This is a genomic window from Achromobacter aegrifaciens (assembly GCF_902859735.1).
In the GTDB taxonomy this organism is placed as follows: Bacteria; Pseudomonadota; Gammaproteobacteria; order Burkholderiales; family Burkholderiaceae_B; genus Achromobacter; species Achromobacter aegrifaciens.
Genome location: NZ_CADIJY010000022.1, coordinates 1 through 54630, shown reverse-complemented (window position 1 = coordinate 54630; position 54630 = coordinate 1). Strand labels below are relative to the sequence as shown.

The window sequence follows — 54630 nt, the reverse complement described above, 5'->3', positions numbered from 1 at the left end:
CAGCGTGCGGCCATGGACCCAATCCGGCTGCGGGCGCATGCCCGAGGTGTCGCCGGCGTAGGCGGCGCGGGCTACCGCGTCGATGCCGGCGCCCAGCGCGCACACCACGCCGGGCGTACCCAACCAGGTGTTCATGGCTGCTCCTTCAAGGGCGAGATCCGCCAGGTGACCTGGTCGGCAGTGGTGATGATGAACGTGCCGGTCTGCGCGGCCTGCGGCCAGCGCACGCTCCAGCGCGAACCGCCGCGGTCCAGCAGCTCGCGTTGCGCCGCGCCATCGTCCTCGCGGCTGGCGCGCCAGTTGCCCGCGCCGTAGGCCGCATCCAGTTCCGCTTCGGGCGTCCACGCAAACATCAGGGCGGCGAACAGATCGCGCGCCCCGGCATTGGGCCGCAGGAAGCCGTCGTTGCGCCATTGGCCGCGTTCCAGCATCTGGCGCGCCTGCGGCACGCCCATGGGATCGAACAGGGACCAGCGCAAGGCGGCGCCTTCGCGCTGCACCACCAGCAGCGCGTCCAGCGGCGGCTGGCCGGCGACGGCCTGCACCACATGCAGCTGCCGCGGCAGCGTGAAGTCCGCGTTGCCCGCCGGCAAGGGCGGCGCGCCCGCGCAGCCCGCCAGCAGGGCAAGCGCCAGCAGCGCGCCCAGGGTGCGCGCGGCGGACAGGAAGGAGGAGCGGGTGGCGGCCATGGTCGGGATCAGGCGGGCAGCGGCTGCGCTTCGGCGCCGCGGCAAAGTTCGCTCAGCATGCGCAGGCGGCGCTGCGGGTTGGCGACGAAGGGGTTGTTCCGGTCCCAGGCGTAGCCCGCCAGGATGGAGCTGATCATGCGCCGGATCTCGGGCTGCGCGTTCTCGTAGAAGACCACATCCTGGAATTCCCCGCTGTACCAGCCCTGGACATAGGCGCGGAAGGTCTCCACGCCCACCATCAGCGGATCGGCGAATTCGGCCTGCCAGTCGACCTGCGCACCGGTCAGTTGGCGGTGCAGCGCGTCGGCCGCCAGCTTGGACGAGCGCAGGGCGATGGTGACGCCCGAGGAAAACACGGGGTCCAGGAATTCCGCCGCGTTGCCCAGCAGCGCGTAGCCGGGGCCGTGCAGCTGCGTCACGCTGGCCGAATAGCCGCCGATGGTATTGGCGGGCGTGTCCCAGACGGCGTTCTTCAGGACGCGCCTGAGATTGGGCGCGGCGTCGGCCATCTCGCGCAGCGTGGCCATCAGGTCCTGGCCGGGGCCGCCGAAGAGGTTTTCGCCGCCCACGACGCCGAACGAGCAGCGGCCGTTGGAGAAGGGGATCAGCCAGTACCAGATGCCGCGTTCTTCCGGGTGCACGCTGATCAGGATCTTCTCGCGGTCGAAGCCGGGGTCGTCGATGCGGTCCTCGATATGGGTGAAGATGGCCTTGCGCGGCGGCATCGACGACGGGCGCTCCAGGTCCAGCAGGCGCGCCAGCACGCGGCCGTAGCCGCTGGCATCGAGCACGAACCGGCTCTGCACCTGGTAGGACGCGCCATCGGCGCCGCGCACATCCAGCAAGGGGGCGTCGCCGTCGAAATCGGCCGCCGTCACTTCCTGCAGGTAGCGCACTTCCACGCCCTGGCGGGCGGCATCGTCCGCCAGCACTTTGTCGAAGTGCGCGCGCTGCACCTGGAACGTGGTGCCGGGGCCGGGGCTGAACTTGTCGCGGAAATCGAAGTGGGTATAGCGCTCGCCGCAGGCAAACGCCGCGCCGTTCTTCACCTGGAAGCCGGCGGCCTGCACCGCCGGCAGCATGCCCGCTTCTTCCACGAATTCCAGGCAATGGGCGAGCAGGCTTTCGCCGATGGAAAAACGCGGAAACTGCTGGCGTTCCAGCATCAGGACGTCATGTCCTTGGCGCTTCAACAGGGCGGCGGCGACCGCGCCTGCCGGCCCCGCTCCTATGACTACGACTTCGCGATGTTCCATGCCGGGTATTTCCTTTTAGTTATTGAAAGCAGGATGCGGCGCGGCGGCGCGCGGCGGATTGATCCATGGCGCCCACAGCAGCGAGAAGGCCACGCCCAGCGCGACCGCCAGCCCGAAGTTGGCGATGGCGGGCGTCTGGCTGACGGCGAGCAGGCCGAAGGACAGCAGCGTGGTGGCGGCGCCCAGCAGGATGCCGACCAGGCTGGCGGCCGCGCCCGCGACCCGCTCGTACATGAAGATGGCGTAATCCACGCCGATGGCCGACACCAGCAGCAAACCGAACAGGCTGAACAGGGTGAGCGGCTGGCCCAGATAGCCCAGCGCGGCCAGGCTGCATGCGGTGGCCGCGAGCGGCACGGCCAGGATGCGCCAGGCGGCGGCGCGGCCCAGAGTCAGCAGCAGCAACAGCGCCGCGACCCCATAGGACAGCAGCTTGAGCTCGGCGGCTTCGATGCGCGTGGCCGCGAACATGCGATTCAGTTCGCCGCTGCGGTCCACCAGCGTGACGTCCGGGGCAACCCGGGCGATGGCCTCGAGCGCGGACGCGTCGCGCAGGCCCAGCAAGGTCACCATGCCTGCGGCCTGTCCTTCACGCACGCCCAGCCACAGCGGCCGCCAGCGTTCGGCCAGCGGGCCTTGCAGCGCGTCTTCGATGGCCTGCGGCGGCAGCGCGGCCATGGATTGCAGTTCCAGGCGCAAGGCGGCGTAGGGGATGCCGATGTCGGTAAGCGGCTTCCAGGCGTCGGGCTGCCCGGCCAGGTTGGCCAGCGTCGCGCCCAGCGCCTTCTGGTCGGCGGCCGGCGAGACCAGCTGGCTCAAGGCGTTGTAGGCGGCGAGATCGCCGCGCGCGACCAGCGCATCCAGCGCCTGCGACACCCGCGCCTGCCTGCGCAGCAGCTCGTCGGCGTCAGGCGCGCGCACCAGGAAGAACTGGCTGGTCGGCATGAAACCGGTGATTTCGCCGATCTGCCGGGCCTGCTGCAGCAAGGGCGCGGGCAGGCTCAGCCATTGCCGCAGATCGTCCTGGATGCTCAGCCGGCTGATGCCGCCGGCAGTGGCGGCGATAAGGGCCACGGCGCCCAGCCACAGCGCGGCGCGGCGTCCGGCCAGGCGCTGACGCGCGTGCAGCGCGGCCTCGGCAAAACGCAGCAGCGGCTGCCAGGGGCGGGGCCGCCAGCCGTCCATCCAGGCCGGCAACTGGCACACGGTGCAGGCGTAGGCGCCCAGCAGGCCGGCGGCCGAGAACACCGCGGTCTGCGTCAGCGCGGGGAACGGGGTGAACGCCAGCGCGACGTAGCCGACCAGGCTGGCTGCCAGGCTGATGGTCAGCCCGGGCAGGACGCGCCGCAGCGCGGGCCAGGCCTGCCAGTCGGCCATGCCATAGCTCTTGCCGAGCCAATGCATGGGGAAATCCACCGCTACGCCGATCAGGCTCGCGCCGATCACCAGGGTCAGGACGTGGATGGAGCCGAACACTGCCACGCAGGCCACCGCGCCGGTCAGCAGCCCGACGGCGACCGGCACGAAAGCCAGCAGCGCGCGCACGCGCCGCAGCGCCAGCAGCAGGACCAGCACGATGCCGATGGTGGCGCCGGTACCGATCCAGCTGCTTTCGGCAACCGCTTGCGCCCGGCCCGCGGCGGCGTACAGGGGGCCGCCGGCCACCAGCAGCTCGGCGCCGGCCGCGCCGAGCGCCGCGCGGTCCTGTTCGAGCTGCGCGGCGATTTGTTGGGGCGCGGCCGCGTCGAACGCATCGCCGCGGGTTTCTGCGCGCACCAGCATCCAGCGTCTGCCGGCATGTTCGGCCTGCAGGGTGCCCGTGCCCATGTCGTACTGCACCGCGCCGCCTGGGCGCAGCGCCTGTTCGGCGCGGCGCGTCAGGCCCAGCCAGTCCTGGTCCGCCGGCACCAGGCCCGAAGATGAAAATGGATCGGACAGCTCGCGTGCGCGGCGCTGGGCGTAGGCCGCGGGATCGGTCTCGAGCTGATGCCGGTCGGCCGCCGGCAGCATGGCCAGCCGGCCCGCCAGCAGTTGCGCGCGCAGCGCGGGCACGTCGATTTGCAGTTCCACCTGCACGGAAGAAAACAGGCCGCTGTCGGTCCAGCGCTGCGCAAGCAGGCGCGCGGGGGCCGCGGCATCCGCGCCGGCGTTTGCGCTTTGAGTCGCGACCAGCGCGATGAGCTGGCGCGACAGGGGCTCCTGGATGCGGGCCTCGGCCAATTGGCGCGTGGCGTCGGCGCCGGCCTGGGGCACCAGCTCCATCAGGTTGGCCGACACCGGCCAGCCGTGGCGGCTTTGCCAGGCGCCGGCGCAGAGAATCAGCAGCAGCCCCAGCTTGAACAGCCGCGGCAGCCAGCGCTCAATCGGCGAACGCACGTTGCTCCTCGGCGGTCAGGGCCTGGGCGGCCTGCGCATCCGTCATTTGCAGCACGCTGCGGTCGCCCTGCGTCTCGCGCAGTTCGATGCGGTCCACCAGCTTGCCCCCGTTGATCTGGATGTTGTCGAAGATCTGGCGCAGCAGGACCGAGCGCGGCGTCAGCAGCAGCTGCCAGGCATCGGCGTCGCCAGTGAGCGCCAGGTCGAAGTTTTCGCGCAGCCCGGCGGTGTCGCCTGCCAGCACGGACAGGAACAGCCGGTTCTCGCGGCCGGCGCCGGAATGCTGCGGCAGAGCCTGCCATTTGCCGGCTTCGTCGCGCCGGGAGATGCCGCGGGCGTCGATGCGCAGGTCCTGCGCGATCGGCGTGCGCAGCAGCCACAGCAGGCCCTTGCCCGCCGCCAGCGTGAAATCGCCGCGGCTGGTCAGCGGCTGCGGCAGCGAGCGCAGGAACTTCTGTTGCACGAAATGGCCGCGCACCACCGGCGTGGCGTTCAGCTGCGTTTGCAGGTCGGCCAGGTCGAAGGCGCGGGCGGCCAGCGGCAGCAGGGCCAAGGCCAGCAGGGCGCACAGGCGGCGTATGAAAACCAGGCGGCGCGTCATGCGGGCGTCTCCATCGATTGCAGCTTGCGTTGCACGGCATCGACCAGCGCGGCGGGCGAGGTCAGCTGCATCTCGCGGGTCTGGATGCAGACCGCCACCTGTTCGGACGTGGCCCGCGTCAGGCGCTGGCCGCTGGCGGCGTCCAGGATCAGGTAGTTGATCTTCAGCCGGTGCTCCCATTCCACCAGTTCGGCGCGCACCTTCAGGCGCTGGCCGAATTGTGCGGGCTGCGCGTAGCGCAGATGCAGGTCGATCACCGGCCAGGCGTAGCCGCTGGCGCGCATGGCGTCGTAGTTGTGTCCCAGCAGGTCCAGCAGTTCGCAGCGGGCCTGTTCCAGATACTTGACGTAGTGTCCGTGCCAGACGACGTTTAGCGGATCCACGTCGAAGAAGGGCACACGGATTTCGACTTCAGCGCCGATGGCGCCCCGTTTACGCATCGTCTTTCCAGAAAGGGTAGAAGTTGAACCATTGCAGCGGCGCCAGGCGGCAGTGTGCGGCCAGGCGGTCGGCGTAGCGCTGGGCCAGCTCGGCGATCCGGGCCTGGCGCGTGGCGCGCGTCCATTCGATGCCGTCCGACAGGCGTTCCATCGCGACGCGGTAGCGTGCGCCGTGGCGCGTGCAGAACAGCAGGTTGACCGGGCAGCGCAACAGGCCCGCCAGCAGCCAGGGCCCTTGCGGGAACAGCGCGCTGGCGCCCAGAAAGTCCACCGGCGTGCAACGGTCGCCCTGCAGCGGCACGCGGTCGCCGGCGATGGCGAGCCATTCGCCGCGGTCCAGGCGCTGCGCCAGGTCCAGCATGGCCGGAGCATCCAGTTCGCTGACCTGGATCATGCGCAGCCCGCCGCCGGCCTCGTGCAGCAGCCGGCTGAAGTGAACCGCGTGCTTGTCGTGGACCAGCACATTGAGTTTCAAGGTGCCGCTTTGCTCCGCCAGCGCGCGGCAGACCTCGATATTGCCCAGGTGCGAGCCCACCAGGATCTGGCCGCGGTTGCTGCCCATCTGCGCGTGCAGGCCGTCAGGGTCGGAGATGTCCAGATGGGCCATCGTGATCTTGCCCTGCCAGACGTCCAGCTTGTCCAGGATGGCGTTGGCGAACGCGAGGTACTGGCGGTAGACCGGCATGCGGCGCGGCAGCGGCTCGGCCAGCGTGCCGGATTGCGCCAGACGGCGCTGGTAGGCCGCGATCGAACGCCGGGCGCGGGCGCCGCTGACATAGAAATACAGCACGACCAGCCAGACCACGGGCGCGACCAAACGGCGGCCCAGGGTGCGCGCGGCCCAGGCCGTCAGGCGCATCAGCAGGGCGCTGCCGCGCTCGGGCTGATCGGCCCAATGCTGATCTGTGGCGCTCATGGACGCTGACCTCCGGCAAGCCGGCGCCACAGCAGCGCCGGCGAGCGCGCCAGCATGCCGAAGAAGAGGCGCGCGTGCATGCGGCTGATCAGCAGGTTGTCGCGCAGGCCCTGGAAGTGGGAAATGCCGCCTTCCGGGTAGGCCACGCGCGTCGGCAGCCAGACCATCGCGACGCCGCGCCAGTGCAGGCGCACCAGGACGGCGATGTCGAAATCCATGCGCCGGCCCACGCGCGCGCCGTCGATCACGGGCAGCGCCGCGGCCAGCGGGTAGACGCGGAAACCGCACATGGCGTCGGGGATGTCGAGCGAAAGCGTATTGATCCAGACCCACACGCGCGTCAGCCAGCGGCCATAGAGACGGCTGCGTGGCACGTCGTCGCCATACAGCGGCGCGCCGCAGACGAGGGCTTCGGGGCGAGCACGGGAGGCCGCGGCGAAGGCCGCCGCGTCCGTCAGGGCGTGCTGACCGTCGGCGTCGACCTGCAAGGCATGGGTATAGCCCAGCGCCGCCGCCGCGCGCAGCCCGTCCTGCACCGCCGCGCCTTTGCCGCCGTTGACCGCGCGCCGCAGCAGATGCGTATGCGGTTGGGCGGCCAGCGCATCCAGCGCGGCGGCGCAAGACGGTTCGGAGCCGTCATCCACCAGCACGCAGGGCAAGCCTTGCGCCACAAGCTGCGCGTGCACCGCGGCGACCGTGGCGCCGTGGTTGTACACGGGAATGAGCGCGCAGAGCTTATGCGGGGCCATGGCCGCCTGCCTGCAGAATGCGGCCGGAAGAGCAGGGCGCGCCGTTGACCGTGTAGGCGAAATACAGCTTCTGCTTCGAGGCGTCCCATTTGAGCGCCAGCATGGCGGTATCGCCCGGACGCAGCAGGCGCTGGAATTTCAGGGCTTCCATGCCGGCGAAACGCAGCTCGGGATGGAGGTCGCGTTGTGCCAGCGACATGGCCCAGCCGATCTGGACAACCCCGGGCACAACGGGAGCAGTGGGGAAGTGGCCGCTGAAATGCGCCAGGTCGCAGGGGATTTCCAGCCGGTAGCGGCGTTCGTGATCCGCCAGGCGCGGCAGTTCCTGCGCCTCGGGCGCAAGCGGTCGGGGGCCCGCGGCCGCTTCGAACACGCTGCGCGGCAGCTTGCCCTGGGCGTTGGCAGGCAGTTGCGCGAAGAAGCGCCAGGTGCGCGGAATGGCCAGCGATTCGAAGCCTGGGGCCAGATGCGCGCGCAGCGCATCCACTAGCGCCTTGCGGCCCTGGTTGCGCAAGGCATGCAGGCCGCCGGCCGACAGGGCGACCAGCGCGGCAAGGCGCGAGGTCCCGGCCAGACCTCCCAGGCGCGCTTCGGCGACGTAGGAATGGCGCGCCAGCGCCTGTTCCAGCATGGGCAGGGAAATGCGCTTTTCCTCGATCTTCACGATGCGGTCGAGGCGGCCGAGCAGCCGGAAACCGTCATGCGCAAGCTCCGCGCCGTCGGCGGTCTGCGCCTCGGCCGGGTTGACCCATGGCGATTGCACGCGCAGCGCGCCTTCGGCGTTCAGGTCGACGGCCACGCCGGGCAGCGGCTGCCAGGGACTGTCGCCTTCGCGCCAGGCGACGGCGCCGGTTTCGGAGCTGCCGTAGATCTCGCTGGGGCGGAGTCCCAGGTGCTGTGCGATATGGTCGGATGCGTCGGCGGGCAATTCGCCGCCGGACGAGTGGATGCGGGTCAGGCGGCCGCGCAGCTGGTCCCAATCCAGCCGCTGTCCCAGGCGGCGCAGCAGCGCTGGGCTGGCGATCCAGGTGCAGGCCGGATGGCGCAGGCTGGCCTGCTGCAGTTCTTCCGGATAAAGGCGCTGCGGCCGGTCCAGCTGGCGCCCGGCGCACAGCGGCCACAGCACCCTGAAGGGCAGGCCGTACATGTGTTGCGCCGATACGCTGCCCAGCACGGGGCCGCGCGCATCCGGCCATTGCTGCTGCAGCGCGCGGACTTCGTCCATCAGTTGCCGCCAGTGCTTGGCGATATGTTTGGGCGTGCCGCTGGATCCCGAAGTGCACAGCACCAGCGTCAGCGCAGGGTCCAGTTCGGCGGGCGCGAGCGGTGCGTGGCCTTGCAGCTCGGCCAGTCGGCACAGCCGCTCGGCCGGCAGCGGCAGATCAGTGTCGCTCAGCCAGGCGTCCACCATGGCGTCGAGCGTGGCGCAGGTCTGCGCCTGGGCGTCGCCCGGCAGCACCGCGACCACGCCGGCGCGCCAGCATGCGAACAACGCGACGGCCATGCGGGCGGCGTCCTCGAACCAGATCGCGACGCGTTGCAGCTGCCTGGCTTGCAAGGCGCCCGCGGCCTGCAGGCTGGCGCGAGCAAACGCCTCGCGCGTCAGTGGCGGCTCGTCGGCGACCAGCGCATCGGCCAAGTCAGGCGGGGCGGGCAGCAGCAGCTGCGCGAGATCGGTCCAGGCCATGCGTTACGCCGCCTTGGCGGCGGCGGGGCGCAGCAGCCATTCGCCCGCCAGCAGCAGGCCCATCAGCACATAGCTCACGGCGCCGTTGTAGACGGTCCACCAGCTCCAGGGTCCCCAGGCCGCAAGGGCCGCCGCCACACTGCCGTTCAGGGCGAAAAAGGCGCACCACACGCGGGTGACATTGCGGGTATAGCGCACGCCTTCGGGCGGCAGATCAGGGTGGCGCAGCCGGGCCAGTTGCTCGATCACGGGGCGGCCGCGCCGCAGGCTGGCGCCGAAGATAGCCAGCATCATGCCGTTGACCAGCACTGGATACCAGCGCAGCCAGTCTTGCGAATTCGAAACGGCCAGGACCAGGCAGAAGGCCACCGCCACAGCGGGCAGCAGGCGCGCGCCCGGCCGGGCGGCATCCGCGGTCAGGCCGCGCGCCAGCCACAGCAGGGCCAGCGGCAGCGCCAGCCAGGCGGCGCTTACCCGTCCCAGCGCCGCGTGGACGGCGAAGGGATAGGCGATGCCGGCCACGGCCAGGGCTGCCGCCACGCCGCGTTTCATGCGGCGGGGTCCTGTTTCTGGCACATGGCCTGCACCACGTCCTCGACCGTGCGCACGGTGCGGAAGTCGTTGGCGTCGAGCTTGCGGCCGGTCTGGCGGCGCACATGGTCGATCAGGTCGATGGCGTCGATGCTGTCGATCTCCAGGTCCGTGTACAGGTTTGCTTCGGGCGTGATGCGTTCAGGTTCGATCTCGAACAGTTCGACCAGCGCGCCGCGCAGCGTGTTGAAGATTTCGTCGCGGGTATGCATCCTGGACTCCGTATCCTTTAGGCGCGGCGTTGCGCGGTGACAAACTCGGCCAGCTTGGCGATGCTGGCGAAATGCTCGCGCATGTTGCGCGTCTCGGGATCGATGGTGATGCCGTACCGCTTTTGCAGCGCGAGGCCCAGCTCCAGGGCGTCCACCGAGTCCAGCCCCAGTCCGTCGCCAAAGAGGTGGGCGTCGCTGTCGATATCGTCGGGCGCGATGTCTTCCAGGCCCAGCGAGTCGATGACGAGGGTCTTGAGTTCAAATTCCAGTTGGTTCATCCGGTCAGGACTCCACTTCCACCGCCCGAGGCGGTTGTTCATTCATGATGGCGCCGGCAGGCGCGGCGGGCGCCAGCTCGGCTTCGAAATAGGCGTGCAGGTAATCGTTCATCTTGCGTCCGGCGATGGGCAGCGGATGCGCGCCGCTCCAGGAGGCGGGATCGATGTCCTCGCCCACGCGGATCACATAGCGCATGCGGCAGGGCGGAATCCGGTACCAGGGCTCGCCCTTGGTCAGGCTGCGGGGATTCATGCTGATGACCACGGGCGTGACCACGCGCGCGCCGCGCAGCGCGATGGCGCAGGCGCCGCGATGAAAGCGCGGCATGGCGTCGCGCGGCGTGCGCGTGCCTTCGGGAAAGACGATCAGGGTTTCGCCCGCGCGCAGCACGTCGGCGGCGCGGTCGAACATGTCGAAGCTTTCGTCGTTGGTGATGTAGCCGGCATTGGCCACCGGTCCGCGGGTGAACGGGTTGGTGGCCAGGCCGTGCTTGACGATGCAGTTGGCGTTCTTGACGTGGCCGACCAGGAACACCACGTCCAGCAGCGAAGGGTGGTTGGCCAGGATCATCTGTCCGGGCTTGCCGAGGCGTTCGGCGCCCTTGAATTCCACGGTCAGGATGCCGGTGCGGACCATGAAGCGGATGAACAGGCGGAAGGTGCCGTTCAGCGCGCCGCGCGCGCGGCGCTGGCGGTCCGCCTTGTCGCCGGGCAGCAAGCGCTGGGGCGGGAACACCAGCACGCGCAGCAGCACGCCGCCCAGCCCGAAAAGGGTAAAGGCCATGCCGGTGGCGAACAGACGCCAGAGCCAGAAGTCCTGCCGGGGAGGCGTGGCGCTAGTCATGCCGTGCGTGTCCAGGTCCATAGTCGGGAGCGGTTGGCGTGGCGCCAGTCGGGCGTGCGCAGCAAGAGCTGGCGCAGCAGGTTCAGGGGATTGGGCCAGGCCTGCGCGCTGTCGGCGGCATCCGGCGCCTGCGGGGCCAGGGCCAAGGTCCAGTCGGCGCCGGGCTGCAGATGCAGGGCGACCGCATAAGCGTAGGGCGCGTCATCCACCCAGGGGGCGTAAGCTGCGGGCGGCCGTTCCTCGGCCAGGACCACGAGCACGTCCTGGTGGCCGGCGTCGAACAGCATCGACGCCTCGATGCAGGCGTGCTCCAGGCCGTCGTCTTCCACCGACAAGGCCACGGATTCAGTGGTCTCGCGGCGTATGATCGACCACTGCGCGGCGATGGCGTTGTGGACCGACAGGCCGAAGGCCGTGGGCGACAGGGGTTCGTGCGCCGCCAGCGCTTGCAGCAGGCCGAAGTTGCGGGTGGTTTCGCCATGGCGGGAGGCAAACACCAGCGGCATGGGCGGGCGTCCCTCGGCCAACGGCCACGCGCACTCGAACACCCCGCGAGCCAGCGGGCTCAGGCGGCGGCGTTGCAAGGGAGGCAGGAAGTCCAGGCGGGGCGGATTCTGATTTCCGATCGGGCAGAACGGATGTTCGGCCCATTTCAACCAGTCGCCGGGGCCATCGATTCCTTGCGCCCAACCCTGCCATTGCGCGATCGAAAACGTCAACATAGCGCGCGATTCTACTATGGCGATGTCAGGCCATTTTGATTTAAAACGTTACATAATACACAATATTTCCTTTGTTTCTTACACTTCAGCTTGCTATTTGTTACTTTCTCCCGTGAACGTTCAGGAACTTTTAATCTGGTGGGCGGACAAAGGCGCGGCTGCGGGTTACCGCAGCCAGGAGCTGTCAGCCGAGGACGCCGCGCGCGCTCAAGCGCTGCGCAGCCCGAAGGCGCAGCTCGATTGGCGGGTCAGCAGGGCTTTGCTGCAAGAGATCAGGCAGGCCATGCCGCCTGCGACCCTGTCGCTCAGCCACAGCGGCGGCCACGCGGTCTGCGCGTCCGCCCCGGCCGGGTGGCAGTTGGGCGCCGATCTGGAGCGAGTGCGGCCGCGCGAGGTCTTGCGCCTGGCCGAATGGGTATGCGCGCCGGCCGAGCAAGCCACGCTGGCTGGCCTGGAAGGCGCAGCCCAATTGGAACGCTTTTATCTCTTGTGGACACTGAAGGAAGCCTTCATCAAGGCGGCCGGACTGGATTTCCCTGCGGACATGGCTTCGGTAGGCCTGGACTTCGGCGGCAAGGCGGAATGGCGCCTGCGTGCGCCGCCGGGGCAGTGGCGCGCCTGTTCATGGCGCCTGGGCGAGGACTGGATCGCGTCCGTGGCGTGGCGCGGACAGGCTGGCGGCGCCACGCGTCCCCAATGGCGCGCGGGGACCGATTGCGTGTTACCGCCGCTTGCCATCCTGGGCGCATGGGCCAGCGGGCCGGATTGAATCGCCCGGGGTTTTTCAGTGGGCATTTAAAGATGTATTATAAATGCATGTTTAATGGCGATTCCGATCGCGCCACAAGGAGCAGTTGATGTTGAGTCCCCAAATCCGCGCCCTGGTCAAGGGCACGGCGCCCGTTCTCAAGACGCACGGCGTCGCGCTGACCAAGCATTTCTATGCCCGCATGTTCAAGCACAACCCCGAGCTCAAGCATGTCTTCAACCAGGGCCACCAGGCTGGCGGCGAGCAGCAGCAGGCGCTGGCCGGCGCGGTCGCGGCTTACGCCGAGCATATCGACGATCCTTCCGTGCTGATGCCCGTGGTGACGCGCATCGTGCACAAGCATGTCAGCCTGGGCATCCGGCCCGAGCACTACCAGATCGTGGGCAAGCATCTGCTGGCCTCCATCAGCGAAGTGCTGGGCGAGGCAGCCACGGAAGAGCTGGTGGCGGCCTGGGCCGCAGCCTACGGCCAACTGGCCGACCTGCTGATCGCCGAAGAGGCGCGCCTGTACGCGGAGTCGGCCGCCAAGCCGGGCGGCTGGACGGGCTGGCGCGCGTTCCGCGTGGTGGGCAAGCAGCGTGAAAGCGCCGAGATCACGTCCTTCTACCTGGCGCCGGCCGATGGCGGCGAAGTGCCTGCCTACCGTCCCGGCCAGTACGTGTCGGTGCGCGTGTTCGTGCCCGAACTGGGCCTGATGCAGCCGCGCCAGTACAGCCTGTCGGACGCGCCGGGCCAGGACCGCCTGCGCATCTCGGTCAAGCGCGAAGCGGCGGGCGCCGATACGCCGGCCGGCCGGGTTTCCAACGCCCTGCATGACCGCCTGGAAGAGGGCGGGGTGCTGGACGTGGCGCCGCCCCAGGGCGACTTCCATCTGCGCGAGGAAGGCAGCGCGCCGGTGGTGCTGCTGAGCGGCGGCGTGGGCCTGACGCCCATGGTCTCCATCCTGAACCATCTGGTGGGGTTGAACGACGAGCGCCAGATCCGTTTCGTGCACGGCTGCCGCAACAACTCGGTCCACGCCATGCGCGATCACGTCAACAGCATCGCCGCCGAACGCGCCAACGTGCGCAAGGCGGTGTTCTACGAGGAGGTCGGCCACGGCGACCAACCTGGCCGCGACTACGACTACGCCGGCCGGGTGGATCTGAACGCCATCCGCGACGAAGTCATCGTGCCTGGCGCGGACTACTACCTGTGTGGCCCGGCCGGCTTCATGCGCGCGCAGCGCGAAGCCTTGACCGGCCTGGGCGTGCCCGCCGACCGTATCCATGCCGAAGCCTTCGGCAGCGGCGGCGCGCCCGCCTGAGCGGTGTATCCTGGCGGCCTGAACTTTCGGGCCGCCAGCGTCCATCCCTTTCGTCCCAGCCATGCAACTGACCCGATTCACCGATTTCGGCCTGCGCGTCCTGATGTACCTGACGCAATGCCGCGACCGGTCCGCCGCCGTCACCATTCCGGAGATCGCTGACCGCTTCAGCGTGTCGCGCAATCATCTGGTGAAGGTGGTGCACTTCATGGCGCAGCAGGGTTGGGTCAGCACCTCGCGCGGCAAGGGCGGCGGCCTGCGGCTGTCGCAGTCCGCCGACCGCTACCGGCTGGGCGACCTGATCCAGCAGCTGGAGCAGCAGGGGCCGCTGATCGACTGCCGCGAACCTCCCTGTGCGCTGGACGGCGCATGCCGGCTGTCCGGCGTGCTGGCGCAGACCTTGCAGGCCTTCTACGAGGCGCTCAACGGCTACACCCTGGCCGACCTGGTGCGCGATCCCACGGCCGCCGCCATCATCAAGCTGCATCGCGCCGCCTGAGGCGGGGCATGATGTTTTGTTATGGACCCTGCGGAGTTTGGCATTTGCCGGACGGGCGGGGCGCGTCCCAGAATAGCGTCGTGTCCCTGTCTTTCTGGATCTAAGAGTATGCGGGTTTGCGTAATCGGCGCTGGCGTCGTGGGCGTCACGTCGGCCTATTTCCTGGCGCGCCAGGGCCATGACGTGGTGCTGGTGGACAGCCAGGCGCGTCCGGCCGAGGTCTCCAGCTACGCCAATGGCGGTCAGCTCAGTTATAGCTACGTGGCGCCTTTGGCCGGTCCGGGCGTGCTGCCCAGCGTGCCGGGCTGGCTGCTGCGCGAGGACTCCCCGCTGCGTTTCCGGCCCAGGCTGGATCCCCATCAATGGCGCTGGTGCCTGCAATTTGCGCTGGCGTGCCGGGCCTCGGTGGCCAAGGCTTCCACGGTCCAACTGGCTGGCCTGTCCTATCTGAGCCGGGACGTCATGCACTCGCTGCTGGAGCAGGAAGACCTGGATTTCGGCCATCTGAAGAACGGCAAGCTCATCGCCTACCGCAGTCCGGCCTTGCTGGACAAGGCGCGCGCGCTGGTGGCGTACCAGGCCGACCTCGGCGCTGAACAGCAGGTGTTGGACGCGGCGCAGACCCTGGCGCTGGAACCCGCGCTGGCCGGCATGGGCGCAAGCCTGGCCGGCGCCATCTACACCCCCAGCGAAGAAGCGGGCGACTGCCGCCAGTTCACCGAGGCGCTGTTCGACCGCCTGCAGACCATGGCCAACGTGCAATGCGTCATGTCCAATCCGGTATCGGGCCTGCAGCGCGAAGGCCGCCGCATCGTGGCGGTGAACACGCGCGACGGCGACATCGGCGCTGACGCCATCGTGCTGGCCACCGGTATCGGCACGCGCGCGCTGCTCAAGCCGCTGGGCCATGACGTGCCGCTGTATCCCTTGAAGGGCTACAGCCTGAGCGTGCCGCTGGCCGAGGACGACGACTCGGTGGCGCCGCGCATCAGCGTCACGGACTACGAACGGCGCATCGTCTATGCCCGCGTGGGCGGCGTGCTGCGGATCGCTGCCATGGTCGACATCGGCAGCGCCGATGCCGGCATCGACACGGCGCGCATCGGGCTGCTCAAGCGCCAGGTGCACGAGGCGTTTCCGGCGCTGGACCTGCGCCAGGCGGCGCCTTGGGCGGGGCTGCGTCCGGCCACTCCCACCAGCAAGCCGCTGATCGGACGCAGCCATGCCGCCGACAACCTGTGGCTGAACATCGGGCAGGGCGCGCTGGGCTTCACCCTGGCCTGCGGCAGCGCCGCGCTGTTGACGGCCCAGATGGGCGGGCTGGAGCTGCCGCTGGATCCGGCGCCATTCCGCCCCTGATGCGGCGATGTCCATTTTGCGATAGTGACTGCCTTTTCATCGGCAGACGGACTGGATCGCGCTCAATAGGATAGCGATACTCCACCGCCTGCGTAGCCCCAAGCGGCGCCGCAAGCGGCCGGAGACCATCCCTCATCCTCCGAGCGCAACCACCATGTCCTACCTGTTTCCGTTGTTCGCCATTCTGTTCTGGGCGGGCAACGTCATCGTCTCCAAGATGGCCGCCAGCGCCATCTCGCCCACTGCCATCACCTTCTACCGGCTGGTGCTGGCCCTGTTCCTGATGGGCCTGTTCACGGCCGGCCCGGCCTGGCGCAACCGCAAGACCATCCTGCGCCATTGGCCCAAGCTGGCGCTGTACGGCGCCCTGTCGTCGGCGGTATTCCAGGCGCTGTCCTATCGCGCCGCCGAAACCACCACGGCGACCAACATGGCCATCCTGACCGCGCTGATTCCCTTGCTGAGCATGCTGCTCAGCGTGGTGATTCTGCGGGATCCGCTGACCCTGGGCATGGCCGCTGGCGGCGCGCTGTCGTTCCTCGGCCTGCTGTACCTGGTGGGCCAGGGCGACATGCTTAGCGTGTTCCAGCACGGCATCCACGTCGGCGACGGCCTGATGCTGCTGGCTGCCTTGTCCTACGCGCTGTACGGAGTGTTGCTGCGCCACTGGAAGGTGCCGCTGCCGGCCTGGCAGTCCACCTTCGTGCAATCGATCTTCGCGCTGCTCTACATGCTGCCGCTGTACCTGCGCGTGCCGGCGGCGCAGGCTGCGCTGGACATGAACACGGTGCCGCTGATCCTGTACGCGGGCATCTTCTCGTCGGTGCTGCTGTCCTTCCTGTGGATCGAAGGCGTGCAGCGGCTGGGGCCCAACCGCTGCAGCATCTTCATCAACCTGCTGCCGCTGTTCACCGCGCTGGCCGCCTTCGTCATGCTGCGCGAGCAACTGCACATGTACCACCTGCTGGGCGGCGCGGTGACGCTGGCCGGCGTGCTGCTGGCGCAGACGGTGCAGCGCCCGCTGTTCGGTCGCGCCCGCACGCTGGCGCTGGACTAGGAAGTTTCACTGGCGTTCAAGACGGGCGCGCGCCGTACCGGCACAGTGGCTCTCTTTATAGGGAGAGAGCCCATGAGCATGTTCCAGAGAACGGCGATCGCGCTGGCGCGCAGCCCGGGCGTGGGGCGGGCGATGCGTGCCATGGCGGCCCGCACGTCGCTGGCGGCCCGTTTCGTCGGCGGCGCGGACGTCGACGCCGCGGTCCGCACGGCCGCCAGGCTGCGCGAGGCGCACGGCATCCGCGCCTCGCTCTTCTACCTGGGCGAGTACGTGGACGATCCGGAGGCCATCGAGCACAACGTGGCCCAGACGCTCGGCGCCTGCCGGGCGCTGGAGCACGCAGGGCTGGACGTGCACGTGTCAGTCGATCCCACCGCCATCGGCTATATGCGCGACGACGCGCTGGGCCGGGACAATGCCCGGCGCATCGGCCTGGCGGCGCGCCGGACGGTCGGCCTGGGGCGCGACTGGATGGTGCTGGACATGGAGGATTCCCCCCTCTGCGACCGCACCTGCGCCTTGCATCGCGAACTGCTGCAAGCCGGCATGCCGGCAGGCCTGACACTGCAGGCGCGGCGGCGCCGCACGCCGCTGGACCTGGCCTGGGCGATCCGTCAGCGCACCTCGCTGCGGCTGGTCAAGGGCGCGTTTCCGGAGCGCGCGCTGGACCACGCCGGCCGCGCGCGCATCGACCAGGCCTATCTGGACGCCGCCGCCATCATGCTGTCGCGCGAGGCGCTGGAGTCCGGCTTCCAGCCCGTTTTCGGTACCCATGACGACCGCCTGGCCGGCGCCATCCTGGAGCTGGCGCGGGAGCGCGGCTGGCCGCCAGAAGCCTTCGAATTCGAAATGCTCTATGGCGTGCGTCCGGACTGGCAGCTCGCGTTGCGCCGTTTGGGCTATAACGTCAGGGTCTATCTGCCCTTCGGCGGCGATTGGTGGCCGTATGCCGTGCGCCGCGTGGGCGAGAATCCCCGCAACGCGTGGCTGCTGGCCCGCACGCTGACATCGGACCAGAGCTACTTCGGCTAGGCGCTACATCCTCACTTGTTCATGGCGGTTTCCCAACATATCTGGCATTGCGGCGCCGGCCTGCCCGGCGATGTTTTGATCGCAGACCTGCGCGGCTACCGCTATGCGCCGCATTTCCACGACGCCTGGTCCATCGGCGCCATCGCGCAGGGCCGTTGCGCCTTCACCGTGCATGGCGCGCCGCAGGCCGCGGGCGAGGGCGATCTGGTGGTGATTGCGCCCGGTCAGGTCCATACCGGGGGCACCTCGGACGCGCCGCTGGGGTACCGCATGGCCTATATCGATCCGGACTGGTTCAGGGATCACGAACTCACGTTGTTTGCGGGCGGGGCCAGCCTGGCCGGTCCCGTGATTCGCGATCCGGCGCTCTGCCAGGCCTGGCTGGACGCGCTCACGCCCGATCCCATCGCCGACGCGCAGCGCCGCGAACGCCTCTCCGCCGCCTTGTTCGGCCTGCTGGCGGCACATGCGCAAGCCCGTACGGCGGCGGCAGACGACGCGTCCGACGTCTGCTCGCTGCTGCGCGCGCGTATGGCCTCGGACCCAGCCTGCGCGCCGGATCTGGAGGCCCTGGCGGTGGCGCAGGACCGCCACCGCACCACGCTGGTCAAGCAGTTTGCCCGGCGCTACGGCTTGCCGCCGTTGGCCTGGCTGCGCAACTGGCGGGTGGCGCGGGCCCGGGCGCTGCTGCGCGACGGCCTGGCGCTGGCCGACGCCGCGCATGCCGTGGGTTTCGCCGACCAGGCCCATCTGACCCGCGTGTTCAAGCAGGTCTACGGCAGCACGCCCGGCGTGCTGCGCAGCGCAGGGGCAGGCTCCCAGACATTGCGGGCGCGCGGCGTTTCCACCCGGTAGTCCGAGTACTTGCGGGTAAAGAACGTGGTGCCCAGTTCGGCCGCCGCCTGCAGCGGCTGGCGCGGGTCCGCCGCGATCTCGCCGCGCAGGTTGCCGGCGCCGTGCACGTAGCCGACGAAATCCGAATGGGTATAGCGCGCGTATTCCTGGATCTGGTGCACGATGCCCAGCGCCGCGCCGGGGTAGGTTTCCTCGGATGCCACCGCCAGGCCCAGGCGCTTGCCGGTCATGCGCTGCTTGACCCGTTCCGGTTCGGGTCCCTGGCCGGCATAGTGGCTGAACGAACGGTCGAAGAACGCCTTGGTCTGCGCCGACATGCCGTACCAGTAGATCGGGGTGCAGATCAGCACGCCGTCGGCCGGCAGGAAGTGTTCCAGGAACAGCTCGGAATAGCGGTCGGTCGGCGGGGGCGAGCGCCGCAAGTCCGGCAAAAAGGCCTGGACGTAGTCGTCCAGGAACAGCAGCGTGGCCTGGGTGCCCGCCGCCTCGGCCCCGCGCAGCGCAGCCGCGCCCAGGGCCGCGCTGTTGCCGTCGCGCCGCGGGCTGCCGACCAGGATCAGCAGGCGCTTGTGGGGATGATCTGAATTCATGTTTGATTCCTCTTGTTGGCATGGACGTTTCCATGTGGTGAGGAAAATTCTGTCCTGGCGGCTGAAAGGCGACAAATGATGAATCCTTGAATATGATGAATTGATTTCATCCATAGGGCCAGGAATCCATGTTTGCCACGCTACCGGTGACCGCGCTGCGCACCTTCGAGGCGGCTGCCAGATTGCTCAGCTTCAAACTGGCCGCGGCCGAACTGGCGGTCACTGCCACGGCCGTGTCCCATCAGGTCAAGGCGCTCGAGCGGCACGTGGGCTACGCGCTTTTTGAACGCGTGCCGCGCGGCGTGCGCCTGACGGAGAAGGGCGCGCGCCTTTTTGCCGGCGTGCACGGCGCCTTGCTCGATGTGGCGCAGACCCTGGACGCCTTGCGCGCCGCGCCGGCCTCGGGCGCGCTGACCCTGTCCACCACACATTCGTTCGCGGCCCTGTGGCTGGTGCCGCGGCTGGGCCGCTTCTACGCGGCGTTTCCTCAATATCAACTGAACCTGAACACCAGCGCCGAAGCGGTGGACCTGTTGCGCGACGCCAGCGTGGACCTGGCCATCCGCTACAGCCGGGCGCGCTGGCCCGGGCTGCACGCCGCCTGCTCGTTGCAGGAATGGTTCGGCGTCTATGGCGCGCCGACGCTGGCCGCCCGTCCGGGCAGGCGCGCGCCGTCGCTGGTGACCGTGCGCTGGCGCGATTCGCAGCTGTACGAGCAGGGCTGGCAGGACTGGTGCGAGGCCGCCGGCCTGCCGTCCTGGCGCAAGCCGGCGGCGCTGCATGCCTACGAGGAAGAGCACTATGCCCTGCAGGCCGCCATTGCCGGCCAGGGACTGGTGCTGGCCAGCTCCGTCATGGTGTCGGACAGCGTGGCGGCGGGTACCCTGGTGGCGTATCGTCCTGAGGTGCGGGTGGCGGGGGCGGCCTACACCGCGCTGTGCGCGCCGGGCCGCGAACGCCATCCGCCGGTCAAGGCTTTCCTGGGGTGGTTGCGCAAGGAGTTCGAGGCTCAAGCATGAGGCCGGGAAGCATGCGGCTCATATCCTCTGTAACTGGATTGACGCGCCCCTGCACGCGCTTCTACTCTCTTCCCGAAAATCAGCGCGGAGGCCGCGAGGCGTGAATCGATTCCATGAAATGAGCGTGTTCCTGGCGGTGGCCGAGGCACAGAGTTTCGCCGCGGCCGCGCGCCGGCTGGAAATGTCCGCGCCGACCGTCACGCGCAGCGTGTCGGCGCTGGAGCGGCGGTTGGGCGCGTTGCTGCTGGTGCGCACCACGCGCAGCCTGCGACTGACCGAGGCCGGCCAGCGCTATGCCGACGACTGCCGCCGCATCCTCGACGAAGTCGAACAGGCCGACGATGCCGTGGCCGGCGCGATGGCCGCGCCGCGGGGCGCGCTCAGCATCACGGCGCCGGCGTTCTTCGGCGAATTGCACGTGATGCCGACAGTGCTGGCTTATCTGCGCGCGCATCGCGAAGTCTCCGTGCGCACGCTGCTGGTGGACCGCGTGGTGAACCTGCTGGACGAACGCGTGGACGTGGCGGTGCGCATCGGCGCCTTGCCGGATTCGACGCTGACTGCGGTGCCGGTGGGGCAGGTACGCCGCGTGGTCTGCGCCGCACCCGCCTTCCTGCGCGAACACGGCGTGCCGCAGGATCTGGAGTCCCTGCCGCGCTTTTGCACGGTCACCGCCGCCATGGAGGGCCGCACGCCGCAATGGCGCTTCCAGCAGGACGGCCAGCCCCGCAGCCTGCGCGTCGATTCGCAGCTGACGGTCACGTCCTTCCAGGCCGCGGTGCTCGCGGCCTGCGAGGGCTGGGGGCTGACGCAGGTGGTGTCCTACCAGGTGGCGCGGCACCTGGCCAGCGGCGCCCTGGAGGTGGTGCTGCGCGACTTTGAACTGCCGCCGCTGCCGGTCCACCTGGTGTACCCCGAAGGCCGCAAGAGTTCGGCCAAGGTGCGCAGCTTCGTGGAGTTCTGCGTCGAGGCCTTGCGGCGCGACCTGGCGACGCTGCCGGCGTAGCGACCCGTTCCTCGGACGCGCCCGCACGCAGGCATTGAAGGGACGGGGCGGCCGTCCTCTTTCTTTCATCCGCTGCAAGAGTGTCTTGCCGGCGCTGGCCGTTCACGCGAGCCCGGCGCCGGCCCAAGATGGAGTCCGAATCCGACTTGGAGCCCGCTCATGCAAACCGCCCATACCCCTACGCTGACCTTCTACAGTTTTCCCTTGTCCGGCCACGCCCATCGCGTCGCCCTGATGCTGTCCCTGCTGGATGTGCCCCACCGCAAGGTCGATGTGGACCTGCGCGGCGGCGAGCAGAAGCGCCCGCCGTTCCTGGCTTTGAACGCCTTCGGCCAGGTGCCGGTCATCGACGACGGCGGGGTGGTGGTCGCGGATTCGACCGCCATCCTGGTCTACCTGGCCAAGCGCTACGGCGGCCAGGCCTGGCTCCCGGAAGACCCGGCCGGGGCGGCGGCGGTACAGCGCTGGCTGTCGGCGGCGTCCGGTCCGCTGGCGATCGGCCCGGCGGCTGCGCGCCTGGTGACCCTGTTCGGCGCGGCCTATGACGTGGACAGCACGCTGGCCCGCGCCCATGCCTTGCTCAAGGTCATGGACGGCGAACTGGGCGTACGGGATTTCCTGGCGGGCACGACGCCGACCATTGCGGACGTGGCCTGCTACGCCTATGTGGCGCATGCCCCCGAAGGCAATGTGTCGCTGGAGGCCTATCCGCACGTCCGCGCCTGGCTGGGCCGCATCGAAAGCCTGCCGCGTTTCGTGCCCATGGCCTCGTCGCCGGTGGGCCTGCTGGCCGCCTGAGGACAGGCGCCGCCCTCAAGGAGTACGCCATGGCCATCGCAGAACCTGCCGCCCTCCCGCCGTCGCCCTGGCACGCGGGCGAACGCCTGTTGCAACACCACGTCGGGATCGCCGAGCGCATGGCGGTGACCGGACCCAAAGTCATCCGCGACTACATGCCGGACCAGCACCGCCTGTTTTTCGAGCAGCTGCCGTTTCTTGTTGCCGGCGCGGTGGACGGGCAGGGCGATCCCTGGGCCGGCGTGCTGGAAGGCCTGCCCGGCTTCGTGTCCTCGCCCGATCCACGCAGCCTGCGCGTGTCCGCCGTGCCGGATGCCGACGATCCGCTGCTGGCCGGCCTGGGGATGGACCAGCAGGTGGGCCTGCTGGGAATCGAGCTGCACACGCGCCGACGCAACCGCGCCAACGGCCGCATCGCCACCTGGGACGGCAAGCGCTTCGAGGTGGCGGTGACGCAGTCCTTCGGCAATTGCCCGCAATACATCCAGGCGCGGGAATTCCAGTTTTCGCGTTCGCCGGCGCTACGCTTTCCGGGCGCGCCGAATGAGCGCACCGCGCTGGACGCCGCGGCGCGGGCGCTGATCGCCCGGTCCGACACGTTTTTCGTGGCGACCTACGCGGACGAGGGCGGCCGCAAGGTCGACGTCTCGCACCGCGGCGGCAAGCCGGGCTTCGTGCGGGTGGACGGCGACGTGCTGACCATTCCGGATTTTTCCGGGAACCGCTTTTTCAACACCCTGGGCAACATGGTGCTCAACCCGCGCGCCGGACTGCTGTTCATCGACTTCGAGCGCGGCGACGTGCTGCAGTTGACGGGCGCTGCTGAAGTCATCCTGGACAGCCCTGAGATCGCGCAGTTCGAGGGCGCCGAACGGCTGTGGCGGGTGCATGTGCGGCGCGTGGTGCGCCGGCCCGGCGCGCTGGCCTTGCGCTGGCGCTTCGACTCGTACTCGCCCACCGCGCTGGCGACTGGGCAATGGCCGGCCGCGGGGGCTGCATAGCCCCGACCTAGCCCGGGAGGGCGGTCTTCTGCACCACGGCATCGTCCGGCCCGAGCAGGCGGCCGTCCTGCGCGCGGATTTCCAGCTTGCGCACGGGCTGGCCGCGCTTGCGGTCGATCAGCGTGGAATGGGGTTCGGCCGCGCCGTAGTAGTGGTCTTCGCCCCATTGGCGCAAGCCCACGATTACTGGAAAGAGCGCCCGGCCTTTGTCGGTCAGCACGTATTCCTGGTAGGCGCTGCCGTCCGAGGCCGGCGCCACTTCGAGGATGCCGTGCGCCACCAGCGTGCGCAGCCGGTCGCTGAGGATGTTCTTGGCCACGCCCAGGCTTTTCTGCAATTCGCCAAACCGCCGCAATCCATCGAAGGCGTCGCGCACGATCAATAGCGACCACCAGTCGCCGATCGCGTCCAGGGAGCGTGCCACCGGGCAGGCGGCGCCTTCGAGACTAGTGCGTTTGACCATGTCGGATCCTTGCTGAGGGAAAGGCGGTGATGGCTGGCGTATCGAAATTTCGGTTGCATTATAAAACCTCGAAAACTATTATTCTGGTTTTATAAAGCAACCAGAATGGAGCAAGAGATGTCAGCCCGACCAGAACCCGCCGATTCCGCACCCCCAAGTCCGATGCCCTGGTCCCTGGTGATGCTGCTGGCGGTGGCCTGCGCCCTGAGCGTGGCCAACGTGTATTACGCCCAGCCCCTGCTGGACGCCATCGGCCGAGAGTTCGGCATCGCCGAAGGCGCGGTAGGCATCGTGGTCACGGCCACCCAACTGGGCTGCGCGCTGGCGCTTCTGTTCGTGGTGCCGCTGGGCGACCTGCTGGACCGCCGGCGCCTGATGCTGGGGCAGCTGGCGCTGCTGGTCCTGTCTTTGGCGGCCGTGGCGCTGTCGGCCGGCGCGCCCTGGCTGTTGATGGGCATGGTGGCGCTGGGCTTGCTGGGAACGGCCATGACACAGGGCCTGCTGGCCTTGTCCGCGGCGCTGGCCGCGCCGGGCGAGCGCGGCCGGGTGGTCGGCGCCGCGCAAGGCGGGGTGGTGATCGGCCTGCTGTTGGCGCGCACGCTGGCCGGGGCCGTGGCGGACCTGTGGGGCTGGCGCGCGGTCTACGTCGTGTCCGCTGCGCTGGCCGCCGTGCTGGCGGTGGTGCTGGCGCGGCGTTTGCCGCAACGCCGGCTGCCCGCGGTGGACATGGGTTACTGGGCCTTGCTGCGCTCGCTCTACGGCCTGTTGGCTACCGAGCGCATGCTGCGCGTGCGCGGCATGATCGCGCTGCTGATGTTCGCTGCCTTCAGCGCCTTCTGGACCGCGCTGGTGCTGCCCCTGAGCGCGCCGCCGCATTCGCTGACGCACAGCGCGGTGGGCGCGTTCGGGCTGGTGGGCGTGGCGGGCGTGCTGATGGCGGCGCGGGCAGGGCGGCTGGCCGATAGCGGGCAAGGCGAGCGGACCACGGCCGTGGGCCTGGCGTTGCTCTGCCTGGCCTGGGTGCCGATTGCCTTTCTGAATCAGAGTCTGTGGTTGCTGGCGTTGGGTGTGCTGGTCCTGGATATCGCCTTGCAAGCGCTGCACGTGACGAATCAGACCATGATCTTCAGCGTGAATCCGCAGGCGCATAGTCGATTGGTCGGTGGCTACATGATGTTCTACGCGGTGGGGAGCGGGTTGGGGTCTATCGCTTCGACGGCGGTTTATGCGCAGGCGGGGTGGCTTGGGGTGTGTTTGCTGGGGGCGGGTATCAGTGTTGTGGCGCTGGCGTTCTGGGCGGTGACGTTGCCGCGTGGTGAGCGTTTGGCCGTTGGTTCTCAGGATGCTCGTCGTGGGGTTCTTTAGACGCCAGTCGCGTCGTGGGCTCGCGATGCGCGGGGCTGCGATTGCGGTCCGAAGCCTTCGCTCCGGACTTCCCCTTCGTCATCTTCGTCCTCGCCTTCGGCGACTCCTTCAGATTCCCTCGGGCTTATCGACGCCCCGCGCATCGCGAGCCCACGCCGCGACTGGCTCGGCTGCTTGAATCTTCACGGGCGCTGGGGCGGGCGGTGTGCTTGGCGTTCTGGCCACGGTCGGTGGGGGGGGGGTGTGTTTTGCGGGGCCCGCCCCAGGCCGGCCGCGCGGGCGGCCTCTTGGGGCTTACGCTGTATCTTGCGTCGCGCGATGGCGCTGCGCGCGGGTGACGGGGGCGTTCTCGTGATGACGCGTGCGGTTGGCGAGAACCAGGTTTGAATATGGTGGGTGCTGTGTTCGGGTTGATGGCGAAGCGCACGGGTCGGCCAGCAATCGTCATTTCAACGCAGGTGCCGGATGGGTGGCGCGCGTCCAGGTCTGCATGCGCAAGCGGCCATTCGCCGCGCGCCACCCATCACCGCCCACTCCCCCGTGTGCTGGGGATCAATAGCAAATCAGTCACCGCATCCGCGCAAGCGAACACAATCGAAATTCAAGAAATCACGTATGTCATTCTCGGCCGCCCGCGCGGCCGAGAATGACGGGCAACACAAGCATCGTCCCTGCCCACGGCTCCAGCAGCGCCCCAATCCAAGATTCAAGTAGCTCGTCGGCGCGGGCGCCTGAGTGGCGGGCAACCTCGATGCGCCCGACGGAATCCGAAGGAACCGCCGAAGGCGGTGACGAGGATGAGGATGGGGCAGTCCGGAGCGAACGCTCCGGACCGCAATCGTGGGCGCCCGCCACTCAGGCGCCCGCGCCGACGGGCGGCCTACGAAGCACCGGAACGCGGCTCCGAAGCCTATCGCCAAAGAGACCCTCATGTATCAAGGGCCCGTAACGCACCACAAACAGCTACGGCTGCACCTCATACTCCCCAGACCCCATGACCACCGCCGCCAACCCAGGCGCCTGGCTCAGCTTATGCAACGCATAGCACTGCGCAGTCGCGATCTTTGCATCGTGGAAAACAGGATCTTCCTCGCGCAGATCCAAGCTCGCCAGCAGCGCCCGAGCCATCTGCCAGCCGGCAAACGTGGTGCCCGCCAGCAGCAGATAAGGCACGGCGGCCGCGAACACCGCGTTGGGACGGCTGGCGGCGTTGGCCAGCACGAAGTCGATGGCGTCGGCCAGCGCCGCGCGGGCCTGGCGCAGCGGCGTCAACATCAGGCGGGCAGCGGATTCGCTGCGGGCTTCCAGCGCCGCTTCGATCTTGCCGACTTCCGCCAGCAGGGCGCGGGCGACTGCGCCGCCGTCGCGCAGGGTCTTGCGGCCCACCAGGTCGTTGGCCTGGATCGCCGTGGTGCCTTCGTAGATCGTGAGGATGCGCGCGTCGCGGTAGTACTGCGCCGCGCCGGTTTCCTCGATGAAGCCCATGCCGCCGTGCACCTGCACGCCCAGGCTGGCCACGTCGATGGACATCTCGGTGCACCAGCCCTTGACGATCGGCACCAGGTATTCCTGCACTGCCAGATGGCGCTTGCGGGCTTCGGCGTCCGGACTGGCGTGCGCCAGATCCGCATGCCCTGCGGTGTAGTAGGCCAGCGCGCGGCCGGCCTCGGTCAGGGCGCGCATCGTGCCCAGCATGCGCCGCACGTCGGGGTGCTGGATGATGGCCACCGCGTCCTTGGACGAACCGTCCACCGGGCGGCTCTGCACGCGCTCGGCGGCATAAGCCAGCGCGTGCTGGTGGGCGCGGTCGGCGACGGCCACGCCCTGCACGCCTACCGCGTAGCGCGCGGCATTCATCATGATGAACATGGCGTCCAGGCCGCGGTTTTCCTGGCCCACCAGATAGCCCAGCGCGCCGCCCGCGTCGCCGAACTGCAGCGTGCAGGTGGGGCTGGCCTTGATGCCCAGCTTGTGTTCGATCGACACGCAATGGACATCGTTGCGCGCGCCCAGCGTGCCGTCTTCGTTGACCAGGAACTTGGGCACCAGGAACAGCGAAATGCCTTTGACGCCTTCTGGCGCGTCGGGCAGGCGCGCCAGCACCAGGTGCAGGATGTTCTCGGCCAGATCGTGTTCGCCGTAGGTGATGAAGATCTTGGTGCCCGAGATGCGGTAGGTGCCGTCGCCCACGGGTTGCGCGCGTGACCGCACCATGGCCAGGTCCGAGCCTGCCTGTGGCTCGGTCAGGTTCATGGTGCCGGTCCAGCGTCCGGAAATCATGGGCTCGATGAAGCGCTGCTTCAGTTCAGGCGAACCCGCCGTCAGCAGCGCCTCGATCGCGCCATTGGTCAGCAGCGGGCACAACGCGAACGACAGGTTGGCGGCGTTCAGCATTTCCGAGCAGGGCGAACCGATCAGGCCGGGCAGGCCCTGGCCGCCGTATTCCACCGGATGCGTCATGCCTTGCCAGCCGGCCTCCGCGTACATGTCGAAGGCTTGCTTGAAGCCAGGCGAAGTGGTGACGGCGCCGTCGCGCCAGGAGCTGGGCTCGCGGTCGGCTGCATGGTTCAGCGGCGCCAGCACGTCGCCGGCATAGCGGGCGGATTCTTCCAGCACGGCCTGGGTGGTGTCGGGCGTGGCTTCCTCGAAGCCGGGCAGCGCGGCAATTTGCGGCAGGCCCGCAAGGTGGTTCAGCACGAACAGCATGTCTTTCACGGGGGCTTGGTACGTCATGGCGTCGGAGCTCCTGGATGGGATGGAAACGTGGGATTCAACCGGCCTTGCCGGGGCCGGCCACGTCGATGGCCTTGGTCGCGCCGACGGCGGCGCGCAGTTCGAATTTCTGGATCTTGCCGGTGGAGGTCTTGGGCAGTTCGCCGAAGCGCACCGCGCGCGGCACCTTGAAGCCGGGCAGCAGCAGCTTGCAGTGCGCGATGATCTCTTCGGCGGTGGCGGTGCAGCCGGGCTTGAGTTCGACGAAGGCGCAAGGGGTTTCGCCCCATTTGGGGTCGGGCATGGCCACTACGGCCACCGCCGCCACCGCGGGATGGCGGTAGAGCGCGTCTTCCACCTCGATGCTGGAGATGTTCTCGCCGCCGGAAATGATGATGTCCTTGCTGCGGTCCTTGATGCGGACGTAGCCGTCGGCCGTCATCACGCCCAGGTCGCCGGTGCGGAACCAGCCGCCGGCGAAAGCCTGTTCGGTGGCGCGTTCGTTCTTCAGATAGCCCTTCATGCAGATGTTGCCGCGGAACATGACTTCGCCCACGGTCTGCTCGTCGGCCGGCACCTCTTCCATGGTGTCGGGATCGCGCACGGACACGCCCGCCTGCAGGTGGTAGCGCACGCCCTGGCGCGCATTGCGCAGCGCGCGTTCTTCCTCGTCCAGCGCGTCCCAGGCTTCCTGGCGGGCGCACACGGCTGCGGGTCCATAGACTTCGGTCAGACCGTACACATGGGTCAATTCGAAACCGATGTCGCGCATCTTGGCGATGACGGCGGGCGCGGGCGCGGCGCCCGCCACCATGGTGCGCACTGTGTGGTCGATGCCGGCGCGCAGTTCGGCCGGCGCGTTGGCCAGCGCGCTCTGCACGATGGGCGCGCCGCAATAATGGGTGACGCCTTCATTGCGGATCAGGTCGAACACGGTCTGCGGATCGAACTTGCGCAGGCACACGTTGACGCCGGCGCGCGCGGCGACCGTCCAGGCAAAGCACCAGCCGTTGCAGTGGAACAGCGGCAGGGTCCACAGATAGACCGGATGCTTGGGCATGTCCCATTCGAGGATGTTGCTGATGGCGTTCAGGTAGGCGCCGCGGTAGTGGTAGACCACGCCCTTGGGATCGCCGGTGGTGCCGGACGTGTAATTCAGTGCGATGGCGTCCCATTCGTCCGCGGGGGGCTTCCAGTCGTAGCGGGCTGGGGCGCCGGCCAGGAAGGCTTCGTAATCGACCGCGCCGGGCAGCTCCGCCGGGGCGGTTTCCAGGTCGTGCACCGAAATGAGCTTCAGGTGCGGGAATTCGGCCCGGGCGCGCTGGGCGAGTTCGGCGTACTCCGTGTCCACGATCAGCGCCTGCGCTTCGCCGTGGCCCAGCATGAACAGCACGCTGGGGGTGTCCAGGCGGGTATTCAGGGTATTGAGCACCGCGCCCAGCATGGGCACGCCGAAATGGGCTTCGACCATGGCGGGAATGTTGGGCAGCATCACGGCCACGGTGTCGCCGCGCTTGATGCCGGCTTGCGCCAGCGCGCCGGCCAGGCGCTGCGCGCGCTCGTAGGTCTGGGCCCAGTTGCGCCGCACCTCGCCGTGGACGATGGCCAGCCGCTGGCCATAGACCTGGGCTGCGCGCGCGATGAAATCCACCGGGGTCAGGGCTTCGTAGTTGGCTTCGCGGCGCTCAAGGCCGCGGTCGAACATACCGCTCATGCTTGTCTCCAGTTGGGACGCGCAGGCGTCCCTTATCCGTGTGCGGGGAGTTTGATCCCCGTCGCTTGCCCTAGCTTACGGGGCCGCCGAAAATGCTGTCTGTCACCTGCATGACAGACGGCCGGCCGACCTGGCTTCCCCAAGTTTTACACAGTTATTCCCATGTCCGACGTTTCAAACATCGTTTCCGCCGAGGAACTGGCCGGCCTGTTCGGATCCTGTGCCTGGTTTACCGCGCTGGAGGCCCGCCACCAGGATCTGGTGCTGGCGACCGCGCGCGCCGAACACGTGCCCAACGGCGCCTGGATCGCGCGGCGCAATGCGCCGTCGGACTATTGGCTGGGCGTGCACACGGGTCTGTTGAAGCTGGCCATCTACAACGAATCGGGCCGCAGCTGCACCTTTTCGGGCGTGCCGCCGGGCGGCTGGTTCGGCGAGGGCAGCGTCATCAAGCGCGAACTGCGCAAGTACGACGTGGTGGCGATCCAGCCGTCGCTGGTGTTGCTGGTGCCTACGGCCACCTTCCATGCGCTGTTGTCGGCCAGCCTGCCTTTTTCGCATTTCGTCATCGGCCAGTTGAACAACCGCATGGGCGAGTTCATCGCTTCCATCCAGAACCACCGTTTGCTGGATGCGGACGCGCGCGTGGCGCAGTCGCTGGCGCAGCTGTTCAATCCGCAGCTGTATCCGTCCACCGATCTGACGCTGGCGATCTCGCAGGAAGAACTAGGCTATCTGACGGGCCTGTCGCGCCAGCGGGTCAACCAGGCGCTGCAGACGCTGGCCGACCAGGGCATCCTGGCGCTGGCCTACAACCAGATCAAGGTGCTGGACCTGGAGCGCTTGCGCCAATACGGCCTGGACCAGATCTGAGGGCGCCGGATCAGGCGCCGCGCAAGGCGCGGGTGAGCGCGGCGCGCGCCAGGATGCGGGTCGAATCCAGCGTGGGCAGGGCCGAATTGCCGTCGTTCAGCACCAGCGGCAACTCGGTGCAGCCCAGTACCACGGCGTCGCAGCCAGCCTCGCGCAGGCGCTCGATCACGGCTTGCAGCTTCGCCACGGATTCCGGCTTGAACACGCCGTACACCAGTTCATCCATGATGACGCGGGCCAGCGTGTCGCGGTCCGCTTGCGCCGGCCGCAACCATTGCAGCCCGCGCGCTTCCAGCTTGTCCGGATAGACGCTGCTGTCCACCAGCCAGCGCGTGCCCAGGATGCCGATGCGGCGCAAGCCGCGCGCCTGGGCCTCGGCCGCGACCTCTTCGGCGATATGCAGCCAGGGCAGGGGCGACTGCGGCAGCACATGGTCCAGCGCCTGGTGGATGGTGTTGTCCGGGCAGATCAGGAAATCCGCGCCCGCGCGCGCCAGCTTGCCCGCCGACGACTGCATCAGCGCGCCCACCCCGGCCAGGTCGGCCTGGTCCAGGCAGGCGACATAGTCCGCCAGCGAATGCGTGTGCAGCGAAATCTCCGGGTGCGCGTGCGGGCCCAGGCGCTGGGCGCCTTCCGCGCACAGCGTGCGGTAGCAAAGCGCGGCGCCTTCCGCCGAGCAGGCGACGATGCCGATGTGCAGGGGCGTGGCGTTCATTCAGCAGACTCCTTGTTGGATGCGCGCACGTGGCGCGCGATGTCCAGGAAGCTCGCCGCCATGGCGTCTTGCTGCGCCTGCGGCAGCCGCGACAGGAACAGTTCGTCGACGGCGGGGCCGTAGACCTTCCACATCTCGCGGCGCAGCGCGCGGCCCTTGGGCGTGAGGCGGGCGTAGGTGGCGCGGCGGTCTTCGTCCGAGCGGAAGCGTTCGACCAGGCCTTCGGCCTCGATGCGGTCCATCAGGCGCGTCAGGTTGTAGCGCGCGATCACCATGCGCTCGGCGATCTCGAACATCCTGGCCGTGCCGTCGGGCGCGCGCTCCAGCGCCCATAAGGCGTCATACCAGGCCAGCGGCGGCAGGCCGGCGGCTGACAGGCGCTTTTCGATTTCTTCCACTACCAGCGCATGCGCGGTCAGGAAGAGGCTCCACGCATCGGGCTTGCCCGTGGCCATGCGGTCGGTTCCTTTGAAAGAGGTGGGAATGCTGCGGGGATTGTAAGAGGCGGGCGCCAGGCGCGACGCCGGCATTTCGCGGTCTAAACAACCCTTTATTGGTGATTTATACCCTGGCTGGCCACGGTGAAAAAAACCGTGTGAATTGCAATGCCATGATTTGCATGGGATTTTTCCTGGCACGGAATTCGCATATGGGTACGTACCCCAAAACCGCAACACTGGAGGGCGTTCCCATCATGGGTCCGTATCGGAAATTATGGTTCACCTTGATCGCCGTATTGGCGGTCACGTTCGCATTGCTGGGCTTCTACGGCGGCGAGGTCTATCGCCAGGCGCCGCCGATTCCCGGGCAGGTCGTGACGACCGACGGCAAACCGCTGTTCGGCCGCGACGACATCCTGGACGGCCAGACGGCCTGGCAATCGGTCGGCGGCATGCAGCTGGGATCGGTCTGGGGACACGGCGCCTACCAGGCGCCGGACTGGACGGCCGACTGGCTGCACCGTGAACTGACCGCCTGGCTGGACCTGGCCGCGCGCGAGCAGCACGGCCGGGACTATGCGCAGCTGGACGCGGGCGCCCAGGCAGCGTTGCGCGCGGAACTGAAGGCCGAATACCGCGCCAACCGCAGCGACGCCGCCACCGACACGCTGGCGGTGAGTCCGCGGCGCGCGCGCGCCATGGCGCAGACCGCCGCCTATTACGACCAGCTGTTCTCCGACGCGCCCGCGCTGCACCGCAGCCGCGAAAATTTCGCGATGAAGGAAAACACGCTGCCCGACGCCGCGCGCCGCACCCAGCTCACGCATTTCTTCTTCTGGACGGCATGGGCCGCGGCCACCGAGCGCGAAGGCAAGGCGGTCACCTACACCAACAACTGGCCGCATGAACCCCTGATCGACAACGTGCCCAGCGCCGAAAACGTCATGTGGTCCATCCTCAGCGTGGTGGTGCTGCTGGCCGGCATCGGCTTCCTGGTCTGGGCCTGGGCGTTCCTGCGCGGCAAGGAAGACGACGAGCCGCTGGCGCCAGCCAAGGACCCGCTGACCACCTTCGCCCTGACGCCGTCGCAGCGCGCCCTGGGCAAGTACCTGTTCCTGGTCGTGGCGCTGTTCGGCTTCCAGGTGCTGCTGGGCGCCTTCACCGCGCACTACACCGTCGAAGGGCAGAAGTTCTATGGCGTCGACCTGTCGCAGTGGTTCCCGTATTCGCTGGTGCGCACCTGGCATATCCAGAGCGCGCTGTTCTGGATCGCCACGGGCTTCCTGGCCGCCGGCCTGTTTCTGGCGCCGTTGATCAACGGCGGGCGCGATCCCAAGTTCCAGAAGCTTGGCGTCGACATCCTGTTCTGGGCGCTGGTGCTGGTGGTGGTCGGATCGTTCACCGGGAACTACCTCGCGATCGCGCAGATCATGCCGCCGGACCTGAACTTCTGGCTGGGCCACCAGGGCTATGAATACGTGGACCTGGGCCGCCTGTGGCAGATCGGCAAGTTCGCCGGCATCTGCTTCTGGCTGGTGCTGATGCTGCGCGGCATCGTGCCGGCGCTGCGCACGCCGGGCGGGGACAAGAACCTGCTGGCGCTCCTGACCGCTTCGGTCGGCGCCATCGGCCTGTTCTACGGCGCCGGCTTCTTCTACGGCGAACGCACGCACCTGACGGTGATGGAGTACTGGCGCTGGTGGATCGTGCACCTGTGGGTGGAAGGCTTCTTCGAAGTCTTCGCGACCACGGCGCTGGCCTTCATCTTCTCCACGCTGGGCTTGGTGTCGCGCCGCATGGCCACCACGGCCAGCCTGGCCTCGGCCTCGCTCTTCATGCTGGGCGGCATACCCGGCACCTTCCATCACCTGTACTTCGCCGGCACCACCACGCCCGTGATGGCCATCGGCGCCAGCTTCTCGGCGCTGGAAGTGGTGCCGCTCATCGTGCTGGGGCATGAGGCCTGGGAGAACTGGCGCCTGAAGACCCGCGCGCCCTGGATGGAAAACCTGAAGTGGCCGCTGATGTGCTTCGTCGCCGTGGCCTTCTGGAACATGCTGGGCGCGGGCGTCTTCGGCTTCATGATCAACCCGCCCGTTTCGCTGTACTACATCCAGGGCCTGAACACCACGCCGGTGCACGCGCACGCGGCCCTGTTCGGCGTGTATGGCTTCCTGGCGCTGGGCTTCACCCTGCTGGTGCTGCGCTACATCCGTCCGCAGTACGCGCTGAGCCCCGGTTTGATGAAGCTGGCGTTCTGGGGCATGAACCTGGGCCTCGCGCTGATGATCTTCACCAGCCTGCTGCCGGTGGGGCTGATCCAGTTCCACGCCAGCGTCAGCGAGGGCATGTGGTACGCCCGCAGCGAAGGCTTCATGCAGCAGGAGCTGCTGCAGAACCTGCGCTGGGGCCGCACCTTCGGCGACGTGGTGTTCCTGCTGGGCGCGCTGGCCATCGTGATGCAGGTGATCCTGGGCCTTCTGAGCGGCAAGCCCGCGCTGGCCGAGCCGCGCCTGCAGGCCAAGGCGGCGCGCGGGTAGCGGCGCGCGGCGCGCGGCGAGCGTCGGGCTCTTTGCTTCAGCGCAAAGAGCCCGGCCGCGGCAGCCGGTCCAATGGAATCCAGCCCGCGCCCGACCGGCGCGGGCATTCCGGAGAACCGCCGCATGCGCATCCTGCCGACCGTCATCGTTTCATTGCTGTTGACCGCTTGCGGGCCCCAGGACGGGGCCCGTTTTGCGTTGCCGGAAATCACGCGGCTGCCGCCGGGCGAGGTGAGCTACGTGCCGCCGGGCGAGGCCTTGCGCAACGGCTATCCCGCCACGCCCGCGCCGCGCGTCGCGCGCTATCCGGATGGCCTGGTCATCATGACACGACAGGTCAGCCAGGCCGAATACGCAGCGTGCGTGGAGGCCGGCGCATGCAAGGCGTTGGATCCCGCGCAGCGCCAGGCGGTTGCGCCCGACCTGCCCGCGGTAGGCATCAGCTGGACCGACGCGGTTGCCTATGCTGCGTGGCTGTCCGAACGCACCGGCAGGCGCCTGCGCCTGCCCAGCTATGCCGAATGGGTCTACGCGGCGGGCGAAGCCTATCGCGCGGACGTCTTGCCGGCCTTGCCCGATGGCAGCGACCCGGCGCAGCGCTGGCTGGCGGAATACGAACAACAGAGCCTGCGCGGCGCGCAGGGCGACGTCACGGTGCGCGCCTTCGGCGCCTATGGCCGCAACCGCGCCGGCCTGATGGACATGGCGGGCAGCGTGTGGGACTGGACCGACGATTGCCATGCGCGGCGCGTGCTGGACGGGCTGCGCGATGGCGCAAGCGGCAATGCGGCGCAGGAGCAGGAGCAGGAAAGCCGCAACTGCGGCATACGCGTCGCGGCCGGCAGGCACGTCGCGTATCTGCCCGATTTCATCCGCGACCCCAAGGGCGGCGCGTGTTCGGTCGGCGTGCCGCCCGCCAACCTGGGGCTGCGGCTGGTGCTGGAACCCGGCTAGGCCGCGTTGCCTGCGCGCTATGCGCCGGCCAGCTCGGCGCTCGCGTCGCAGGCCTCGTCCGCGGCCGGCGACCCGTGGCGACAGGACAGGCAGGCCGAGCAATCCACGGCGGGCGCGGCGTGCTCGCCCAGGCGGGCCAAGGCGGCGGGCGAGCGCAGCACCACGCGCTTGCGTCCGGCCGAGACGATGCCGCGCTGCTTCCAGTCGCTGAGCAGCCGGCTGACCGTGTGCAAGGTGGTGCCGGTCATTTCGGCGATGTCCTGGCGGGTGATGGGAAAGCCGATGCCGATGCCGTCCTGCATGGGCTGGCCGGATTGCTGCACCAGCCTCAGGATGGCGCGCGCGACCCGTTGCTCGACTTCATCGGTGGACAGCTCCTGGATGCGGACGTGCGCGTCCTGCAAGCGCTGTCCCATGGTTTGCAGTGCGGCCGCGCCCAACTGGGGATGGCAGGCGATGAAGCGTTCCCAGGCCGTGGCCGGCCACGCCAGGCAGACGCTTTCCTGTACGGTCTGCACCGTAGCCGGATAGCAGGGCTGCCGCATGGCGCAGGCCAGCCCGAACATGTCGCCGGGATTCACGTAGCGCACCACGACCTGTTCGCCCTCCGGCGTCAGCTGCGCCACCTTCAGGCAGCCATGCAGCAGCACGAAAAAATGCGCGGCAGCGGCGCCCTGGCGATAGGCCAAGGCGCCGGCCTCCAGGCGGCAAGGCACCGCGCCGCGCAGCGCGGCGTCCAGCTGCGCATCGGACAAGGGCCTGAACAGATCCAGGTTGCGAAGCAGGGCATGGCACAGGGGCGACGACGCCGCAGGCTGCCCGGAAGCGTGTGGAGGGTCCATGCCTTGATGGTGACATCGCGGCCGCGCGGCGGCAATGCACGGCGGCTCGCAAGCTGGTCTGAAGTTTGCGCTACAGCAAAGAACGCAAAAGGTGGCGAGCCTTCAATGGAAGCGCCGACAGACTCGGCGTTGCAGAAACCCGAACAGGAGTTGCACATGAACGCTTTGCGCCCCACCTTGCTTGCCATGGCATTGATCGCAGCGATGGCGGGCGGCCCGGCAGCCGCCCAGAACGCCGATCAACTGGAACGCGCCAAGGTTGCGCTGGTCGCCCCGCCCATGGTCCACCCGCATGAGCAGGTGGCCCGTTCGGGTCCCAAGGTGATCGAATTCACGATGACCATCGCGGAGAAGAAGATGGTCATCGATGACAAGGGCACGACCTTGCAGGCAATGACGTTCAACGGGTCCATGCCCGGTCCGACCCTGGTGGTGCATGAAGGCGATTATGTCGAACTGACCCTGGTCAATCCGGCCACCAACGCCATGCCGCACAACGTGGATTTCCACGCCGCCACCGGCGCGCTGGGCGGGGCCAAGCTCACCAACGTGAACCCGGGCGAGCAGGCCACGCTGCGCTTCAAGGCGGATCGCAGCGGCACCTTCGTCTACCACTGTGCGCCCGAAGGCATGGTGCCCTGGCACGTGGTGGCGGGCATGAGCGGCACGCTGATGGTGCTGCCGCGCGACGGACTGAAGGATCCGCAGGGCAAGCCGCTGCGCTACGACCGTGCCTACACCATAGGCGAGTTCGACCTGTACATCCCCAAGGACGCGAACGGCAAATTCAAGGACTACGCGACCCTGGCGGAAAGCTATGGCGACACGGTCGAAGTCATGCGCACGCTGACGCCGTCGCACATCGTCTTCAATGGCAAGGTCGGGGCCTTGACGGGGGCGAACGCGCTCACGGCCAAGGTCGGCGAGACGGTGCTCCTGATCCATTCGCAGGCCAATCGCGATACGCGCCCGCATCTGATCGGCGGCCATGGCGACTGGGTCTGGGAAACCGGCAAGTTCGCCAACCCGCCGCAGAAGGACCTGGAGACCTGGTTCATCCGCGGCGGTTCGGCGGGCGCGGCGCTCTACACCTTCAAGCAGCCCGGCGTGTACGCCTACCTGAACCACAACCTGATCGAAGCCTTCGAACTGGGCGCGGCCGGGCATATCAAGGTCGAGGGCAAATGGAATGACGACCTGATGAAGCAGATCAAGGCGCCGGGTCCGATCCCGCGCTGAGCGCGGCGGCAGGGCGCGCGTGGCGCGCCTTGCCCTTGTCTGTCCGCTACGCCGTCACGCTTTTTCCTTTCGGAGCCTTGCCATGTCCTCGCTGTATCGAATTGCGTTCGCCGCCGCCCTGGCCAGCCTGCCCGTCGCGCAAGCGGGGGCCGAGTCGCTGGCCGCCATCAACCCCGCGGGCGAAAAGCTCTACAAGTCCGCCTGTGTCGTATGCCACGCCAGCGGGGTCGCCAATGCGCCCAGGCTGGGCGACAAGCAAGCCTGGTCGCCCTTTATTGCGCAGGGCACGGATGCGCTGTTGGCCACCGTGCTCAAGGGCAAGGGCGCGATGCCGCCGCGCGGCGGCTCGTCCGCGGACGAACCGACCCTGAGGGCCGCGGTGGAATTCATGATGGCTGCGTCCCGCTAGCGGGGAGGGCCTGGGGACCTGTCCTGAAATAGTTGCACTTGCAATTATTAGAATTCCTCCATACGATTGCAATTGCACATTATGCAATTGCAATTCACGATGCGAAATGACGGCGGCCGTACACCGGGATGCCGCCTTCGCGCCCACCAGGAGGACGCCATGGACACCCCGACAGAACCGACCGACGCCGACCCGCAGGAAACCCAGGAATGGCTGGAGGCCATGCAGGCCGTGCTGGCCCACGAGGGCCGGCCGCGCACCCACTATCTGCTGGACCAACTGATCGGCCAGGACCGCGCCGGCCACGGCGGCTATGCCGCGCCGAACGCCACGCCCTACGTCAACACGATCCGGCCAGCGGAGCAGGGTTCGTTTCCGGGCGACATGGGCATCGAGCTGCGGCTGGACGCCTATCTGCGCTGGAACGCCATGGCCATGGTGCTGCGCGCGGGCAAGACCTCGGGCGTGGGCGGACACATCGCGACCTACGCCTCGGCCACGACGCTGTACGAAACCGGCTTTCGCCACTTCTTCCGTGCGGCCACGCCGGACTTCCTGGGTGACATGCTGTACATCCAGGGCCATTCCGCGCCCGGCATCTATGCGCGCGCCTATCTGGAGGGCCGCATTTCCGAGGAAGAACTCGACCGCTTCCGGCGCGAGACGGCCGGCGGCGGGCTGGCGTCCTATCCGCATCCGCGCACCATGCCCGGGTTCTGGCAGTTCCCGACCGTGTCGATGGGACTGGGACCGCTGATGGCCGCCTATCAGGCGCGCTACATGCGCTACCTGGAAGACCGCGAGCTGATCCCCGCGCAAGGCCGCAAGGTCTGGGGCTTTCTGGGCGACGGCGAACAGGACCAGCCCGAGACGCTGGCGGCGGTGGCGATGGCCGGCCGCGAAAAACTGGACAACCTGATCTTCGTGGTGAACTGCAATCTGCAGCGCCTGGACGGCCCGGTGCGCGGCAACGCCAAGATCATCCAGGAACTGGAAAGCGTGTACCGCGGCGCCGGTTGGAACGTCATCAAGGTGATCTGGGGAGCCGGCTGGGACGCGCTGCTGGCGCAAGACCATGACGGCCGCCTGCGCCGGCGAATGATGCAGTGCGTGGACGGCGAGTACCAGGTGTTCAAGGCGCGCGGCGGCGCATACGTGCGCGAACATTTCTTCGGCGCTGACCCGGTGCTGCTGGAGCGCGTGGCGCACCTGAGCGATGAGGAAATCGGCGCGCTCAACCGCGGCGGCCATGATCCGGCCAAGATCTATGCCGCCTACGCCTCGGCGCTGGCCCATCGTGGCCAGCCCACCGTCATCCTGGCCAAGACCGTCAAGGGCTATGGCATGGGCGCGGCGGGCGAGGCGGCCAACACCAATCACCAGCAGAAGAAGATGGCGGATCCGGCCGTGCGCGCCTTCCGCGACCGCTTCTCCATCCCGGTGCCCGACGATCTGCTGGAACAGATCCCCTACATCAAGCCCGCGCCCGGCAGCGCCGAGCGGACCTATTTCGATGCCGCGATCGCGCGCGCGGGCGGCCATCTGCCGCGGCGGCAGGCCGGACCCGGGCCGCTGGCCACGCCGCCGCTGGAGGCGTTCTCCGCGCACCTGAAGGGCAGCGACGGCCGCGAGTTCTCGACCACGATGGCCTTTGTGCGGGTGCTGGCGCAATTGCTCAAGGACCCCGCCATCGGCCAGCGCGTGGTGCCCATCGTGCCCGACGAGTCGCGCACCTTCGGCATGGACGGCATGTTCCGGCAGGTGGGCATTTATTCGCACGTGGGGCAGCTGTACACGCCGCAGGACGCAGACCAGTTGAGCGTCTACCGCGAAGACCGGCGCGGCCAGATTCTGCAGGAAGGCATCAACGAGTCGGGCGCGATGGCCTCGTGGATCGCGGCCGCCACCGCGCACAGCACGCACGGCGCGGCCACGATTCCGTTCTACATCTTCTACTCCATGTTCGGCTTCCAGCGCGTGGGCGACCTGGCCTGGGCGGCGGGCGACATCCGCGCGCGCGGCTTCCTGCTGGGCGCGACCTCCGGACGCACCACGCTGGAAGGCGAAGGACTGCAGCACGACGACGGCCACAGCCACGTGCTGGCCTCGGTCATCCCTTCATGCGTGGCCTACGACCCGGCCTACGCCTACGAGATCGCGGTGATCGTGCAGGACGGCATGCGTCGCATGTACCAGGACGAAGAAGACGTCTTTTACTACCTGACGCTGATCAACGAGAAGACCGCGCATCCGCCCATGCCGCAGGGCGCCGAGGAGGGCATCCTGCGCGGCATGTACCGCCTGCGCGAAGGCGGCGACGGCGCGCTGCGGGTGCAGTTGCTGGGCAGCGGCGCGATCCTGGGCGAAACGCTGGCGGCGGCAGAGCTGCTGCGGCAGGACTTCGGCGTGGCGGCCGACGTCTGGGGCGTGACCAGCTATTCGGAACTGGGCCGCGACGGCCAGGAAGCCGAACGCTGGAGCCGCCTGCATCCGCTGGAGAACAGGCGCGCCGGCTACGCGGAGACGGTCCTGGCGGACAGCGAGGGGCCGGTGGTGGCCGCCACCGACTACATGAAGACGGTGGCCGAACAGATACGTCCGTTCATGCAGGACCGCCGCTATGTCACGCTGGGGACCGACGGCTTTGGCCGGTCAGACACGCGGGCAGCCCTGCGGGCCTACTTCGAGGTGGACCGGCATCACATCGCGCTGGCGGCCCTGAAGGCGCTGGCGGACGACGGACTGATGCCGCACGAGCGCGCGGCCGACGCCATCGCCCGCTACGGCATCGACCCGGAGGCCGTGTCCGCGGCGCGGCCCTAGGGGCAGGCTAGACGCGCCGCGCCAGCAAGGCCCAGATCCCGGCGGCGGACAGCAGGGCGCCGCCGCCCAGGTTGAAGCCGCGCTGGGCGCGGGGCGAGGCCAACAGGCGCCGGGCGGACCCGGCAAAGATGGCATAGGCCGTGGCGTTGATGCCGGCGCAGGCGACGAAGGTGGCCGACAGGATCCAGAGCTGGCGCGTCACGTCGCCTACCGGATCGATGAACTGCGGCAGGAAAGCCACGAAGAAGATGATGCCCTTGGGGTTCAGCGCCGTCACCAGATAGGTGTTGGCGAACAGCTTCCAGCGCGAACCCGAGGCAGTGGCCGTGGGCAGGGTCGCCGGCGACACGCCGGCGCGCAGCAGCTTGAAGCCCAGGTACAGCAGGTACAGGCCGCCCACGATCTTGACCACCGTGAACCAGAACGCCGACGCCGCCAGCAGGGCGCCCAGGCCCAGCAGCGACAGCAGCAGGGCGGTGGAGTCGCCCAGCGCCACCGCCAGCACCAGCGGCAGGCGTGCGCGCCGGCCTTGCGCAATGGAGTAGCTGATGACGGTGAGTATCGTGGGGCCGGGCAGCATCACGAGGAGGGCGGACGCGCCCAGGAAGGCCAGCCAGGTTTCAAGCGACATGGGATCTGCTCCAGGGGTGGGGCTGCGCGCGGCGGCCAGCCTGCGGGCCACTGTATAGCAATCGCGGCCGCCTGCAAACCGGACGTGGCCGGGCGCGGGCGCCGGGTGGTGTTAAATACGGTTTTCCCCGGACAGTGAGCGCGGGCCTGCAAGGGCGCGCGAAGGAAACATCATGGCATTCGATTTTGATCTGTTTGTGATCGGCGCGGGCTCCGGCGGCGTGCGCGCGGCGCGTTTCGCGGCGGGCTTCGGCGCGCGCGTGGCGGTGGCGGAAAGCCGCTACCTGGGCGGCACCTGCGTGAACGTGGGCTGCGTGCCCAAGAAGCTGCTGGTCTATGGCGCGCACTACAGCGAGGACTTCGAGCAGGCCCGCGGCTTCGGCTGGAACGCCGGCGAGCCCAGCTTCGACTGGCCCACGCTGATCGCGAACAAGAACCGGGAAATCGAACGTCTTAACGGCATTTATCGCAATTTGCTGGTCAATAGCGGCGTCACCCTGCTGGAAGGCCACGCCCGCATCCTCGATCCGCACACGGTCGAGATCAACGGCAAATCCTACCGCGCCGCCAATATCCTGGTGGCGACCGGCGGCTGGCCCCAGGTGCCGGACATTCCGGGCAAGGAACACGCCACCACGTCGAACGAAGCCTTCTTCCTGAAGGAACTGCCGCGCCGCGTGCTGGTGGTGGGCGGCGGCTATATCGCCGTGGAATTCGCCTCCATTTTCAACGGCATGGGCGCGCAGACCACGCAGGTCTACCGTGGTCCGTTGTTCCTGCGCGGCTTTGACCAGGGCGTGCGCGAGCATCTGCGCGACGAACTGGTGAAAAAGGGCATCGACCTGCGCTTCAATTCGGAAGTGACGCGCATCGACAAGCAGGCCGACGGCACGCTGGCCGCCACGCTGAAGGACGGCTCCGTGGTCGAGGCCGATTGCGTGTTCTACGCCACTGGCCGCCGGCCCATGCTGGACAACCTGGGCCTGGAGAACACGGCGGTCAAGCTGGGCAAGGGCGGTTTCATCGAGGTGGACGACGAATACCGCACGGCCGAGCCCTCCATCCTGGCCATCGGCGACGTGATCGGCCGTGTGCCGCTGACGCCCGTGGCGCTGGCCGAAGGCATGGCGGTGGCGCGGCGCCTGTTCCGTCCCGAGGAATACCGCAAGGTCGACTACCAGCTGATTCCGACCGCCGTGTTCAGCCTGCCGAACATCGGCACGGTGGGCATGACGACGGAAGAGGCGCGCGCCGCCGGCCACGAGGTCAAGCTGTTCGAAAGCCGCTTCCGGCCCATGAAGCTGACGCTGACCGAGTCGCAGGAAAAGACGCTGATGAAGCTGATCGTGGACGCCAAGACCGACCGCGTGCTGGGCGTGCACATGGTCGGCCCGGACGCGGGCGAGATCGTGCAGGGCATCGCGATCGCGCTGAAGGCCGGCGCGACCAAGCAGGTGTTCGACGAGACCATCGGCATCCATCCCACGGCTGCCGAAGAGTTCGTGACCCTGCGCACGCCGGTCGCCCAATAAGGCGCTACAGCCGTTCGATCATGGCGCGCGCCGCCATCGGCGCGCGTTCCTTCGCGCCATTGATGAAGAACGCAAAGACGTCTCCCGGCCGCGCCTTTTTTTCCGGGGCGCCGGTGAGCGGCAGGTCGGCCGGGTGGCCGCCGCGGGCCCAGCTGCGCAGGCGGTCCGCCCAGGCGTCCAGCGCCTTGGGCGGGTAGCCCGCCTTGTAGGCCGTGCTGGCGCGCATCAGCCGCGCATAGACGAAAGCGGCGGTACGGTCGGCGATGGACGGGTAGTCCTCGCTGTCCGTGTAGACGGTGGCCGCGCCGTGGCGCCGCGCCAGCTCCAGGTATTCCTCGCAGGCGAAGCTGTCATGGCGCACGTCCAGTACGTGGCGCAGCGGCAAGCCGTCCACCTTGTCCGGCAGCAGCGCGAGGAAGGCGCCGAAATCGTCCGCATCGAATACCTTGGTCGGCGCGAACTGCCAGACGATGGGCCCCAGCTTGGGGCCCAGTTCGGCGATGCCGCTGTGCACGAAGCGGTGGATCGAATCCTTGGCGCCCGCCAGTTCGCGGCGGTTGGTCGCGTAGCGCGAGGCCTTCAGCGAAAACACGAAGCCTGCGGGCGTCTCATCGCGCCATTTGGCGAAGGTGGCCGGCTTCTGGGTACTGTAGTAGGTGCCGTTGATCTCGATGGCGGTGAGCTGGCTGCTGGCGTATTCCAGTTCGCGCGCATGCGGCAGGTTTTCGGGGTAGAAGACGCCGCGCCAGGGGGCGTAGGTCCAGCCGCCGATACCGATGCGGATGGCGCCGTCTTTCGGATGAGAATGCGCTTGCGGCATGGCCGGCCCTCCAGGCGTGGGAACCGGACAACTGTATCGCCGGCGCCACTGGTCCGCAAACCCCCGCCGGAAGTTCGCTGTTCCGATACAGTTTTGCGCTAAGGTGTGGATTCACGTTTCCACTTTCCGCGCTGCCCCGCGCCGGCCCATCATGCCCGACCTTACCCATCTGATGACGTTCGCCCTGGTTGCCCTGGGCATGGTGCTCACACCCGGGCCCAACATGATCTACCTGGTATCCCGTTCCATCTCGCAGGGCGCGCAGGCGGGCCTGATTTCGCTGGGGGGCGTGGCGGTCGGCTTCGTCTTCTACGTGCTCTGCGCGGCGTTCGGCATCACGGCGCTGCTGATGGCGGTGCCCTACGCCTACGACGCGCTGCGCATCGGCGGCGCGCTGTACCTGCTGTACATGGCCTGGCAGGCGCTGCGCCCGGGCGGGCGTTCGCCGTTCGAGGTGCGCGAACTGCCCAAGAGCAGCCCGCGCACGCTGTTCACGATGGGGCTGGTGACCAATCTGCTCAATCCCAAGATCGCGATCATGTACGTGTCGCTGCTGCCGCAGTTCATCCAGCCCGAGCGCGGCAGCGTGTTCACGCAGTCGCTGGCGCTGGGCATGACGCAGGTTGTGATCAGCCTGACGGTCAATGCGCTGATCGCCATCATGGCCGGTTCCATCGCCGGGTTCCTGGCGGGCCGCCCCTTGTGGATGGTGGTGCAGCGCTGGTTGATGGGCACGGTGCTGGCCGGGCTGGCGGTACGCATGCTGATGGATAACCGCCGCTGATGCAGGCCGAAGACGGTTTCTTTGCGTCCTTGGGCGGCATGCTGGGCGAGGCGCTGCGCAGCGTCGTCGCGGGCTTGAAGTGGCTGCTGGGCGGCCTGGGCCATGCCTTCGGCGATTTCTACTCGGGACTGGCCGGCGCAATGGGCATGAGCCCGTCGATCTTCAATTTCATCCTGCTGGTGCTGGGGCTGATGTGCCTGTGGGCCGCGGTCAAGGCGCTGCTGCGCCGTTCGATCATCGGATTCCTGTTCTGGGTGATCGTCGCGCTACTGCTGCTGGGCGGACTGGGCGCCTAGCGCTTCTCCAAGCGCTTCCCGCAAGGGGTCGACGCGGGGATTGGATGGTCCCTTCCGGGTTATCAAGGCCACCACGCTGGAAGGCGGTTCCGGGTGCGCGCGTATCTGCTTGACCGCGCCCGCGGGGGCCACAGTGTCGCGGATGAGGGCCATGTCCGGCACGATGCCGATGCCCAGGCCGCTGGCGACGAACTGCACGCCGGTGGTGGGGCTGGTGGATTCCACCACGGGCAGGGGCGCGGGCAGGCCGGCATGGGTGAAGCAGTCTTCAATCAGCTTGCGGCCCATGGATCCTTCGGCTGGCATTACCCAACGTTCCCGTGCCAGGCTGGCCCAGTCCACGCGCCGCGCGCGGACCAGCGGATGGCTGGCGGCCGCAATCACCGCGAACTGCACTTCAAACAATTTGACGTACTGAAACGCGGCCGCCCCGGATCCCAGCATCTGCAGCGGGAAAGTGGAAATCAGCGCGTCGATTTCGCCCAGGTCCAGCGCGTGGAGCAGGGCGGGCACGCGTTCTTCGAGCAATTGCACGCGCATCGGCCTGGCATGGTTCACCAGTTTCTCGACCACGCCGCGCAAGTAGGTCTGCGCCAGGAAGGGCGGCGCGCCGATGCGGATCTTCGCCGCGTAGCGATCGGCGGTCTGGGCGTCGGCGCGCAGATGTCCAAGCTCTTCAAGCAACAGCGCGGCGCCGCGCAGCACCACCTCTCCTTGCGGTGTCGGTTTCAGGCCGCGCGCGGTGCGCAGGAACAAGGCAAAGCCAAACGCGCTTTCGACTTCCGTCAGCGCCTTGCTCAGCGCGGGTTGCGTCAAGTTGAGCGCCTGGCTCGCGGCGCGCAGGCTGCCCGTGCTCTGCACCACTTGCAGCATGCGCAGATGGCGAAAGCGCAGCTTGGATACCAGATGGTCGGGTTCGATGGCGCCGGTCATGGGTTGAGATAGAACTGAAAGTTATCGCTATATCAAAATATATCAATTTTTTGATTAGCTGCGATCGCCTATCCTGCCCGCATAACAAGGAGACAACATGCAACGTCGTACTTTTTGCCTGGGCGCCCTTGGCGCGGGCATGATGTTCCGTTCCATGGCGAACGCCGCAGAGAGCTATCCGTCGCGGGCCGTGCGCGTCGTCGTGCCCTATGCCGCTGGCGGGGGACCCGACATCATGGTGCGGCAATTCGGCCCGGTGCTCGGCGCCAGGATGGGTCAGACCATCGTGGTGGAGAACAAGGTGGGCGCGGGCGGCGTGCTGGCCGCCCAATACGTGGCCCAGGCTGCGCCCGACGGCTATACCGTGCTGCTGGGTTCCAACTCGCACCTGATCCAGAAAGCCCTGCAGCCGAGCCTGATGTTCGATCCCGAGCAGGACTTTCTGCCGGTCACGGTGATCGGCGCCTCGCCCAGCGTCCTGGTCGTGTCCGCCAAATCACCCTACCGCACGGCGCAAGACCTGATCGCCGCCCTGAAGGCGCAACCGGGCAAGATGAACTACGCCTCGGGCGGCATCGGATCGGCCGCGCATCTGGGCGGCGCGACCTTCGTCACGCTGCTGGGGGCCGAAGCCACGCACGTTCCGTTCAAGGGGTCGGTGGAGATCCCAACCTCGCTGCTGCGCGGGGACACGGATTTCGCCTTCGCCATTGCCGGGACCGCCGTGCCGCAGGTGCAGGGCGGCCGGCTGCGCGCGCTGGCCGTGACCAGCCGCGAACCCATGGCTGAGCTTGCCGGCGTGCCCACGCTGCGGGAGATCCTGGGCAGCGATCTGGCGGTCCAGGAATTCTGGTTCGCCTTCTGGCTGCCGCGCAAATCGAGCGCCGAGGTGGCCGACAAGCTCTATGGCGCAACCACGGCGTCGCTCAAGGACCCGGGCGTCAAGAGCAACTTCGAGGCGGCAGGCGTCAGCGTGATCCAAAGCGACAGCCCGGAAGCCGCCGCGTCGTTCGTGCGCAGCGAGGCCCGCAAATGGGCTGAAATCATCAAACTGACCGGCATCACCGCCGGCTGACCCGCAGGAAATCCATGGCCAAGCCTCTTGAAGGCGTACGCGTGCTCGACTTGTCGCACGTGATCGCCGGTCCTCTCGCTTCGTTTTATCTGGCGCAACTGGGCGCTGAAGTCATCAAGGTCGAACCGCCCCTGGCGGGCGAAGTCCTGCGCTCGATGAAGAACGGCGTCGACACCGACACGCCCACCGGATTCGCGGCCATCAACGCCGGCAAGCAATCGCTGGCGCTGGACATCCGGACCCGCCAGGGCGCGGACCTGCTGCGCTCGCTGGCCGCCTCGGCCGATGTGTTCATCGAAAACTTCAGGCCGGGCGTGGTGGCGCGCTACGGGCTGGACTACGCCTCGATCAAGGCGGTCAAGCCCGACATCGTGTATTGCTCCATCTCGGGCTTTGGCCAGCAAGGGGCCTGGTCGCAGCGCGGCGCCTACGACCATGTGGTCCAGGCGATGACCGGCATGATGATGATGTCGGGCGAGGGCGACGACGCGCCGCCGCTGAAAGTGGGCTTTCCGGTGATCGACGTGGCCGTGGGCATGCTGGGCGCGCTGTCCATCGTGTCGGCGCTGCATCGCAGACTGCGCGAAGGCGCCGGGCAATACATCGACGCGTCCATGGTCCAGGCCTCGCTGGCGCTGATGTACACCAACACCTGCGCCTACCTGAGCGACGGCACGCCGACGCGCCGGGTCGGCAACCGGGGCTACACCGGCAGTCCCGCGGCCGATACCTACCGCTGTGCGGACGGCTGGCTGGCGGTGGCCGCGAACACGCCGGAACAATTCCGCAAGTTGACCGCCGCCATCGGAGTGGAGGCGCTGTGCAGCGACGCCAGGGCGCTGGATCTGGATGCCTTCAACCTGCCTAACGGATTCGTGGTGCCGAACGACCGCGAGTACGTGGTGCAACGGCTGAGAGCCGCGTTTTCGACCCGCAGCGCCGCGCAGCTCGAGGACCTGCTCAGCCAGGCCGGCGTGCCCGCGGCCAAAGTGAGAAAGCTCGAGGAGTTCCTCGACGAGGCGGACGCCACCGGTTGCGTGAGCCTGCCTGATCATCGTTTTCACCAGGGTGGACGCGAGCTGCGCACGCATGGGCTAGGCTTTGCCTTCGAGCAGGACGGCGGCCCGACTCAGGCAGGCGCTCCCGCGCTGGGCGAGGGCACGCGCGAGGTGCTCAGGCGCGTGGGCCTGGACGACGCCGCGATAGCCGAGCTCGAGCGCGCCGGCGTCCTGCGGACCCAGGCCGACACCGCGCTTCCCCTGATCCCCTGAACAACCATTCATCCGGAGACTCTATGACTCAACTTTTGCAAGGCCGCGTCGCCATCGTGACCGGAGCCGGGCGTGGATTGGGCCGCTCGCATGCGCTGGAGCTTGCGCAGCACGGCGCCAAGGTGCTGGTGAACGACCTGGGCGCCGACCGGCCGGACTCGCCGGCCCAGGCCGTGGTGGACGCGATCCGCGCGGCTGGCGGGGACGCCATGGCGCATGGCGCCGACGTGACCCAGCCGCAGCAGGCCGAGGCGATGGTGCAGGCGGCCATCGCAAATTGGGGGCGCGTCGACATCCTGGTCAACAACGCGGGCATCCTGCGCGACAAGACCTTCGCCAAGATGAGCCTGGAGGACTTCCGCCTCGTGATCGAGGTCCATCTGATGGGCGCGGTGCATTGCACCCAGGCGGTGTGGAACGCCATGCGCGAACAGAACTATGGCCGCATCGTCATGACCACCTCGTCCTCGGGACTCTATGGCAACTTCGGCCAGGCCAATTACGGCGCGGCGAAGATGGCGCTGGTCGGCCTGATGCAGACCCTTGCCCTCGAAGGCGAGCGCTACGGCGTGCGCGTGAATTGCCTGGCGCCGACGGCCGCCACGGCCATGACCGAAGGCCTGCTCGATGAGCAGGCGCTGGCCTTGTTGACGCCGGACTCGGTCAGTCCCGCCCTGGTTGCCCTGGTGGCCGAAAACGCGCCCACCCGGACCATTCTGATGGCGGGCGCGGGCAGTTTCGAGCAGGCCAACATCACCATGACCCGCGGTATCCATCTGAGTGGAGAGGAGTTGTCCGCGCAGGCCCTGATCGGCCGCCTGGACGAAGTGTCCGACCGCGCGCAGGAAACGGTTCCCGCCACCGGTTTCGACCAGTTGCGCCACGAGATCGCCAAGGCCCAGGCATGCGAAACCGAGAAGTTGTAGTCCTGTCTGGCGTGCGCACGCCCATCGGCAGTTTCGGTAAGAGCCTGAAGGACGTCCCGCCCACGGCGCTGGCCGCCGAGGTGTTGAAAGCCGCCGTGGCGCGCGCGGGCCTGGCGCCTGCGCAGATCGAGCACGTCTGCTTCGGCCAGGTCATCACGACCGAAGCGCGTGACCTGTACTTGTCGCGGGTGGCGGCGATCGAGGCCGGTTGCGCCGACGGCACGCCGGCATTCAACGTCAACCGCTTGTGCGGCTCGGGATTGCAGGCGGTCGTTTCGGCGGCGCAGTCCATCCTGCTGGGCGACTGCAAGGTCGCGGTGGCGGGCGGCGCCGAGAGCATGTCGCGCGCGCCGTACGCCACATCGGCGCTGCGCTTCGGCGCGCGCATGGGCGATGCGCCGATGACCGATATGCTGCTGGGCGCCTTGCATGATCCGTTCCACCGCATCCACATGGGCGTCACGGCGGAAAACGTCGCCAGGCGCTACGGCGTTACGCGGGACCTGCAGGACGCGCTGGCGCTGGAGAGCCACCGTCGCGCCGCGCGCGCCGTGGCCGAAGGCCGCTTCGACGCGCAGCTCGTCGCCATCACGACGCCCGGCCGCAAGCCCATTGTGTTCACTCAGGACGAACACGTCCGCGCCGACATCGCGCCGTCGGACCTGGCCGCCCTGAGGCCCGTATTTTCTTCCGACGATGGCACGGTCACGGCGGGCAACTCCTCCGGCATCAATGACGGCGCGGCCGCGCTGGTACTGATGGAGCGTGCCGAGGCGCTGGCCCTGGGCGCGCGCCCCATGGCCCGCCTGCTTGCTTACGCCCATGCCGGCGTGGACCCGCGCTACATGGGCATGGGCCCGGTTCCCGCCGTGCGCGCCGCCCTGGCCAAGGCAGGCCTGTCCGCCGCCGATATGGATGTGATCGAGTCCAACGAGGCCTTTGCGGCGCAGGCCTGCGCGGTGGCGAGCGAACTGGATCTGGATCCGGCCAAGGTCAATCCCAATGGTTCGGGCATTGCGCTGGGGCATCCGGTGGGAGCCACGGGCGCGATCATCGCTGTCAAGGCCTTGCACGAACTCGAGCGCATCGGCGGACGGTACGCGGTGGTCACCATGTGCATAGGCGGCGGGCAGGGCATCGCCGCAATCTTTGAACGCATCTGAAGCCGCCATGACACGCAATCCTGTTGCATCTCCTCTGCCGTTCGACTCGATCCAGTCCTTGCTGAACGCCGTGGGGCAACCTCCCATTGTTTCCGACGCGCTGCTGATCGATCAGGACATGATCGACCGGTTCGCGCAGGTCACGCTCGATACGCAGTGGATCCATGTGGACCGGCTGCGCGCGCAAGCGGAATCCCCCTATGGCGACACCATCGCGCATGGCTTTCTGGCGCTGTCGCTGCTGACGCACTGGCAGAACAGCTGCATCGCCTTTCCGGGCGCAGCGATGTTGCTGAATTACGGATTCGACAGGGTCCGCTTCACCGCGCCCGTGGTTTCCGGCACGCGCGTGGCCGCCAGCTTTTCCTTGGCCGAGGTCGTGGAGACCGGCACGGGCATGGCCCGCTGCGCCTGGAAGGTCGCGATCCAGGCGGAGGGGACGCTCAGGCCGTCGGTGCATGCCGACTGGCTGATCATGGTGCGGTACGGGAGCCCTTGAGTCCCAACGTCACGTCGCGGAGCCTGCGCACCAGGCCCGCGAACCGCTCCGCCCCCGTATTCCCATATCCGATCACCAGTCCGTTATCCTCCGCCCGCGGCGCCACCGCGAACGAGGACAACGCGCCCGGATTCATCCCGATCTTGCGCGCCTGTTCCACGATCTCCCGGTCGGGATATGCAGCAGGCAGCCGCACCGTCAGATGCAGCCCGGAATGTCCGCCCAGGACTTCGTGTTCGATCCCCAGATGCGCCGCCAGCGCCTCGCGCAATGCTCCCTGGCGTTCTCGGTACAGGCGCCGCATGCGGCCCAGGTGGCGCGAGAACTGGCCGTTTTCCATGAAGGCCGCCATGGTCAGCTGTTCCAGCCGGTGGCCGCCGCGCAGCATCTCGATGATGGATGGCATCGCCTGCGCGGCGATGGCTTCGGGCAGCACCACGAAACCCAGGCGCAGCGCCGGGAACATGGTCTTGCTGAAGGTGCCCACGTAGAGCACCGGCGCGTCCTCGACCAGGCCCTGCATCGCGGCGATGGGTTCGCCCTGGTGGCGGAATTCGCTGTCGTAGTCGTCCTCGATGATCCAGGCGCCGGCCTGGCGGGCGCGTTCGATCAAGCCCAGGCGGCGCGGCAGGGACAGCACCGCGCCGGTCGGGTACTGGTGCGACGGCGTTGTCTGGATGAGGCGGGGCGGGCGTTCCTGCCAGGCGCTTTCGGGAATCACGATGCCGTCCGCGTCCACGCGCATGGCAACCACGTCCAGGTCGCCGCCATGGAAGGCGGACTTGGCGCCGCGGTAGCCGGGGTCTTCCAGCCAGGCGGTGTCGCCAGGGTTGGTCAACAGCTGCACGCAGAGCGCCAGCGCGCCCTGGGCGCCTTCGGTGATGACGATGCGCGAGGCGTCGCAGCGCACGCCGCGCGACACGCGCAGGTATTGGGCGATGGCTTCGCGTAGCGCCGGCTCGCCCACGGGATGGCCGTAGCCCAGGGCCGTGGCCGGGGCGGCTTGCAGCGCGCGGTCCTGCGCGCGGCGCCATGCGTTGATGGGAAACTGCGTCAGCGCAGGCGTGCCGGGCGTCATGGGCAGCGAACCGTCGTGGGCGTAGCGCGTGGAGACGATGCGCGTCAGCCGCTTGGCGGTGAGCGAGGGCTGGTCCGTGGGCGGCGTCGCGCGCTTGGCGGCGATGGCCGCGGCGGCCGACAGGGGAGCGACCCGCGTGCCCTGGCGGTCGGCGATCACGTAGCCTTCGGCCGTGAGCTGCTCGTAGGCGATCAGCACCGTGTTGCGCGAGATGGCCAGTTCTTCTGACAGGGCGCGCGACGAGGGCAGCTTGCCGCCCGCGGGCAGCTGTCCGGCCAGGATGGCTTGCTTGAGGCGCTGGATCAGCTGGCGCTGGCGCGGCAGGGCGCCGGGGCCGCGCGTGAGCGGGCTGGAAAGCAGGGCGGGGGTGTTCATCTTGGCCCTATTAAAATTCGGGATCGTGGTGCTTTTTATGATGCCACGATTCCGATATCGTGAGGGCATGCGTACTGCGCCCGTCCCTTCGGGCGGCGCGCCAACCTGAAGAGGCCCCGTAGCATGCAACCCCGCGTCAACGCCTACCAGCAACCCATCGGCCCGGACATGACGGGCTGGACCACGCGTCCGCGTCCGCCCCTGACACCCATCGTCGGCCGCTATTGCCGGCTGGAGCCGCTGTCGGCCGAGCGTCACGCCGAGGATCTGTTCCACGCGTTCAGCCAGGCGCCGGACGACAGCGACTGGACCTACATGTCGGTGGGACCCTTCGCGGACCTGGCGGCCTACCGCGAGTTCGCCGAGAAGGCGCAGGCCGGCAATGACCCCTTGCACCACGCCATCATCGACCTGGAAACGGGCCGCGCCATCGGCACGCTGGCGCTGATGCGCATCGACCCGGCCAACGGCGCGATCGAAGTCGGCTTCGTGTCGTTCTCGCGCCAGCTCAAGCGCACGCGCATCGCCACCGAGGCCCAGTTCCTACTGATGAGCCGCGCCTTCGACGAACTGGGCTACCGCCGCTATGAATGGAAGTGCGATAGCCTGAACGCGCCGTCGCGCGCGGCGGCTCTGCGGCTGGGTTTCCAGTTCGAGGGCATCTTCCGCCAGGCCACGGTGTACAAGGGCCGCAGCCGCGACACGGCCTGGTTCGCCATGGTCGATGGCGACTGGCCCGCGCTGCGTGCCGCCTATGAGCGCTGGCTGAGCCCCGACAATTTCGATGCCCAGGGCAAGCAGCGGCAGGGCCTGTCCGAACTGACGGCACAGGCGCGCGCCGCGTGCGCCTGATCCCGGTTGCGCTGGCCCTGTTCTGGGGCCTGAACTGGCCGGCGGTGAAGATCATCCTGTCGATTTTCCCGCCGTTCACGCTGCGCCTGCTCGGCCTGGGCAGCGGCGCGGTGCTGCTGTTGCTGCTGGCGCGAGCCAAGCGGGTGCCCCTGCTGCCGCCGCGCGAGTCGTGGCGCGGCATCATCGTGGGCGGCCTGCTTGCCGTCGCGGCCTTCAACCTGCTGGTGGCCTGGGCGCAGCTCAGCACCAGCACCTCGCGCGCGGCGGTGCTGACCTTCACCATGCCCATGATGTCGGCCGTGCTGGCCTGGGCGGTGCTGGGCGAACGCCTGGACCGGCGCCGGGCGCTGGCGCTGCTGCTGGGCGCGGCCGGGGTTTCCATCCTGGCCTGGCCGGTGCTGCGCGCAGTCTTCGGCGAACACGACGCGGCCGCGGCCAAGGGTCTGGTGTTTCCGCTGGTGGCGGCTTTCGGCTGGGCCGCCGGCACGGTCTACCTGAAGGGCTGGCCGGTGGCCGGCGATCGCATCGTCGTCACGGCCTGGCAGTTGGCGGTGGGCGCGGCTTGCGCCTTGGGCGGCATGCTGATCGCGGGCGAATCGTTCCCCACGCAGGGCTGGAACGGCCGTGTGGTGGCGGCGCTGTCGTTCCACATCATCCTGGGCACCGCCGTCGCGTACTGGCTCTGGTTCGTGCTGAGCGAGCGCGTCAGCGCCACGGTGGCCGCGCTGACCACATTGATGGTGCCGGTGGTGGGAGTGCTGGGCGCGATGGCGCTGGTGGGCGACCGGCCCGCCGCCTTGGACTGGTGGGGATTCGCCCTGGTGCTGGGAGGCGCCGCGCTGATCGTGCTGAACCTGGGCGCGGCGCCCGCGCCGCGATCCAGGCCATAGGCGAGGGTGGATCAGCGCGCGCGCCGCAGCTTCTCGCGCAGCAGTTCGGCGCCGCTCACCAGGGTGATGCCGGTCAGCACCAGCAGCGCGCCCAGCACGAAACCGGCGTCCAGCGGTTCGTCCAGGATGAGCACGCCGAAGCTCACGCCGAACAGCGGCGTCATGAACGACAGGACGGACAAGCGCGAAGCCAGGTAGCGGCGCAGCAGCCAGAACCAGGCCAGATAGCTGGACAGGGCCACCACCACGGACTGGAAGGCGACGCTGAGCACTGCCGCCTGCGTATAGCGAAAGCCGGCGTTGCCGGTGGCCGCGGCGTAGGCCAGCAGGGTAATGGCCGCGACCGCCATCTGATAGAACAGCGTCTTGGCAGGCGCGGCTTCGGACAGCGAGGTCTTGCGGATCGCCACGGTGGTGGCGCCCCAGAACAGGCCGGCCAGGAGGCCCATCGCATCGCCCAGCAGCATGTTGGGCGCGCCGGCCGATCCCGCCGGCTGGCCCTTGCCGAGGAAGGCCACGGCGATGCCGCAGAACGCCACGGCCACGCCCACCCACTGCAGCGGCTTCAGGCGTTCTTCGGGCAGCAGCCAGTGCAGTCCCAGCGCGGTGAAGATGGGCGCGGTGTACAGGAACACCGACATGTGCGAGGCCGTGGTGTAGACCAGGCCCTGCGCCACGAACAGAAATTCCCCGGCGAACAGCAGGCCCACGATGAGACCGGGCAGCGCCGTGCCGTCCATGACGGCACGCAGGCCTTCGCGCCGCCACACGGCCACGGCCAGCACCAGCGCCGCGAACGCCGAGCGCAGTCCGATCTGCATGATGGGCGAAACATCCGCGGCCACCAGCTTGATGGCGATCTGCTGGAAGCCCCAGCAGACGCACAAGAGCAGCATGGCGCCGGTCGCCAGCCCGTCCAGCGGCTGGCGCAAGGGCTTGGCGGCGCTCACGGCAGTTCGGCGGGGTAGCTGTCCAGGGCCAGGCCGATCTGCTGGCGCAGATCCCATTCCGCCAGCGTCGATTGCACCGGGCCGAAGAAGGCGCCGTCGCGCGTCACGAACATGGCGGGCAGGTGGAAGACTTCGTAGCGCTCGACCAGGCCGCGGTTGTCGCCGGCGTCGACCCAGCACACGCGTTCCACGGGCAGCTCCAGCTGCGGCAGTTGTTCACGGGCGACGCGGCAGGTGCCACAGGTGCGGCTGTGGAAGACCAGCAGGGACAGCCCGGGCGCATCCAGCAGGTAGCGGTCGGCGGTGCTGTCGTTGAGTTCTATCTGTTCCATGGGGCGGGCAAGGCGGGAGAGGGCGCCGGTCGCGGCGCGAGGCGCCCATTATGGCAGCGCCCCGCCCGCGGGCGGGAGATACCCGCGGGCCTGGCAGGGCCGTCCCGGCCTCAGGCGGCGCGCAGCTTGCGGTCCAGCTCCAGCACGGATTGGTACAGCACGCGGGTGCCATCCAGCAGCTGCGCGGGCTCGATCCATTCTTCCGGGCAATGGCTGCGGCCGTTCAGGCAGGGGATGAAGATCATGCCGATGGGGCCGGTGGGCGCCATGTAGACCGCGTCGTGGCCCGCGCCGCTGGGCAGGCGCATGGAGGCGTAGCCCAGCTGGTCGGCGGCGGCCTGCACCGCGTCCATCACCAGCGGCGTGCAGTCGGTGGGCCGCGCGCGGCTCAGCTGCGTGAAGCTTGCGGACAGGCGCAACGCGGTCAGGTCGGTGGCCACGCCGGCCATCAGCGTTTCCGGGAAGGCGTCCAGCACGGCATCG

At 68.4% G+C, this 54630-nt stretch carries 56 protein-coding genes (1 of these 56 only partly in view); 28 read left to right on the top strand and 28 right to left on the bottom strand.

Going from position 1 to position 54630, the window contains the following annotated elements; genetic code table 11:
• The 14 genes in view from HV766_RS29320 to HV766_RS29255 are tightly spaced (at most 17 nt apart) and all read right to left on the bottom strand, a layout consistent with a single transcriptional unit that may run on beyond the window.
• Positions 1–135, bottom strand: partial view of a beta-ketoacyl-ACP synthase gene (locus HV766_RS29320; protein WP_175182317.1) — the 5' end (the start) only. The gene continues 1065 nt to the left of window position 1, outside the view; only the first 135 of its 1200 coding nucleotides appear in the window; the start codon lies at positions 133–135; the stop codon falls past the left edge of the window.
• Positions 132–689, bottom strand: a complete 558-nt coding sequence (locus tag HV766_RS29315; protein WP_054458293.1) for a DUF3261 domain-containing protein — start codon at positions 687–689, stop codon at positions 132–134. The genes HV766_RS29320 and HV766_RS29315 overlap by 4 nt, the downstream gene beginning before the upstream one ends.
• Before the next feature lie 8 nt (positions 690–697).
• Positions 698–1945: an NAD(P)/FAD-dependent oxidoreductase gene (locus HV766_RS29310; RefSeq protein ID WP_175162733.1), complete on the bottom strand. Its 1248-nt coding sequence runs from the start codon at positions 1943–1945 to the stop codon at positions 698–700.
• A gap of 15 nt (positions 1946–1960) precedes the next feature.
• Positions 1961–4321: an MMPL family transporter gene (locus HV766_RS29305; RefSeq protein ID WP_175182316.1), complete on the bottom strand. Its 2361-nt coding sequence runs from the start codon at positions 4319–4321 to the stop codon at positions 1961–1963.
• The gene (locus HV766_RS29300) at positions 4305–4922 is read right to left on the bottom strand and encodes an outer membrane lipoprotein carrier protein LolA (protein ID WP_175182315.1); all 618 of its coding nucleotides are present in this window, start codon (positions 4920–4922) and stop codon (positions 4305–4307) included. Before HV766_RS29300 ends, HV766_RS29305 begins: the two co-directional genes overlap by 17 nt.
• Positions 4919–5362, bottom strand: a complete 444-nt coding sequence (locus HV766_RS29295) for an acyl-CoA thioesterase (RefSeq protein ID WP_054458182.1) — start codon at positions 5360–5362, stop codon at positions 4919–4921. The genes HV766_RS29300 and HV766_RS29295 overlap by 4 nt, the downstream gene beginning before the upstream one ends.
• The gene (locus tag HV766_RS29290) at positions 5355–6278 is read right to left on the bottom strand and encodes a lysophospholipid acyltransferase family protein (protein ID WP_175162731.1); all 924 of its coding nucleotides are present in this window, start codon (positions 6276–6278) and stop codon (positions 5355–5357) included. Before HV766_RS29290 ends, HV766_RS29295 begins: the two co-directional genes overlap by 8 nt.
• Positions 6275–7027 (bottom strand): glycosyltransferase family 2 protein, encoded by a 753-nt coding sequence (locus HV766_RS29285; RefSeq protein ID WP_119451660.1) that lies wholly within the window; start codon positions 7025–7027, stop codon positions 6275–6277. The genes HV766_RS29290 and HV766_RS29285 overlap by 4 nt, the downstream gene beginning before the upstream one ends.
• Positions 7014–8714, bottom strand: coding sequence for an ApeI family dehydratase (locus HV766_RS29280; RefSeq protein ID WP_175182314.1), 1701 nt, complete (start codon positions 8712–8714; stop codon positions 7014–7016). Before HV766_RS29280 ends, HV766_RS29285 begins: the two co-directional genes overlap by 14 nt.
• 3 nt (positions 8715–8717) lie before the next feature.
• Entirely contained in the window at positions 8718–9266 is a 549-nt protein-coding gene (locus HV766_RS29275; RefSeq protein WP_175162726.1) for a COG4648 family protein, read from the bottom strand.
• A complete protein-coding gene (locus HV766_RS29270; RefSeq protein ID WP_013392999.1) occupies positions 9263–9517 on the bottom strand; it encodes an acyl carrier protein in 255 nt (84 codons plus the stop codon). Before HV766_RS29270 ends, HV766_RS29275 begins: the two co-directional genes overlap by 4 nt.
• 17 nt (positions 9518–9534) lie before the next feature.
• Entirely contained in the window at positions 9535–9795 is a 261-nt protein-coding gene (locus HV766_RS29265; protein ID WP_054458177.1) for a phosphopantetheine-binding protein, read from the bottom strand.
• Between the two features lie 4 nt (positions 9796–9799).
• On the bottom strand, positions 9800–10639 hold the full coding sequence (locus tag HV766_RS29260) for a lysophospholipid acyltransferase family protein (RefSeq protein WP_119451677.1): 840 nt from the start codon (positions 10637–10639) through the stop codon (positions 9800–9802).
• Positions 10636–11361 (bottom strand): beta-ketoacyl synthase chain length factor, encoded by a 726-nt coding sequence (locus tag HV766_RS29255; protein WP_175182313.1) that lies wholly within the window; start codon positions 11359–11361, stop codon positions 10636–10638. The genes HV766_RS29260 and HV766_RS29255 overlap by 4 nt, the downstream gene beginning before the upstream one ends.
• A gap of 283 nt (positions 11362–11644) precedes the next feature.
• On the opposite strand from HV766_RS29255, the gene HV766_RS29250 reads away from it, so the two are divergent.
• The 7 genes from HV766_RS29250 (at position 11645) to HV766_RS29220 (ending at position 18238) form a co-directional block, all read left to right on the top strand.
• On the top strand, positions 11645–12130 hold the full coding sequence (locus HV766_RS29250) for a 4'-phosphopantetheinyl transferase family protein (RefSeq protein WP_225589213.1): 486 nt from the start codon (positions 11645–11647) through the stop codon (positions 12128–12130).
• 88 nt (positions 12131–12218) lie between these two features.
• Complete coding sequence (gene hmpA / locus HV766_RS29245) at positions 12219–13436, top strand: NO-inducible flavohemoprotein (protein WP_054458173.1); 1218 nt, start codon at positions 12219–12221, stop codon at positions 13434–13436.
• A gap of 61 nt (positions 13437–13497) precedes the next feature.
• Entirely contained in the window at positions 13498–13935 is a 438-nt protein-coding gene (locus tag HV766_RS29240) for an Rrf2 family transcriptional regulator (protein ID WP_175182311.1), read from the top strand.
• Positions 13936–14043: 108 nt separating this feature from the next.
• Positions 14044–15294: a D-amino acid dehydrogenase gene (locus tag HV766_RS29235; RefSeq protein ID WP_054458171.1), complete on the top strand. Its 1251-nt coding sequence runs from the start codon at positions 14044–14046 to the stop codon at positions 15292–15294.
• A 154-nt stretch (positions 15295–15448) separates the two neighbouring features.
• Positions 15449–16351, top strand: a complete 903-nt coding sequence (locus HV766_RS29230) for a DMT family transporter (protein ID WP_054458170.1) — start codon at positions 15449–15451, stop codon at positions 16349–16351.
• Positions 16352–16423: 72 nt separating this feature from the next.
• Positions 16424–17383: a proline dehydrogenase family protein gene (locus HV766_RS29225; RefSeq protein WP_175182310.1), complete on the top strand. Its 960-nt coding sequence runs from the start codon at positions 16424–16426 to the stop codon at positions 17381–17383.
• Positions 17384–17404: 21 nt separating this feature from the next.
• The gene (locus HV766_RS29220; protein WP_054458292.1) at positions 17405–18238 is read left to right on the top strand and encodes a helix-turn-helix transcriptional regulator; all 834 of its coding nucleotides are present in this window, start codon (positions 17405–17407) and stop codon (positions 18236–18238) included.
• Here HV766_RS29220 and HV766_RS29215 read toward each other — a convergent pair.
• Entirely contained in the window at positions 18157–18828 is a 672-nt protein-coding gene (locus HV766_RS29215; RefSeq protein ID WP_175182309.1) for a flavodoxin family protein, read from the bottom strand. The genes HV766_RS29220 and HV766_RS29215 overlap by 82 nt on opposite strands.
• A gap of 128 nt (positions 18829–18956) precedes the next feature.
• On the opposite strand from HV766_RS29215, the gene HV766_RS29210 reads away from it, so the two are divergent.
• The 4 genes from HV766_RS29210 (at position 18957) to HV766_RS29195 (ending at position 22652) form a co-directional block, all read left to right on the top strand.
• A complete protein-coding gene (locus HV766_RS29210; protein WP_054458167.1) occupies positions 18957–19847 on the top strand; it encodes a LysR substrate-binding domain-containing protein in 891 nt (296 codons plus the stop codon).
• A 100-nt stretch (positions 19848–19947) separates the two neighbouring features.
• Positions 19948–20853: a LysR family transcriptional regulator gene (locus HV766_RS29205; protein ID WP_175182308.1), complete on the top strand. Its 906-nt coding sequence runs from the start codon at positions 19948–19950 to the stop codon at positions 20851–20853.
• Between the two features lie 159 nt (positions 20854–21012).
• The gene (locus tag HV766_RS29200) at positions 21013–21651 is read left to right on the top strand and encodes a glutathione S-transferase family protein (RefSeq protein WP_175182307.1); all 639 of its coding nucleotides are present in this window, start codon (positions 21013–21015) and stop codon (positions 21649–21651) included.
• Between the two features lie 29 nt (positions 21652–21680).
• Positions 21681–22652, top strand: coding sequence for a pyridoxamine 5'-phosphate oxidase family protein (locus HV766_RS29195; protein WP_175182306.1), 972 nt, complete (start codon positions 21681–21683; stop codon positions 22650–22652).
• A 7-nt stretch (positions 22653–22659) separates the two neighbouring features.
• Here the strand turns inward: HV766_RS29195 and HV766_RS29190 are convergent, their stop codons facing one another.
• On the bottom strand, positions 22660–23115 hold the full coding sequence (locus HV766_RS29190; protein ID WP_054458163.1) for a winged helix-turn-helix transcriptional regulator: 456 nt from the start codon (positions 23113–23115) through the stop codon (positions 22660–22662).
• 117 nt (positions 23116–23232) lie between these two features.
• Here HV766_RS29190 and HV766_RS29185 point away from each other — a divergent pair, with 117 nt between their 5' ends.
• Positions 23233–24480 carry an MFS transporter gene (locus tag HV766_RS29185; RefSeq protein ID WP_175182305.1) on the top strand — a complete coding sequence of 416 codons (1248 nt, stop codon included), beginning with the start codon at positions 23233–23235 and terminating at the stop codon, positions 24478–24480.
• A gap of 963 nt (positions 24481–25443) precedes the next feature.
• Here HV766_RS29185 and HV766_RS29180 read toward each other — a convergent pair.
• Both HV766_RS29180 and HV766_RS29175 read right to left on the bottom strand, forming a co-directional pair.
• Positions 25444–27213: an acyl-CoA dehydrogenase gene (locus tag HV766_RS29180; RefSeq protein WP_175182304.1), complete on the bottom strand. Its 1770-nt coding sequence runs from the start codon at positions 27211–27213 to the stop codon at positions 25444–25446.
• 37 nt (positions 27214–27250) lie between these two features.
• Complete coding sequence (locus HV766_RS29175) at positions 27251–28906, bottom strand: acyl-CoA synthetase (protein ID WP_175182303.1); 1656 nt, start codon at positions 28904–28906, stop codon at positions 27251–27253.
• A gap of 162 nt (positions 28907–29068) precedes the next feature.
• Here HV766_RS29175 and HV766_RS29170 point away from each other — a divergent pair, with 162 nt between their 5' ends.
• Positions 29069–29779 (top strand): Crp/Fnr family transcriptional regulator, encoded by a 711-nt coding sequence (locus HV766_RS29170; protein WP_054458159.1) that lies wholly within the window; start codon positions 29069–29071, stop codon positions 29777–29779.
• A 10-nt stretch (positions 29780–29789) separates the two neighbouring features.
• On the opposite strand, the gene HV766_RS29165 is transcribed toward HV766_RS29170, so the two are convergent.
• Complete coding sequence (locus tag HV766_RS29165; RefSeq protein WP_175182302.1) at positions 29790–30494, bottom strand: aspartate/glutamate racemase family protein; 705 nt, start codon at positions 30492–30494, stop codon at positions 29790–29792.
• Complete coding sequence (locus HV766_RS29160; RefSeq protein ID WP_119452062.1) at positions 30491–30949, bottom strand: MarR family winged helix-turn-helix transcriptional regulator; 459 nt, start codon at positions 30947–30949, stop codon at positions 30491–30493. Before HV766_RS29160 ends, HV766_RS29165 begins: the two co-directional genes overlap by 4 nt.
• A gap of 239 nt (positions 30950–31188) precedes the next feature.
• Between HV766_RS29160 and HV766_RS29155 the strand changes: the two genes are divergently transcribed.
• Positions 31189–33474 carry a nitric-oxide reductase large subunit gene (locus HV766_RS29155; RefSeq protein WP_119452061.1) on the top strand — a complete coding sequence of 762 codons (2286 nt, stop codon included), beginning with the start codon at positions 31189–31191 and terminating at the stop codon, positions 33472–33474.
• Positions 33475–33546: 72 nt separating this feature from the next.
• Positions 33547–34428, top strand: a complete 882-nt coding sequence (locus tag HV766_RS29150) for a formylglycine-generating enzyme family protein (protein WP_119452058.1) — start codon at positions 33547–33549, stop codon at positions 34426–34428.
• A gap of 17 nt (positions 34429–34445) precedes the next feature.
• On the opposite strand, the gene HV766_RS29145 is transcribed toward HV766_RS29150, so the two are convergent.
• Positions 34446–35270: a Crp/Fnr family transcriptional regulator gene (locus HV766_RS29145; protein ID WP_054458157.1), complete on the bottom strand. Its 825-nt coding sequence runs from the start codon at positions 35268–35270 to the stop codon at positions 34446–34448.
• Between the two features lie 156 nt (positions 35271–35426).
• Here HV766_RS29145 and nirK point away from each other — a divergent pair, with 156 nt between their 5' ends.
• The 3 genes from nirK (at position 35427) to aceE (ending at position 39741) form a co-directional block, all read left to right on the top strand.
• Positions 35427–36509: a copper-containing nitrite reductase gene (nirK, locus tag HV766_RS29140; protein WP_175182301.1), complete on the top strand. Its 1083-nt coding sequence runs from the start codon at positions 35427–35429 to the stop codon at positions 36507–36509.
• An 82-nt stretch (positions 36510–36591) separates the two neighbouring features.
• Entirely contained in the window at positions 36592–36918 is a 327-nt protein-coding gene (locus tag HV766_RS29135; protein ID WP_054458155.1) for a c-type cytochrome, read from the top strand.
• A gap of 159 nt (positions 36919–37077) precedes the next feature.
• Entirely contained in the window at positions 37078–39741 is a 2664-nt protein-coding gene (aceE, locus tag HV766_RS29130) for a pyruvate dehydrogenase (acetyl-transferring), homodimeric type (RefSeq protein ID WP_175182300.1), read from the top strand.
• 7 nt (positions 39742–39748) lie between these two features.
• Here the strand turns inward: aceE and HV766_RS29125 are convergent, their stop codons facing one another.
• Positions 39749–40372, bottom strand: a complete 624-nt coding sequence (locus tag HV766_RS29125; protein WP_054458153.1) for a LysE family translocator — start codon at positions 40370–40372, stop codon at positions 39749–39751.
• 172 nt (positions 40373–40544) lie between these two features.
• Between HV766_RS29125 and gorA the strand changes: the two genes are divergently transcribed.
• Positions 40545–41903: a glutathione-disulfide reductase gene (gene gorA, locus HV766_RS29120; protein WP_054458152.1), complete on the top strand. Its 1359-nt coding sequence runs from the start codon at positions 40545–40547 to the stop codon at positions 41901–41903.
• Between the two features lie 4 nt (positions 41904–41907).
• Here gorA and HV766_RS29115 read toward each other — a convergent pair whose 3' ends face one another.
• The gene (locus tag HV766_RS29115; protein ID WP_119452055.1) at positions 41908–42723 is read right to left on the bottom strand and encodes a DUF72 domain-containing protein; all 816 of its coding nucleotides are present in this window, start codon (positions 42721–42723) and stop codon (positions 41908–41910) included.
• A 151-nt stretch (positions 42724–42874) separates the two neighbouring features.
• On the opposite strand from HV766_RS29115, the gene HV766_RS29110 reads away from it, so the two are divergent.
• Both HV766_RS29110 and HV766_RS29105 read left to right on the top strand, forming a co-directional pair.
• On the top strand, positions 42875–43507 hold the full coding sequence (locus tag HV766_RS29110) for a LysE family translocator (protein WP_054458288.1): 633 nt from the start codon (positions 42875–42877) through the stop codon (positions 43505–43507).
• A complete protein-coding gene (locus HV766_RS29105; protein WP_125473095.1) occupies positions 43507–43803 on the top strand; it encodes a hypothetical protein in 297 nt (98 codons plus the stop codon). Before HV766_RS29110 ends, HV766_RS29105 begins: the two co-directional genes overlap by 1 nt.
• On the opposite strand, the gene HV766_RS29100 is transcribed toward HV766_RS29105, so the two are convergent.
• Positions 43774–44736, bottom strand: a complete 963-nt coding sequence (locus tag HV766_RS29100; RefSeq protein WP_217472172.1) for a LysR family transcriptional regulator — start codon at positions 44734–44736, stop codon at positions 43774–43776. The genes HV766_RS29105 and HV766_RS29100 overlap by 30 nt on opposite strands.
• 97 nt (positions 44737–44833) lie before the next feature.
• On the opposite strand from HV766_RS29100, the gene HV766_RS29095 reads away from it, so the two are divergent.
• The 5 genes from HV766_RS29095 to HV766_RS29075 are packed head-to-tail and all read left to right on the top strand — an operon-like array spanning position 44834 to position 49670.
• A complete protein-coding gene (locus HV766_RS29095) occupies positions 44834–45811 on the top strand; it encodes a Bug family tripartite tricarboxylate transporter substrate binding protein (RefSeq protein ID WP_175162694.1) in 978 nt (325 codons plus the stop codon).
• A 14-nt stretch (positions 45812–45825) separates the two neighbouring features.
• Positions 45826–47082: a CaiB/BaiF CoA transferase family protein gene (locus HV766_RS29090; RefSeq protein ID WP_175162692.1), complete on the top strand. Its 1257-nt coding sequence runs from the start codon at positions 45826–45828 to the stop codon at positions 47080–47082.
• A 23-nt stretch (positions 47083–47105) separates the two neighbouring features.
• Positions 47106–48008 (top strand): SDR family NAD(P)-dependent oxidoreductase, encoded by a 903-nt coding sequence (locus HV766_RS29085; RefSeq protein WP_125473092.1) that lies wholly within the window; start codon positions 47106–47108, stop codon positions 48006–48008.
• On the top strand, positions 47987–49171 hold the full coding sequence (gene bktB, locus HV766_RS29080; RefSeq protein WP_175182299.1) for a beta-ketothiolase BktB: 1185 nt from the start codon (positions 47987–47989) through the stop codon (positions 49169–49171). The genes HV766_RS29085 and bktB overlap by 22 nt, the downstream gene beginning before the upstream one ends.
• A gap of 7 nt (positions 49172–49178) precedes the next feature.
• Positions 49179–49670, top strand: a complete 492-nt coding sequence (locus HV766_RS29075) for a MaoC family dehydratase (RefSeq protein ID WP_125473090.1) — start codon at positions 49179–49181, stop codon at positions 49668–49670.
• Here HV766_RS29075 and pdxR read toward each other — a convergent pair.
• Positions 49645–51123 (bottom strand): MocR-like pyridoxine biosynthesis transcription factor PdxR, encoded by a 1479-nt coding sequence (gene pdxR / locus HV766_RS29070; protein WP_175182298.1) that lies wholly within the window; start codon positions 51121–51123, stop codon positions 49645–49647. The two genes, HV766_RS29075 and pdxR, sit on opposite strands and share 26 nt — an antisense overlap.
• A 123-nt stretch (positions 51124–51246) precedes the next feature.
• On the opposite strand from pdxR, the gene HV766_RS29065 reads away from it, so the two are divergent.
• Both HV766_RS29065 and HV766_RS29060 read left to right on the top strand, forming a co-directional pair.
• Positions 51247–51975, top strand: coding sequence for a GNAT family N-acetyltransferase (locus HV766_RS29065; protein ID WP_175182297.1), 729 nt, complete (start codon positions 51247–51249; stop codon positions 51973–51975).
• On the top strand, positions 51966–52865 hold the full coding sequence (locus tag HV766_RS29060; RefSeq protein ID WP_054458147.1) for a DMT family transporter: 900 nt from the start codon (positions 51966–51968) through the stop codon (positions 52863–52865). The genes HV766_RS29065 and HV766_RS29060 overlap by 10 nt, the downstream gene beginning before the upstream one ends.
• 11 nt (positions 52866–52876) lie before the next feature.
• On the opposite strand, the gene HV766_RS29055 is transcribed toward HV766_RS29060, so the two are convergent.
• From HV766_RS29055 to HV766_RS29045, 3 genes are all read right to left on the bottom strand, one after another.
• Positions 52877–53815: a DMT family transporter gene (locus HV766_RS29055; protein ID WP_119452052.1), complete on the bottom strand. Its 939-nt coding sequence runs from the start codon at positions 53813–53815 to the stop codon at positions 52877–52879.
• Positions 53812–54147 (bottom strand): thioredoxin family protein, encoded by a 336-nt coding sequence (locus HV766_RS29050; protein ID WP_119452051.1) that lies wholly within the window; start codon positions 54145–54147, stop codon positions 53812–53814. The genes HV766_RS29055 and HV766_RS29050 overlap by 4 nt, the downstream gene beginning before the upstream one ends.
• A gap of 110 nt (positions 54148–54257) precedes the next feature.
• Positions 54258–54630: M20/M25/M40 family metallo-hydrolase (locus HV766_RS29045; protein ID WP_175182296.1), on the bottom strand; the 373-nt coding region annotated here is incomplete at its 5' end.

Bases quoted from the DNA above. Each gene is read 5' to 3' on its own strand.
- HV766_RS29260 (WP_119451677.1), bottom strand. From the start codon at position 10,639: ATGACTAGCGCCACGCCTCCCCGGCAGGACTTCTGGCTCTGGCGTCTG.
- HV766_RS29285 (WP_119451660.1), bottom strand. From the start codon at position 7,027: ATGGCCCCGCATAAGCTCTGCGCGCTCATTCCCGTGTACAACCACGGC.
- HV766_RS29095 (WP_175162694.1), top strand. From the start codon at position 44,834: ATGCAACGTCGTACTTTTTGCCTGGGCGCCCTTGGCGCGGGCATGATG.
- HV766_RS29100 (WP_217472172.1), bottom strand. From the start codon at position 44,736: ATGACCGGCGCCATCGAACCCGACCATCTGGTATCCAAGCTGCGCTTT.
- HV766_RS29310 (WP_175162733.1), bottom strand. From the start codon at position 1,945: ATGGAACATCGCGAAGTCGTAGTCATAGGAGCGGGGCCGGCAGGCGCG.
- HV766_RS29190 (WP_054458163.1), bottom strand. From the start codon at position 23,115: ATGGTCAAACGCACTAGTCTCGAAGGCGCCGCCTGCCCGGTGGCACGC.
- HV766_RS29225 (WP_175182310.1), top strand. From the start codon at position 16,424: ATGAGCATGTTCCAGAGAACGGCGATCGCGCTGGCGCGCAGCCCGGGC.
- HV766_RS29275 (WP_175162726.1), bottom strand. From the start codon at position 9,266: ATGAAACGCGGCGTGGCGGCAGCCCTGGCCGTGGCCGGCATCGCCTAT.
- HV766_RS29160 (WP_119452062.1), bottom strand. From the start codon at position 30,949: ATGGCCACGGGCAAGCCCGATGCGTGGAGCCTCTTCCTGACCGCGCAT.
- HV766_RS29165 (WP_175182302.1), bottom strand. From the start codon at position 30,494: ATGAACGCCACGCCCCTGCACATCGGCATCGTCGCCTGCTCGGCGGAA.
- HV766_RS29085 (WP_125473092.1), top strand. From the start codon at position 47,106: ATGACTCAACTTTTGCAAGGCCGCGTCGCCATCGTGACCGGAGCCGGG.
- HV766_RS29135 (WP_054458155.1), top strand. From the start codon at position 36,592: ATGTCCTCGCTGTATCGAATTGCGTTCGCCGCCGCCCTGGCCAGCCTG.
- HV766_RS29280 (WP_175182314.1), bottom strand. From the start codon at position 8,714: ATGGCCTGGACCGATCTCGCGCAGCTGCTGCTGCCCGCCCCGCCTGAC.
- HV766_RS29110 (WP_054458288.1), top strand. From the start codon at position 42,875: ATGCCCGACCTTACCCATCTGATGACGTTCGCCCTGGTTGCCCTGGGC.
- HV766_RS29075 (WP_125473090.1), top strand. From the start codon at position 49,179: ATGACACGCAATCCTGTTGCATCTCCTCTGCCGTTCGACTCGATCCAG.
- nirK (WP_175182301.1), top strand. From the start codon at position 35,427: ATGAACGCTTTGCGCCCCACCTTGCTTGCCATGGCATTGATCGCAGCG.
- HV766_RS29215 (WP_175182309.1), bottom strand. From the start codon at position 18,828: ATGAATTCAGATCATCCCCACAAGCGCCTGCTGATCCTGGTCGGCAGC.
- HV766_RS29050 (WP_119452051.1), bottom strand. From the start codon at position 54,147: ATGGAACAGATAGAACTCAACGACAGCACCGCCGACCGCTACCTGCTG.
- HV766_RS29150 (WP_119452058.1), top strand. From the start codon at position 33,547: ATGGAATCCAGCCCGCGCCCGACCGGCGCGGGCATTCCGGAGAACCGC.
- HV766_RS29210 (WP_054458167.1), top strand. From the start codon at position 18,957: ATGTTTGCCACGCTACCGGTGACCGCGCTGCGCACCTTCGAGGCGGCT.
- gorA (WP_054458152.1), top strand. From the start codon at position 40,545: ATGGCATTCGATTTTGATCTGTTTGTGATCGGCGCGGGCTCCGGCGGC.
- HV766_RS29065 (WP_175182297.1), top strand. From the start codon at position 51,247: ATGCAACCCCGCGTCAACGCCTACCAGCAACCCATCGGCCCGGACATG.
- HV766_RS29105 (WP_125473095.1), top strand. From the start codon at position 43,507: ATGCAGGCCGAAGACGGTTTCTTTGCGTCCTTGGGCGGCATGCTGGGC.
- HV766_RS29155 (WP_119452061.1), top strand. From the start codon at position 31,189: ATGGGTCCGTATCGGAAATTATGGTTCACCTTGATCGCCGTATTGGCG.
- HV766_RS29315 (WP_054458293.1), bottom strand. From the start codon at position 689: ATGGCCGCCACCCGCTCCTCCTTCCTGTCCGCCGCGCGCACCCTGGGC.
- HV766_RS29175 (WP_175182303.1), bottom strand. From the start codon at position 28,906: ATGAGCGGTATGTTCGACCGCGGCCTTGAGCGCCGCGAAGCCAACTAC.
- HV766_RS29295 (WP_054458182.1), bottom strand. From the start codon at position 5,362: ATGCGTAAACGGGGCGCCATCGGCGCTGAAGTCGAAATCCGTGTGCCC.
- pdxR (WP_175182298.1), bottom strand. From the start codon at position 51,123: ATGAACACCCCCGCCCTGCTTTCCAGCCCGCTCACGCGCGGCCCCGGC.
- HV766_RS29090 (WP_175162692.1), top strand. From the start codon at position 45,826: ATGGCCAAGCCTCTTGAAGGCGTACGCGTGCTCGACTTGTCGCACGTG.
- HV766_RS29180 (WP_175182304.1), bottom strand. From the start codon at position 27,213: ATGACGTACCAAGCCCCCGTGAAAGACATGCTGTTCGTGCTGAACCAC.
- HV766_RS29290 (WP_175162731.1), bottom strand. From the start codon at position 6,278: ATGAGCGCCACAGATCAGCATTGGGCCGATCAGCCCGAGCGCGGCAGC.
- HV766_RS29270 (WP_013392999.1), bottom strand. From the start codon at position 9,517: ATGCATACCCGCGACGAAATCTTCAACACGCTGCGCGGCGCGCTGGTC.
- HV766_RS29255 (WP_175182313.1), bottom strand. From the start codon at position 11,361: ATGTTGACGTTTTCGATCGCGCAATGGCAGGGTTGGGCGCAAGGAATC.
- HV766_RS29235 (WP_054458171.1), top strand. From the start codon at position 14,044: ATGCGGGTTTGCGTAATCGGCGCTGGCGTCGTGGGCGTCACGTCGGCC.
- HV766_RS29230 (WP_054458170.1), top strand. From the start codon at position 15,449: ATGTCCTACCTGTTTCCGTTGTTCGCCATTCTGTTCTGGGCGGGCAAC.
- HV766_RS29265 (WP_054458177.1), bottom strand. From the start codon at position 9,795: ATGAACCAACTGGAATTTGAACTCAAGACCCTCGTCATCGACTCGCTG.
- HV766_RS29170 (WP_054458159.1), top strand. From the start codon at position 29,069: ATGTCCGACGTTTCAAACATCGTTTCCGCCGAGGAACTGGCCGGCCTG.
- HV766_RS29200 (WP_175182307.1), top strand. From the start codon at position 21,013: ATGCAAACCGCCCATACCCCTACGCTGACCTTCTACAGTTTTCCCTTG.
- HV766_RS29145 (WP_054458157.1), bottom strand. From the start codon at position 35,270: ATGGACCCTCCACACGCTTCCGGGCAGCCTGCGGCGTCGTCGCCCCTG.
- HV766_RS29300 (WP_175182315.1), bottom strand. From the start codon at position 4,922: ATGACGCGCCGCCTGGTTTTCATACGCCGCCTGTGCGCCCTGCTGGCC.
- HV766_RS29125 (WP_054458153.1), bottom strand. From the start codon at position 40,372: ATGTCGCTTGAAACCTGGCTGGCCTTCCTGGGCGCGTCCGCCCTCCTC.
- HV766_RS29185 (WP_175182305.1), top strand. From the start codon at position 23,233: ATGTCAGCCCGACCAGAACCCGCCGATTCCGCACCCCCAAGTCCGATG.
- bktB (WP_175182299.1), top strand. From the start codon at position 47,987: ATGCGAAACCGAGAAGTTGTAGTCCTGTCTGGCGTGCGCACGCCCATC.
- HV766_RS29250 (WP_225589213.1), top strand. From the start codon at position 11,645: ATGCCGCCTGCGACCCTGTCGCTCAGCCACAGCGGCGGCCACGCGGTC.
- HV766_RS29115 (WP_119452055.1), bottom strand. From the start codon at position 42,723: ATGCCGCAAGCGCATTCTCATCCGAAAGACGGCGCCATCCGCATCGGT.
- aceE (WP_175182300.1), top strand. From the start codon at position 37,078: ATGGACACCCCGACAGAACCGACCGACGCCGACCCGCAGGAAACCCAG.
- HV766_RS29220 (WP_054458292.1), top strand. From the start codon at position 17,405: ATGGCGGTTTCCCAACATATCTGGCATTGCGGCGCCGGCCTGCCCGGC.
- hmpA (WP_054458173.1), top strand. From the start codon at position 12,219: ATGTTGAGTCCCCAAATCCGCGCCCTGGTCAAGGGCACGGCGCCCGTT.
- HV766_RS29195 (WP_175182306.1), top strand. From the start codon at position 21,681: ATGGCCATCGCAGAACCTGCCGCCCTCCCGCCGTCGCCCTGGCACGCG.
- HV766_RS29240 (WP_175182311.1), top strand. From the start codon at position 13,498: ATGCAACTGACCCGATTCACCGATTTCGGCCTGCGCGTCCTGATGTAC.